The organism is Flavobacterium ponti (assembly GCF_042652765.1).
GTDB classification, from domain to species: Bacteria; Bacteroidota; Bacteroidia; order Flavobacteriales; family Flavobacteriaceae; genus Flavobacterium; species Flavobacterium ponti.
The window spans coordinates 115343-173013 of the sequence record NZ_JBHSGW010000002.1 but is presented as its reverse complement, the minus strand read 5'-3'; the positions used below and the strand labels follow the sequence as shown (position 1 = coordinate 173013).

Below are 57671 nucleotides of genomic sequence, written 5' to 3'. Positions count from 1 at the left end.
GAACAAAAGTTGCTAAAAAACAGTTTATTGATTTTGGAGTTGAATTAGGAGGAATTATAAAAGGTAAAGACATTCAATATGAATTTAATGGTGATTATATAAATCTTGACGGAAGTAAGACTTCATTTTTATTAGGTTTGCGATATACCAGATTTTTGGTACAAATTCGAAGTGAAAACTTTCATATAGAGTCAAATTCAGGTTTGGGTTGGAAATACCTACATTATTCAAAACCAGAGGATGAAGCGTTTGATGAAATAGATTTAAAACCTACACTAAATACAATAGCAATTACTCAAGGAATAAAAGTTGTTTTTTATGGATTTGGACTGCAATGTAATTATCATTTTTCACCATATACTTTATTCAACTCTAAAGCGGAGAATAATTTTGGAAGTTCGTCTATTAATTTTGGAATTTCAGGAAGTTGGAATTTTTAGTTAGTTGAAAAAGAAGCTCCCTTTTTAAATTAATCTACTACTTCAAAATATTCTTTTATTGAAATTGGTTTCCCATCAGAGGTAAAACCTTCAATGCTAATTTCAAATTGGCCTTTAATATCAGATGTGTAAAATGAGATTGTTTTTTCGTTTTCAATAATTAAGTCTGGATTCCATAGTAATTGATATCTATAATCTGGAATTCTTTCATATTTTGAAGGATCAGAATAATCTTGATTGTAATAATATTTTTTAGTTAATGGTCTTTGCAATTGAGTTTTTAAAATGTAATCACCAGATTCTTTTAATTCATAATTGAATTCTTTTGTGATAAAATTAATTATTCCATTAAAAATTTTTGGACCATAAACATATTTTTCAGTAATATATTCTACTTTATCAATATTCTTAGTGTTGTATTCAAATAATTCTTTTACATTTTGAATGAGTAAGCCATCAACCATAACTAAGGTATAACCACTATCTACACCATTTGAAACCTTGTCTCTGAGGTTAATAGTATAAATACCATCTTTTTCTTTGAAGAATGTATTGGGAAGTATTTCTGTTATTGTTTCTTTTAAAGAAGAAAATCTAGTATAATCATCTAAGAAGATTGTTTTTTCTAATGGTGCATAAAAAGCTTTGTTGATTAATTGATCTTTTATTGTATCCTTTTTAATAGAAAAATAAGCGTTTTCAATTTGATTAGCAATGGAACGTTTTTCAATAATTTTCTTCAATTCATTTGAAATTTCTTTAGTTGGTTGAAATTCTAAATTAGAAAAATCAAATAATTGATGGGTTAATTCAATTTTATATGCTTTCCTGTTATCGTCAATTACCTGAAGTATAGTATTTGTATTACTTGGTAATTCATCTAAAATAAAGATAAATTCTCCATTTGTATTTGTATTTACTATTTTAAAAGTAAAAGATTTACCTGGAATTGATAATGAAATTGGCTTGTTGTTTATTGAACTTATTCCATCTAAAGCTATTAATTTTCCGGATACAGTTTCTCCTCTTAATTCTGGTAAATTATTTATACTTCTATTAAAAATCGACGTTTTTTTTAAGTTTGATAAAAATTCGGTTGTAGTAACTACTTTGCCTTCAATTGAATCATTTAGTCTTCTAACCGACAATGAATATTTGCCATCATTGATGTTTTTTAAACGAGAATTAATATTTAGTTTTACTTTTTCTCTATTGTTGTATTTCTTTTTGTCTAATTTAATTTGAATATCTAAATTATCTATTTTTGAATTTATAGTTGAAGTGAATTCAGGAATAACGACTTTACTTTGAAAAGGATTGATTATTGTAATATCTGCTTCAAATCTATTAGACTTTTCATAATTTACCATCCAGTTAGTATATCCAACTAATTTATATGCACCAGAATTAATTGATGTTGGAATAAACACATCACCTTGTGCTAGACCTTCTTTTAAAAGAAGTTTTTGTTTGGAAATACTATTTCCGCTTTCATCAATTATTTCAACATATGCAATTTTGCTTATGGAGCTAAAATTTTGATTTGAAGAATTTAAGCAATACAACTTATAAAATATAGATTCTCCAACTAATACAGTCGAATTATTTATATGTACATAAATCGATTCTTTAATAGAGCTATCAAATGTTTTTATTGCTTTTAAATTAATATTGGTTTGAGCCCATACATTAGCTGAACAAATTGATATTAAAGCGAAAAGAATTATTTTTTTCATGTATTTTTTATTTTTATTGCCAAAAGTCAGGCACTACATTTGAGCCAATTGTCCTACAGTCGCCACATTCTGGTGGGACCATTTTGAAAATTGGGTCTTCTCTTTGATATAATATTATTTTACCTTGTCTGGTGTTTAAAACTAGATATGTTAATCCGTCAAATGGTGTTTCGCTTAATGTTTTTAATTTAGTTCTATCATAGATTGAAATTTCACAATCATAAAAATAAGGAGGTTCAGGTTCTCCCGGAAATAAGTCACTATAATTAAAAAATATTCTTTTTTCTGAAACAGAAGAAACATCAAAAAAACCAATTACTTTTTCATTTTTATTTTCAATAGCTGAAATGTTACCGTTTATAAAACCAGGCTGACTTGGTGTTAATACATTGCCAGAAGCAGATAGATCCTTAAGTGTTTTATAAAATGTATAAGATGATAAGTTTTGAATATATTGTCTAACGTTAATACTATATCTATTTGCAATACTATAATTGTCTTGACCAATAAATCGAATAGAGTAATCTTTAATTCTGTCTTCGTTAGATGAAGTAGTGTTTACTAAAATGATTTCTTTTGAAATTTCTGTTTTATAACAAGTTTTTGATTCACCAGATCTTTGATGTTGGGTAAAAGCATATTCAATATGACCATTTAAATCCCAATATTCTGCATTACCAAATATTTGTAAGCTATCAGGTGCCCAATAAGGAACTATGACCTTGTAGGTTTCTGCGTATTCATATCTGTAGTATTTTGAAGTATTTGATGGATCATAACTGTTTGCTGTGATGTCAACACCATTAACACCAAATTTGTTTTTCACACTAGCTTCTACTGAGCTTAAATTATTTATAGTAGTTAACTTTTCTCTTGTAGAAGTGTATTGTCTTCCATTACTAGTATTTATAAAAAGTTGGTATTCTCGTTCTGGAAAGGCTTGAAACTCAAATTCAGAGATATATTTATTGTCCATTTCAATAAAATTGAATTGATTTCCCAAGTCATCTTTAATGTATACAGTTGCATTAGTTTCGATTCTTGGTTCAGTTTCTTCTAATTGAAACGTTCTACTAATCTTAATCTCTTGTTTTTTTAGTTCATTTGTGATAGTTGCTTCAATAACAATAACATCTTCATATGTGTTGGTTTGTAAAGCATAAGGATCTGTACAACTAATTGTAGTAATGCAGATTAATACTAGTAATAATAATATCTTTTTCATAATTTAATTTATTTACTCCCAAAAATCAGGAACTTCTGTTGACCATAGTCTGTTACACTCTCCGCAAATAGGTCTAGTTGTTAAATAATATCCATTTAAAAACTCAAAATAAATTTGTAAATCATATTCATAATCTTTGTATAAAGCATATTTTCCTGATTTACAATATTCTGGTGTGTCTTTTGGAGGGGGCATTAGTTCACAATTTGCAACGTCAAAAAAAGCATAATATTCAGCTACCGGACATGTAAAAGGGTATTTTGTTTCTGGTTCACCTTCGAAAAAATCATTATAATTAAAAAATAATCTTTTAGTTGAAATACTTGAAATATCAAAAAAGCCAATAACTCTTTCTGAATTGTTTTCTATATTTTTAATATTTCCATTAATAAATCCAGGTTGATTAGGTGATAAAATGCTATTAGTTCCAGAAAAATCTTTTAACGTTTTATAGAAAGTGTAAGCTTCTAAGTTTTGAATATATTGCTTGACTAAAATACTATAACGATATGCAATTATAGAGTTGTTTTGTGGTATAAATCGAACTGGGAAATTCTCAATTCGATCTTCAGAAAGTGCACTATTATTGTTGAGAATAATTTCATTAGAGTGTACAGTATTATAACAAACAGAACTATCATAACTTTTAGTTGTAGTAGTAATTGCAACATCATATGTTGTTGTATTGTAATTAAAATTTAAACTATCACTAGTCCAAAAGGGAGAAACGATTTTATAGGTTTCTTCATATTCAAAACGATAATAGTTTGAAGTTTTTGTTGGGTCAAACGAATTAGTTGTTATTTCAACACCCTCTACACCAAATAAATTAGTTCTATTGGCATTAATTTCTGTTATTGGAGATATAGTAGTTAATTTCTCTCTAGTTGAAGAATATTGTTTTCCGTTACTAGTATTTACAAAAAGTTGGTATTGTCTTGTTGGTATCGCTTGAAATTCAAATTCAGAAATATATTTCCCATCTTCTTCAATAAAATCAAATTTATTTCCTAAATCATCCGTTATATAAACAGTTGCATTGGTTTCAAAAGTTGGATTTTTTTCTTCTAACTGAAAAGTTCTAGTGATTTTTATTTCATGTTTTTTTAATTCATTTGTAACAGTAGCTTCAATAACTAAAACATCTTCAAAAGTGTTGTTTTGAAGTGCATAAGGCTCAGTACAACTTGTAAAAATTGCAAAAAAGCTAACTGTTATAAATGCTATAATTTTTTTCACTTTATTAAAATTTGAAATTATAAGTAATTGTAGGAATAGGTATAGCAAAAATAGATGTTTTATAAGCTTTTATTTCTCCGTTGTCAGTTACAAAAAACACTGAATATGGATTGTTTCTTCCTAAAACATTATAAATAGATATGTTCCAAAAACTATGTGCTAATTTTTTTAATTTATGATTTCCTTCAATATTGAAACCTATGTCCATTCTATAATAATCTGGAATTCTAAATTTATTTCGATCACTATACAATGTATAATTTGCATTTCCATATTGGTATGTTCCAACAGGATAAGTTATTGGTCTTCCTGTTTGATATATAAAATTAGCTGAAAAACTATAACGTTTAGTGAATCTATAATTTAGAATAGCACTAAAATCATGAGGTTTGTCATAATTAGCGGCAAAATATTCTCCATTATTTACTTTCTCTTCATTAAATTGTCCATCTAATTTAAGAAAAGTTCTTGAATATGTATACCCAATCCATCCATTTAATCTTCCTGATTGCTTTTTTAATAAAAACTCAACTCCATAAGCTTTTCCTTCTCCTTGTAATAATTCAGTTTCTACATTTGAATTTAATACTAATTCTGCACCAACCTTGTAATCAAGTATATTATTTAATTTTTTAAAATATCCTTCTACACTTACTTCGTAAACATTGTCTTTAAAATTTTTGTATAATCCTAAAGAATATTGTGAAGCATTTTGAGGTTTAACATTTAAATCTGATGTTTTCCATGTGTCTAAAGGTGATTGAGTTGTATTGCTTGATAATAAGTGTAAATATTGATAAGTTTTGTCATAACTTCCTTTTATTGCCATATCTTCAGTTAGTTTAAAACGTGCTGAAATACGTGGTTCAAAACCTCCATAAGTTTTTATTACTTCGTTATTTTTAAATGCCTTTGTTTCAATTATTGTTGCTTCACTTTTTGGAAGTCCATCACCATATACATTTTGTAAAGATTCTCCTAATGATGCAAAATAAGAGTATCTAGCTCCAATATTTACAGTTAATCGTTCATTAATTTTTATTTGATCGTTCACAAATATACCAGACTCTAATGCTTTTTCTCTATCAACTCTTTTTACATCTATTATAGATTGCTCACCAAGCGGTCTGATTTCACCAGGATCTAATTTGTAATGTTTTGTTGAAATTCCATAGTTGAATTTATGTGTTTCGTTTAAATTTGTGTTGAATTTTAACTGCAATTGAGTATCATTTATTTTATAACCATATTCAAAAGAATTAGACAACCCATTATCATAATCAATATCAAATTTATATTGACTGTTGGATAGATTTAATGAAAAATTGGTCTTATCATTTAATTTATGTTTCCATTTAACCGTAGCTAATGTATTATTGTAGTGATAAATTGAATCTGAAGAAATACTAAATTCATCATCACTGTAGTATAATGTTGTTTCAAGTTCGTTTTTATCATCTATAATGTGATTATATTTAACAATTGCATCATAAAAAGAAGCTTTGCTGTTTTGTAATTGAGATTCTTTTAATGATCTTAAAATCCAACCAGAATAAGTAGCTCGAGCTCCAACTAAAAGACTTGATTTGTTTTTTATAACTGGTGTGCTCACAGTAATGTTACTTGTTACTGGTCCAATTCCTCCTTCTCCTGATAATTTTTCTAAATTTCCGTTTTTGGTTGAAATGTCAAATACTGAAGATAACCTACCTCCAAACTGTGAAGGGATACTACCTTTATAAATATCTGCACTTTTTATAGTGTATGCATTTATAGAAGAGAAAAATCCAAAGAAGTGTGCTGGATTGTATAAGACAGCATCATCTAGTAAGAATAAGTTTTGATCTTCTTTTCCACCGCGAACATTAAATCCTGATGAACCTTCTCCAACACTTTTTATACCTGGTATGATAGTAGCTACTTTTAGAATATCTCTCTCTCCCAAAACCATGGGTACACTTTTTATTTCTTCAGAAGTAATTGTTGTTACACCACTAGTAACATTATTAATGTTTTGTTTTTCTTTTCCTGTTAGTACTACTTCATCAAGTTGGTTTATTTTTTCTGTTAAAGAAAAATCCATTTTTCCATGATTATACATCATTACTTTTTTATATTCCCCTAAATAGTTTAATGATACAACTTCAATTTCATTTAATCCTGCTGGTATAGCAAGAGTATATTTTCCGTTATCATCTGTAACAGCGTTTTTTGTTTTGTCTAAAGTTCTTACAACAATACTAGGAATTGGTTCACCGGTTTTTTCGTTCTTTATTACACCAGATAATATGTATGAACTTTGAGAATTATTTTTAGTTTCTTTACCAATTAATATAATTGAACTACTTTTTTTGTTTTCGTATTGTTGATAAAAAACCGGATCATTTTTTGAAATTGTTTTAGTTTCTACTACTGTAGTTTTTATTTCTGATTCGGGAATTTTTTCATAAATAATACTGTTTCTAGTAAGTATAATTTTATTATTATCTATAAAATAATTTAAATTAGTTTCTTTAAATGTTTCAACTAAAACATCCTCTAAAGTTGCATTCTTAAATGTTTTTGATAGGTTAATTTCATTTTCAATCAGCCAATTTTGATTAAAGAAAAATTTATAATTGGTTTCTGATTCAATAAATTTAATGACTTCAGTTATTTTAGAATCCTTAAATTCAACAGAAAATAATTTTTCTTCTTGAGAAAAAGTTAATTGAGAAAGAATAAAAAAGAAAAGGATGAATAATTTTTTCATTTTTTTATAATAAGTTTATTGACTAATGTTTTGTAATAAATTAGTAAAGAATTCTGTCTTGTTTTTCTTTTTTAATTCTGAATTGTTTTTGTAATACTCATTGATGATTTTTCTTTTTTCAGGAAAAATTTTCGATATAGAAGTTTTAGATGATATTTCTGAAAAAATGTTATTTTTTTTAACTACAAAGGTTGTTTCGTCACTGAATTCGACAAGAACATTTTTATTTACAAAAACTTCTCTTTTACTTTTGTAATGCTTTATGTAAAAACTCAAGGTGCTGTTTTTTAATTTTTCCTCATAAAACCCTTTAATGACTTTGTCTTTTTCATTGTCGTTATTAATATTTATAAATTTTATTCCATTAATTTGAAACGAATTTATATTTGCCTTGATGATGTTTACACCTGTTTTTTCTGATCTACCAGAAGGTCTGTAAACTAATTCATCATTGTAAGCATCATATTTTAGATATACATCAAAATAGAGTTGATTTATATAGTTTAATGAGCCAATTGTAAATTTTTCACTCATGAAATAAATATCCTTATTGTCATTAACTCTGAAATTGTTTGAGTGGAATAGACCATTAGTGATGGCTAAGTTTTCTTTTCCAATTATGCTGTCGTATGTTGTGAGGTAATCTTCTTTCTCTTGAGCATTTAAATTAGGTAAAAAAAATAAAAATGTTCCAAAGATTAAAAGTAGTAGTTGTTTAAAATTCATGTAAATATCTTTTGATAAATGTATAAAAAAAAACAAAACAAAAATGTTAAAAGTAAGATTTTACATAAAAAACAAAAATTTCGTTATTAAATTAATAATAACGAAATTTTTTATGAATTAAATAATCGAAATTAACCTTGAGGTTTATCTTTTTTCTCAATTGGCTTTTCTTCTCTAGGAGGTCTAGGTAATAAAGCCTTTCTTGAAACTTTTTCTTTTCTTGTTTTTGGGTCAACACCAAAATATTTTACCATGAATACATCACCCATCTTTACAACATCAGTAACGTTTTCTGTTCTTTCCCAAGCTAATTCAGAAACGTGTAATAAAACTTCGTTTCCTGGTGCTTGTGTATATTCTACAACTGCTCCAAAATCCAATAGTTTAATTACTTTTACTTCGTAAGCTTCACCCACTTCTGGTTTGAAAATAATTGAATCAATTTTAGCCATAACTGTTGCAATTCCTGCTGGGTCAGTTCCTAAAATTTCAACAATTCCTTCTTCAGTGATTGGGTCTTCATTGATAACAATTGTTGTTCCTGTAGCTTTTTGTAATTCTTGAATTACTTTTCCACCAGGACCAATTAATGCTCCAATAAATGCATTAGGGATTCTTCTAGTAATGATTTTAGGAGAATGTGCTTTTACATCAGCTCTTGGTTGAGCAATTGTTTCAGTTAATTTTCCTAAAATATGTAAACGACCGTCTCTAGCTTGTGCTAAAGCCTGTTCCATAATATCATAACGTAAACCGTCAATTTTAATATCCATCTGACAAGCAGTGATACCATCAGCAGTTCCTGTTACTTTAAAATCCATATCACCTAAATGATCTTCGTCTCCTAAGATGTCAGATAATACTGCAAATTTAGTTCCGTCTGTAATTAATCCCATGGCAATTCCAGAAACTGGTTTTGTCATTTGAACACCAGCATCCATTAAAGCCATTGTTCCAGCACAAACTGTTGCCATTGAAGAAGAACCATTAGATTCTAAAACTTCAGAAACAACACGAATTGTATAAGGACAATCAGCAGGGATCATGTTTTTTAAAGCACGTTGTGCTAAATTTCCGTGTCCAACTTCTCTTCTAGATGTTCCTCTTAAAGGTCTTGCTTCTCCAGTTGAAAAAGGAGGGAAGTTATAATGTAAATAGAATTTTTCTTCTCCTTGTTCAGAAGGTGAATCTATTTGATTTGCTTCTCTTGATGTACCTAAAGTAACTGTTGCTAATGCTTGAGTTTCTCCACGTGTAAATAAAGAAGAACCGTGAACAGAAGGTAAATAATCAGTTTCACACCAGATTGGTCTGATTTCTGTTGTTTTTCTTCCGTCTAAACGAGTTCCTTTTTCAAGGATTACATTTCTTACAGCTTCTTTTTGAGTTTTATAGATGTATTTACCAATTAATTCAGATAAATCAGCATTTTCAGCATGATCTTCTTCAGTAAATAAGGCTTTAATTTCTTCTTTGATTTCTGCAAATTTTTCACCTCTTTCGCTTTTTGCAGAAGCTGCTTCAGCTATTGAATAATATTTGTCGTAAGCAAATGCTTTAATTTTTGCATAAACTTCTTCGTTTTCTGGTTCTCCATCATATGTTCTATATTCTGGTGTTCCAACTGCAGCACGTAATTTTTGTTGAGCGGCAACTTGAACTTTAATAGCTTCATGTGCAAATTTTATTGCTTCCACCATTTCAGCTTCCGAAATTTCATGCATTTCTCCTTCCACCATTGCAACAGAATCCATAGAAGCTCCAATCATCATGTCTATATCAGATTGTGCTAATTGCTCTCTACTTGGGTTGATTACAAATTTGCCATCAATTCGCGCAACACGTACTTCTGAAATTAAATTGTAAAATGGGATATCTGATACGGCTAATGCTGCTGATGCTGCTAAACCTGCTAATGCATCAGGCATAACATTATCGTCATGAGACATTAATTGAATCATCACTTGGGTTTCAGCGTGATAATCATCTGGAAAAAGTGGACGCAATACACGGTCAACTAATCTCATGGTTAAAACTTCACTATCACTAGGACGTGCTTCTCTTTTGAAAAATCCACCAGGAAAACGTCCTGCAGCGGCAAATTTTTCGCGGTAATCTACTGTTAATGGTAGAAAATCAACACCTGGGTTTGCTGTTCTTGCTGACACTGCAGTTGCAAGCAACATACAATCTCCCATTCTAACAACCACAGATCCATCCGCTTGTTTCGCTAATTTTCCAGTTTCGATTGAGATGCTTCTTCCATCTCCCAAATCGATAACTTCTTGAAATACTTTTGGAATCATAATTTTTTAATTCTTAATTAAACAAAGGGTTAGTTGTGTTGTAGTTGTTGTGTAGTTGTTTGAAACCCAATGAAAAACCGAACTTTTTCTAATATAAAACGTAAAATAAAAGGGGCACAAAGCCCCTGATATTTATTATTTTCTGATGTTTAATTCTTTGATAATCGCACGATATCTCAAAATGTCTTTCTTGATTAAGTAGTCAAGAAGACTTCTTCTTTTTCCTACTAAAAGTACTAACGAACGCTCTGTGTTATAATCATGACGATTTTTCTTTAAGTGCTCTGTTAAGTGTGAAATTCTGTGAGTGAATAAAGCGATTTGTCCTTCTGCAGATCCTGTGTTTTCTGCTTTTCCTCCGTGTTTAGCGAAGATTTCTGCTTTTACTTCTTTAGTTAAGTACATGCCAATATTATTTTTAATGATTATTATGTATGAATTGTATGGTAGCAATTCGGGTGCAAAGATAATCTTATTTCAAAACAAAACAAGTACTATTTGAATAATAATGCAACTTGCTCATTCACAAACTCTAAAAAGCGTTCATCTGCTTCTGAAAATGGGTCAATTACATGAGAATCAATGTCTATTTGACCAATGTTTTTTCTATCTACAAATAAAGGAACTACAATTTCAGATTTTACCGTGAAACTACAAGCAATATAATTATCTTGAGCTGCAACATCTGGAACTACGAAATTAGCATTTGACTCTGCTACTTGTCCACAAATGCCTTTTCCAAAAGGAATAACAGTGTGGTCTGTTTCTGCACCAACATAAGGTCCAAGATGTAATGTTTTAGTTTCGTGATTGGCAAAATAAAATCCTACCCAATTGTAATAAGAAATATTATCTTGTAAATATTGACAAATATGTTTTAGTTTTTCATCTCTCGTTAAAGATTCATTTGTGATAAATTCAACAATCGATGGTTTTAATGTTTCAAAATTCATTTTTACAATTTTTTTACAAAAGTATTTAATACAATTCATATCAAAAAACGAATTGATTTTATTTTAACGTAAGTTTATAGTTGAATTGAAAATTTAAAAATCTCAATTCTTTAAGTTAAAATGTATATTTTTGAAAAAAAAATCGACTTGAAAAAAATATTTATTCAATATAAACCCTTTTTTACCTTTCTAATAAAGTTTGTTTTATTCTATTTTGTTTTTGCATTTATTTATAATCAATTTTTAAATCAGTTTGATGTTTCTAAATTTGAGTTGGATTCAATAACTAAAATGGTTTCAAATCATACTTCTTATTTTATGCATTTGTTTGATGAAGATTGTAATGTAATTCCAAATAAAAATGAAGCTTCAATGAAGGTTATTTATAATGGAAAATATATTGCAAGAGTAATTGAAGGATGTAATGCTATTAGTGTAATTATTTTATTTGCCGCTTTTATTTTTGCGTTTGCTTCTAATTGGGTAAAAACATTTTTATATATTATCATTGGTTCTCTGTTAATTTATGTATTGAATATTGTTCGAATAGGTTTATTGGTTTGGGCAATTTATTACTATCCAGATTATCAGGAATTTTTGCATGGAACAGTTTTTCCTCTTTTTATTTATGGAGTTGTATTTATTCTATGGATTATTTGGGTTACTAAATTTTCGAAATATGCCAAATAAACTCTTAAGATATATAGGAATTTCTATTGCTTTACTTTTGATAGTTAGTATTCGATTTTTTGAGCACAAATTATTTTATGATCCTTTTTTGCAATTTTTTAAATCTGAATATCAAAATAAATCTTTACCTGAATTTGATACTTTTAAGTTGTTTTTGAATCTTTTTTTAAGATTTATAGCAAACACTATACTTTCTATCACAATTCTGTATTTATTTTTTCTAAATAAAATGCATATCAAAATTGCAGCCGTTTTATATGTAATTTTATTTGTTATTTTAATAAGTGTTTTATTTTATTTATTGCTTTTTTCAAGTAGTCCAAACTATTTGTTTTTATTCTACATTCGAAGATTTTTAATTCAGCCTATTATGTTGTTGCTTTTAATTCCAGCTTTCTACTTTCAGAAATTAACAAGTCAATAACTTTTATAATAAATTGAAATTGTATATTTGCATCAATGAAATTTAAAAACCACATAAGTATTCTTTTAGCATCTGTAGTCTTTATGGCTAACATTGGCTATGGTTTTACGGTGCATTTTTGCAATGATACTATTGCTTCTATTTCATTGAATGCTTCTTTTGAAGAACCTTGTGAAAAACCAGCAGTTTCTTGTTGTGCAACAGATAGCAAACATGATAGTTGTTGTTCTAACAAAATCATCAAGGTTGAAAAAAAGCACGATAACTTTTTAAATAAATCTTTAAAATTTGAAACCAGTGTTGCAACTTTAAACACTATTTCACCTATTGAATTTACTGATAATGCAGTTTTGTTTTCTATTAATGAAAATCCTGCTTTTTACTGTGAATCCAATGCTCCACCACTTTATAAATTGTATTGTAAATTAGTACTTTATGCATAATTTTTTAATGTTTTTTGTCAAATAAGAATTGATTAAATAACGTTAAATAAAAATTATGTATAAAAAAATAATGTATTTACTATTGTTAGTTACTTCGATTGCGCAAGCTCAAAATGATGTAATTAAAGGAAAAATAGTAGATGAAAATAATGAAACTTTATTAGGAGCAAATGTCTATTGGCTCAATACAAATATTGGTGTGGTTACCAATGAAAATGGTGAATTTACCATAAAAAAATCAGATGAAACAACAAGTTTGGTTGTAAGTTATATAGGTTACAATACCAAAAAAATTGAAGTAAAAGATGATTCTTTTTTAACTATTCAATTAAAAGCTGTTGAAGAACTTACAGCAGTTACTGTTTCAAAAACTTTAAAAAGTACAGAACACTCGCTTTACAAAGCAACCAATGTGCAAACTATGGGACAAAAAGAGTTGTTGAAAGCTGCTTGCTGTAATATTTCTGAAAGTTTTTCTACGAACCCATCCATTGACGTCAATTATTCGGATGCAGTTACTGGAAACAAACAAATTAAAATGTTGGGATTAACAAGTCCATATATTCTAATTGCTGAAGAAAATATTCCTTCTGTTCGTGGAGCTTCTCAAGCTTATGGTTTATCTTTTGTTCCTGGAACTTGGGTAGAAAGTATTCAAGTTACAAAAGGAGCTGGAAGTGTAATTAATGGTTATGAAAGTATTTCAGGTCAAATTAATTATGAATTATTGAAACCAGCTAATGACATTCCTTTTTTCTTAAATGCTTATGCTGGAATGGGAGGAAGATATGAAATCAATACACATTTCAATAATAAATATTCAGACAAATTGAGTTCTACATTATTTGTTCACGGAAACACTCGTTTGGGTAAAAATGACAATAATGATGATGGTTTTTTAGATAATCCATTAGGAAAACAAGTAAATATTTTAAATCGTTGGCAATATAATGATGCAGAAACAGGAATTGTAAGTTTCTTGAATCTTCGTTACATGAACGACGAAAAACAAGCTGGTCAAGTTAGTTTTAATCCAGAAACAGATAAATTAACAACTAATGCTTGGGGAAGCGAAATTGATACTGAAAAAATAGAAATATCAAATAAAACAGGTTATGTTTTTCCTGATATGCCTTTTCAAAGTATTGGTTTTCAAAATTCATTTCAATCGCATACTCAAGATTCTTATTTTGGTTTAAACCAATACAACATTGATCAGAAAAGTTATTATTCTAATTTGTTATTCAGTTCCATAATTACCAATACAAAAAACAAATTTACAACTGGAGTTAATTTTACTTATGATAAGTACAAAGAGTTTATTGCTGTAAATTTTGCAAGAGATTTTTCTAGAATCGACAATTCAGTTGGAGCTTTTTTTGAATATGATTTTGATAATTTAGATAATTTTCAGGTTGTTGCAGGAATTAGAGTAGACAACCACAACCGATTAGGAACTTTTGTTACTCCAAGATTACACATTAGATACAATCCTTGGAAAGATGCTGTGATTAGAGCATCAGCTGGAAGAGGAAAACGTGCAGCTAATATTTTTGCAGAAAACCAACAATTATTTGCTTCAAGCAGAAATTTCTCCATTTTAAATACTGATGGGAAATTATATGGTTTAAACCCAGAAATTGCATGGAATTATGGACTAAGTTTTATTCAAGATTTTAAATTATTGGGAAGAGATTCAGGAATTGTTTTAGACTATTATAGAACAGATTTTCAAAATCAAGCCGTTGTAGATGTTGATTTTAGTCCACAAGAAGTTGTTTTTTATAATTTGGAAGGTAAAAGTGTTGCCAATTCTTTTCAAGCAGAATTTAATATTGAATTGAAAAAGCATTTAAATTTCAAAACAGCTTATAAATATTATGATGTAAATACAGATTATATTGTTGGAAATCTTCAAAAGTCGCTTCAAGCTAAAAATAGATTTTTTGCTAATTTAGCTTATGAAACACATATTTTAGACAAAGGGCAACAATGGAAATTTGATGCAACATACAATTGGTTAGGAAAACAACGTTTACCTAAAACAGTAAGTAATCCAACAGCTTATCAGTTGTCAGAATTTGGAGAAGCTTTTGGAGTTGTAAACGCACAAGTTACAAGGACTTTTTCAAGTACATTTGAGATGTATGTTGGTGGAGAAAACATTGGTAATTACAAACAAAATAATGCTATTGTTGGAGCAAATGACCCTTTTGGTTCGTATTTTGATAGTAGTATGATATATGGTCCAACTTTTGGGTCAATGTATTATGTAGGTTTACGATTTAAAATAAAATAATTATATAAAAGGTTTAGATATGAAAAAAATATTTTTAGTACTTCTGGTTTCTATAATTGGAATTTCAGTACAAGCACAAGAAAAAAAGAAAAATAAAAACGCAAAAACTGAATTCAAAGTTGAAGGTAATTGCGAAATGTGTGAAAAAAGAATTGAAGCTGCTGCTTTTTCTGTAAAAGGAGTTAAAAGTGCAGATTGGCATGCTGACCATAAAGACATTCATTTAATAATTGATGAAAATAAATGTTCAAAAGAAGACGTTGCTAAAGCTATTGCAGCTGTTGGACATGATACAGAATATGCTAAAGCTGATGACGAAGTATACGAAGAATTACACGGATGTTGCCAATATGGACGAATAGAATAAAAAGAAGCAACTTTTTTAAAATTGAAAAATCCCGATAAGTGAATCTTATCGGGATTTTTTTATTCTACTTCAATCAGAATGTTTTCATAATAAAAATTCCCTTCATTATCAATGCCTTGAATATTTATTAAAAAACTTTTTTGTTTTAGAGTAGGTATTTTGAATTCAAATTCACCATTCTCATTTGTGTATAAATTTGGAATCCAATGCACTGTTCCATATTTTTTAAAAGCGTTGTCTTCATAATAAGCATATGTAGGATTTTTAAAAGGAACTTCTTTTTGAAAACCATCTTTTATTAATAACGATTTTGAATTCACTTTCTCATTATTTATACTTCCAAATTGTTTTTTGGTGTAAATTCTGATAGTTCCACTTGGAGAGTTCATACCCGTTCCAAAACCTCTTTTGTTAATATAAATTTCATCTACCATATTTAAATTCATATTCAATATCAAATCTAAGCTACCCAATGGTGCATCATCAAGAAATATGGCAGGAGTAAGAGAACCTTTGAATGAATTAATTGTTCTATTTGATATAGAAACAGAACCACCAACAGTTTTTACGTCAAATCCATGAGATTGAATAAAACCAATTACATCATAATATAGATCCGCTTTGTCTTGGTCAATTTTATAGCCTTGTGAGCCACCTCTATTATAAAAGTTTGTGGTGTTTTCTAATTTTAATTTAACCTTATCAGAAACAAGAACATCTTTAAGAATTGTTGTATTTGTTAGATATGGAAAATCAGAATTGTATTCTGTTAATGCATTGAATATCTTATTTTCACATTTTTCCTTTAATTCAGGTAAAGTTTTTAAAAATCTATTCTTGTTATTTGAAACTTTTGAATACAATTTAATTGTTTCATATTTAGATTTATCATTTAATAAAGAAATGAAAAAAGAAGTTGAATCTGTTGCTACAATGTTTTCAAACAAAAATTTATTATTCTCGTCTATTTTGCCTTTGAGGTTTATGCCATTTGCAAATGAAGTCAAAGTTAAAGTGAATTTATCTTTGTTAGGAATCAACTGGTTTAATGTCCCTTCAATATTTAAACCAACGTCAAAAGGATATTTTATTATTGGTTTTTTAGTTAGAATGTTATTCCATTCATATTTTAAAGAAGTTTGATTTAGAAGAAATAAGTCCAATTCAAACTGTTTTTTACGATTATAATCATTAAAATAATAGGAATAGTTTTCTAGTTTGTTTAGTAAATAATTATTGAAAGTTAATTGAGAAATTATTGAATTATCCTCAAAAGAAGTAATTGTTTCATTAGGTAATATACTAATACTAAAATTAGCTATTTTATCTTTTAAAAGACCTTTTATTGTTAATGAATCATTTAATTTATTCTTTTTTTCCAAAATAATTTTAGATGCACTCTTTACATGATTATAGACAAGTCTTTCTGTAATTGAATTATTATTTTCATCTAAAACACGAATAATATTAACTCCCTTAAATAAAACGCTTTTATCTAATATAATATCTCTTGATGTGCTTTCAAAATAGAAATCAGTCAAATTAACTTGATCGTTTTTTTGAATCATCAAGGTAAAGTTTTTGTCTTTAATTTTTTCAAATGTAAAGTTGTTGGTTTTGGCTTTAATTGCTATTTTGTTTTCATCAGAATAATTATTAACACTAAGCACAATACCTTCACTTTTCACAAAAGGGAGGTTTTTTTCTATTTTTTCACCACTTTGTTCTGCTACAATTTTATATATTTCATTTTTTGTTTTTAAAATATCGAATTTCCCATAACCCTTACTATTTGTTGCAAATTGATTTATCAAAGTATTTTTTGAATCATATACTTTAATATTACTTAATTTAATTCCTCTTCCATCACAATTTGTTATGTGAATACCAATGGTGTTGTCTGACTCGAGTAATAATTTTCCACCTTCAATAGAAAAATCAATAGTAGCATTGTCAATAGATGTTTCGTTTTGAATAGAGAAATTATCTTTTGTGTTAATTATTTCAATTGGATAATATGAAGATTCATCTTCTTCAAAATTATTCATGAAATTAGTATATGTGTGAATGTAATAAGTTCCTGAATCATAAGATTCATTTAGTTTGAATTGACCAATAATAATTCCGTTTGAAGCAAGAAATAACTTGTTGGTGATTTCGTTTTTGTCTTTGTCTAAAATTCTAACATATACATTTGTTGTTTGATAATTTAATCCATTTGATTTTTTATCAATAATATATCCTTTGAACCAAATGGTTTCATTAGTTAAATAATTATTTTTGTTAAAATGAATGTGAATATTTTCGCTTGCTAAACTATAATAATCGTTAATGGACTTTAGGATTATTGAATGATTATCTTTTTCTTGTGCTTTTGTGATTAAAAACAGAAAAATAGATACTAGAGAAAAAAATTTTTTTGACATAAATTTACTTAAGTTTTAATAGTATTTGATGTATTGTAAAATCTTAAAGAGCGAGTTTATTTTACTTCAAGAGTAATGTTTTCATAATAAAAATTTCCTTCATTATCAATGCCTTGAATATTAAAAGCTATTGATTTTTGCTCTAAAATTGGGAACTTAAACTCAAATTCACCATTTTCATCTGTGTAAATATTTGGAATCCAATCGATAGTGCCATATCTTCTAAATGAAAGGTTTTGATAATTCACATATTGTGGATTTTTAAAAGGTTTTTCTTGCTGAAACCCATTTTTAATTAACACTGCAATAGAAGAGTTTTTTACTTCTTTGGTTGTTCCAAATTTCTTTTTTGTATAAATTCTTATAGTTCCACTTGGAGCACTCATTCCTTGACCATACCCTCTTTTATTTAAATATACTTCTTCAACATCCTTTAGTGATAAATTTAATAAACTGTCAAAGTTACTTAATGGAGCATTGTCAAGATATACAGTAGGTTTTAATGATGATTTCGCATTTATTGAATTAACTATTCTTGAAGCAATTATAACTCTGTTTGATTTTGGATCAATTTTTACATCAAAACCATGAGTGCTTATAAAACTTAACACATCTTGGTATTGTTGTTCTGTTGAATCGTCAATTTTTATGCCTATAGTACCCGTTCTGTTTTCAAAATTATCTGTATATAAAAATTTTTCTTTTACTGTTTCGGTTAACACAACGTCGTTTAATTGGTTTACTGTTTCAACATACGGATAGTCTGTGTTGTATGACGTTAGTGAAATGTATTTTCTTGGACTACATTTAAAAACATTATTAAGTGAAGGTTTCAATAAAACTTTATTGTTATTTAAAATTTTTGTGTTAAAATGAATATTCTCGTATTTTGAATTGTTTTTTAGTAGTGAGATAAATAGAGTAGAGGAGTCAATAGCAATTAAGTTATCAAATTCAAATTTGTTTTCTTGGCTTAATTCTGTTTGTAGGTTTAAACCATTGTCTTTTAATAATAGGAAAACTATGTAATTTTCATTGTTTTTAACTTTTTCAATGGTAGATCCTTCTAAAGTTAAACCTTTCTCAAAAGGATACTTAATTGTTGATTTCTTAGTTGTAATGTTATTCCAATTGTACTTGTTAGTGCTTTGGTTTAATAAGGCTAAATCTAATTCATATTGTTTGTTTCTATCAAAATCTTTAAAATAATAAGAATAATTTTCAAGTTCATTATTTAAATAAGTATTAAAATTAAATTGTGAAGTTATAGCATTTTTTTCAAATGATGATGTAGTTTCAGCTGGAAGAACACTCACACTGAAATTTGCAATTCTATCTTTTAGTCTTCCTTTAATTATAATGGAGTCTTTAAGTATAGTTTTCTCTAAGTTTATTTTAGTAGGATTTTCTGGGTGATTGTAAATAAATCTCTCACACAAAGAATTATTATTTTGATCAATAATTCGTATGCTATTTAATCCTTTAAATAAAATTTTTTTTTCTAAAATTAAATCTTTAGTAGTCTCATCTAAATAAAAATCAGCAAGTGAAATTTGATTGTTTTTTTGAATAACTAAAGTTAAACTTTCGTCTTTAATTTTTTCAAAAGTATAAATGTTTGTTTTTATTTTTATTAAGAAATTATTTGTATCAGAATAATTATTTACACTCATTGTTATGCCTTCAGAATTTACATCAGGAAGTTTCTTTTCAACCTTAACTCCATTTTGTTCTACAATAATTTTATAATTTTCATTCTTTGTTTTTAGAATATCAAATTTACCGTAACCTTGACTATTCGTTGAAAATTGATTAATAATGTTGTTTTTTGAATCTATTACTTTTATACTATTTATTTTGAGTCCTTCTCCAGAACAATTTTTTATTTGAACACCAATTGTATTGTCGCATTGAAATATTAATTTGCCACCTTCAATTGAAAATTTTATAAAGTCTTCACTAATTGTATTATCGCTATTAGATGTAGATTTATCTTTTGTGTTAATTATTTCAATAGGAAAAATTGAAGATTCGTCTTCTTCAAAATTATTCATAAAATTAGTGTAGGTATGAAGGTAGTATGTTCCAGAATTATAATTATTATCAAGTTTAAAATTTCCAATGATAGTTCCGTTATTTGCTAAAAATAATTTATTAGTAATCTCAACTTTATTTTCGTCTAATAATCTAACATATACATTTGTGGTTTCGTTATTTAAGCCATTTGTTTTTTTATCAATAATATATCCTTTGAACCAAATGTTTTCATTTGTCAAATAACTGCTTTTGTTTAAGTGCAAATGAATATTCTCACTAGATAAACTATAGTAGTTGTTTATTGATTCAATAATTTTTTGATGGTTATCTTTTTCTTGAGCACTTACACTATAAAAAAGAAGAATAAAAAACAGAAATGGATATCTTTTTTTCATGAAAATTTTTTATAAATATAAAAAAAATCCGACAGATATATCATGTCGGATTTATTTTTTTATAAAATGCAAAATTTTACATCATTCCTGGCATTCCACCACCCATTGGCATAGCTGGAGCATCTTCTTTTATGTCAATTAATGCACATTCTGTGGTAAGAATCATTCCAGAAACAGAAGCAGCATTTTCTAAAGCCACACGAGTTACTTTTTTAGGATCAATAATTCCTGCTTTAAGCATTTGAACATATTCACCTGTTTTAGCGTTGAAACCAAAATCTGCTTTTCCGTCTAATACTTTTGCAATTACTACTGAACCTTCACCACCTGCATTTTCAACGATAGTTCTCAATGGAGACTCTACTGCTTTATTTACAATTTGAATTCCAGTTGCTTCGTCTGCGTTTTCTGATTTTAATTTTGCTAAAGCAGCTTTTGCTCTAACTAAAGCAACACCACCACCAGCAACAATTCCTTCTTCAACAGCAGCTCTTGTTGCGTGTAAAGCATCGTCAACTCTATCTTTTTTCTCTTTCATTTCTACTTCAGAAGCAGCTCCAACATATAAAACAGCAACACCACCAGCTAATTTAGCTAAACGTTCTTGTAGTTTTTCTCTATCATAATCAGAAGTTGTAGTTTCAACTTGTGCTTTGATTTGGTTTACTCTTGCTTTGATGTTGTCTGGAGCACCAGCACCATTTACAATTGTAGTATTATCTTTATCAATAGTCACGTTTTCTGCAGTTCCTAGCATCTCTAAAGTAGCATTTTCTAATGAATATCCACTTTCTTCAGCAATTACAGTTCCACCAGTTAAGATTGCGATATCTTCTAACATAGCTTTTCTTCTGTCACCAAAACCTGGAGCTTTAACAGCTGCAATTTTTAAACCACCTCTTAATTTGTTTACAACTAATGTTGCTAAAGCTTGACCATCAACATCTTCAGCAATAATTACTAATGGTTTTCCAGATTGTGCAACTGGTTCAAGAATTGGTAATAACTCTTGTAAGTTCGATATTTTTTTGTCGAATAATAAAATGTAAGGATTATTCAATTCAGCAATCATTTTATCAGCATCTGTTACGAAGTAAGGAGAAAGATATCCTCTATCAAACTGCATTCCTTCTACAACATCTACGTATGTGTCTGTTCCTTTTGCTTCTTCAACAGTGATAACACCTTCTTTTCCAACTTTATCAAATGCTTGAGCAATTAACTCTCCAATTGTATCATCATTATTTGCTGAAATAGATGCGATTTGTTTTATTTTTTCAGATGAATTTCCAACTGTTTGTGATTGTTTAGCTAAATCTTCAACGATTGCTTCAACTGCTTTATCAATTCCTCTTTTTAAGTCCATTGGATTGGCTCCAGCAGCTACGTTTTTTAAACCTTCTTTAACGATAGCTTGTGCTAAAACAGTTGCAGTTGTAGTTCCATCTCCTGCTAAATCATTAGTTTTTGAAGCTACTTCTTTAACCATTTGAGCTCCCATATTTTCTAATGGATCTGCTAATTCAATTTCTTTAGCTACAGAAACACCATCTTTTGTTACTGATGGACCACCAAATGATTTGCTAATAATAACGTTTCTTCCTTTTGGTCCAAGTGTTACTTTTACTGCATTTGCTAATGCATCAACACCTCTTTTTAGACCATCTCTTGCTTCTATATCAAATTTAATATCTTTTGCCATTTTTGTTTTGTTTTTTTATCCGTTGGCTGAAGCCGAACGGCAATTTATTAATTTTAACTCTTAATACTTGTGTCTTAGTATTTAATTAAATAATTGCGTAAATTTCTTCTTCTTTCATAATAAGGTAATCTGTACCCTCATATTTTAATTCGGTACCTGCATATTTACCATACAATACTGTGTCGCCAACTTTAACAGTCATTGTATGATCTTTTTTACCGTTTCCAACTGCTACAACTGTTCCTTTTTGTGGTTTTTCTTTAGCAGTATCAGGAATGATTAATCCTGAAGCGGTTGTAGTTTCAGCAGCCATTGGCTCAATTACTACTCGATCTGAAAGTGGTTTGATGTTTAATGACATAGTTTTATGTTTTTTAATAATTTTAAATTGTTGATTCTAAATTTCAGAAATTGTGCCAAAGATTATTTGTGCCAATTTTGCTTCAAAAAAAAAGCCAGCACTGACAGGCTGGCATTTTTATCTTATTGCTAAAAAATTATTTAGCAGTATCGTTTGCTTGAGTTGTAGCTGCTTCATTAGCTGGTTGTGTAGTTGCAGCAGGTGTAGTTGGAACAACAGGAGCAACGTTTAATTCACTTTCGTCAACAATTTTTGAACCGTTAACACCACCGTTTTCAAAACTTAATGTAGATAAGAAAATTAAAACGATTAATGCTATTCCTAAATACCAAGTACTTTTATCTAAAAAGTCTGTAGTTTTTTGAACACCACCAATTTGTTGTGTGCCACCAAAAGAAGAAGATAATCCTCCACCTTTAGGGTTTTGTACCATAATTGCTAAAATTAATAGAAAACATACTATTGTGATTGCTATTAAAAAACCTGTAAATCCCATAATTAATTATTTTGTTGTAAATCCTTTATATCTTTTATTCGGTTTGCAAAGAAAATACTTTTTTCTGGATATTTCAAAATTAATATTTCATATGCTTGAATTGCTTTCTTATATTTTTTTTGCTCCAAGTAAATTCTGGCTAAAGTTTCTGTCATTAAATGACTAGGTTCTTCAGAAACTTTTTCAATAATATCAGTGTTTATAGTGGTTTCCTTGATAGGTCCAATTTTTGGATTGGATTCAATAAACTTATCTATAAGATCAATTTTTTTCTTTTTTTCCTCTGGAAAAACTTCTTCATTTTCTTTATTTTCTCTTTCAATAGGTGCAAATTTTGCTAATTGCAACCATTCTGAAAAGGAATGTTTCTCCTGAAGATCAAAATGTAAAGGTTTATTGATTTCTAATTTTTCTTCGATTTCAGACAAAGGTTCAACAGTTTTTTCATTTGAAGCTTTAAATTGTTCAATTTGAAGATTGCTCTGTGAAGGTTTTGGATTTAAAATCTCGAAACTTTCCACAAAAATTTCATTAATTTCGTTTTGCTGTTTTTCAATAAGCTCAGTATTGACTGTTTTGAAATTATCAGAGGTTATGAAATCAAATAAAATGGTTCTATCAGTAGTGTGAGCGGCTGTTTTTTTTAATTCAAAATTATAGCGATAACTGTCTAAATTATATAATCCTTTTAAATACAAAGCACGTAATCCTTGAAAATATGGATATTCTTGCAATATTGATTCTAATGCCATTGTTTGATTTTCATCAACTGCATCTGGATTATTAAGAAGATATGTTGTTTTACTTAAATTCAATTTAAATTTTTTTTACCATTTCGCTAATGCTTCATTGAAAATGTCTTGAGTAATTCTATCAAATATAACATCTAAAGAATTTGTTAATTGAGTACCTGTTAATTGAGCATTTCCATCAAAATCATTATAAAATGAAAAGCGTTTTTCAAAATCATCTTCTTCATTATTTCTATTTGTAAACCTAACATTTACAGAAATCGTCAATCTATTTTGAGCAGCTGTTTGATCTGCAGTTGCTGTCATTGGAGTGATTCTATATTCAGTTATTTCACCTTCAAATAGCAATTCCCCACCAGTATTAGTTAGATTTAAATTTGTTTGATTTTGAATTAAATCTTGTAATGCCAATGTAAACGTTCTTTCAATTCCAGGTTCAATTAAGTCTGCATTATTTTGAAAGTAATTAACTTGAAAAGTTTTTGCATCAATTGGTTTTGCACCAGTGAAATTATAAGCTCCACACCCATTCAATAAAATTGAAATAAGAATTAATACTATATAATGTGTTTTTTTCATTTTCAATTTAATTTTAAAGGTCGTATTGCTTTATTTTTCTATATAATGTTCTTTCAGAAATTCCTAATTCATCTGCTGCAGCTTTTCTTTTTCCTTTATTTCTGTCTAAAGATTTTTTGATTAGCTCAATTTCTTTAGCTTCTAAACTTAATGTTTCCTCTTCTTCAATAGCTTCTGCAAAAAGGTAGTTTTGGTCATCATCTTCTTCAGCATCTTCAAACTCTTCTTGAATTTGATGTGCTTTTGCTGGAATCATTCCTAATCTTGGTTCTTCTTCAAAAGTAGGACTATTTTCTTCGGGTTTTCCATAAATTTTTTGAATCAATCCTTTATTTGCTTCTTGAATATTAGAACTTCCATTCTTGATTAAGTCTAATGTCAATTTTTTTAAGTCAGATAGATCACTTTTCATGTCAAAAAGGACTTTGTAAAGAATTTCTCTTTCGTTGCTAAAATCACTTTCTGCTTTTTTGTCCTTAACTAAAGCAGGTAAGTTGGAACCTTCTTGAGGTAAATAAGAGTAAAGAGTTTGTAGCGATATTTCTCTATTTGTTTCTAGAACAGAAATTTGTTCGGCAATATTTCTTAGTTGACGAATATTTCCATTCCATCTGTATTTGATTAAATATTGTGCTGCATTTTCATCCAATTTTATGGGAGGCATATTATATTTATGTGCAAAATCTGAAGCAAATTTGCGAAACAACAAATGTATATCGTCTTTTCTTTCTCTTAATGGTGGCAATAAGATTTCAACTGTGCTTAAACGATAATATAAATCTTCTCTAAATTTTCCTTTTTCAATAGCTTCAAACATATTGACGTTTGTGGCAGCAACTATTCTTACATTAGTTTTTTGAACTTTTGATGAACCTACTTTAATAAATTCTCCATTTTCCAAAACACGAAGTAAACGAACTTGAGTTGTTAAAGGTAATTCCCCAACTTCATCTAAAAATATAGTTCCTCCATCAGCTACTTCAAAATAACCGTCTCGAGCACCAGTTGCACCAGTAAAAGAACCTTTTTCGTGTCCAAATAATTCACTATCAATAGTTCCTTCTGGAATGGCTCCGCAGTTTACAGCAATATATTTTCCATGTTTTCTGTGTGAAAGCGAATGGATTATTTTTGGCATACTTTCTTTTCCAACACCACTTTCTCCAGTAATTAATACAGAAATATCTGTTGGAGCTACTTGGATTGCTTTTTCAATGGCACGATTGAGTTTTGGATCATTTCCAATAATTTCAAATCGTTGTTTAATACTTTGTATACTTTCCATTTTATGCTGAATTTATATCAGTATTTTATTAATTCATCAATTCACTATATCCAACAGCTTCTCCTTTTAAAGTTGCACCAGTACAATCCTTAATTTTTACAAGAACAAATTCTCCAACTTTAAAATTTTCTTTTGGGAAAACCGTGACAACATTTTCAGAGTTTTTACCACTCCATTCGTCTTTTGATTTTTTGGATTCTTTTTCAATTAAAACTTCAACTATTTGACCAACAAATCTTTTGGTTCTAGTTTCACTAATTTTTTGTTGTAAATCAACTATTTCTTGTAAACGTCTTTTTTTAACTTCTTCAGGAACGTCGTCTTCCATTTTTCTGGCTGCTAATGTTCCTGGTCTTTCAGAGTAAGAGAACATATAGCCAAAATCATATTGAACATATTCCATTAAACTCAAAGTTTCTTTATGATCTTCTTCCGTTTCTGTTGGAAAACCTGCAATTAAATCTTGAGAAATAGTACAATCAGGAATGATAGTTTTAATTTTGTCAACTAAAGCCATATATTCTTCTCTGGTATGTTGACGATTCATTTCTTTTAAAATTCTCGTACTTCCACTTTGAACTGGCAAATGAATGTAGTTACAAACATTATGATACTTTGCAATAACATGTAAAACTTCTTCATGCATATCTTGAGGATTGGAAGTAGAAAAACGAAAACGCATTTTTGGAAATTGAATGGCACACATTTCTAGCAATTGGGCAAATTCGACTGAGGTTGCTTTTTGCATTTCAGAAGCTTTGTCAAAATCTTTCTTCAATCCACCACCATACCATAAATAGCTATCCACATTTTGACCTAAAAGGCAAACTTCTTTAAAACCTCTGTCCCATAAATCTTGAATTTCTTGAAGAATACTTTGTGGTTCTCTGCTTCTTTCTCTTCCTCTTGTAAAAGGAACGACACAAAACGTACACATATTATCACAACCTCTTGTTATGGAAACAAAAGCTGTAACACCATTACTATTTAATCGAACAGGAGAAATATCTCCATAGGTTTCTTCTTTTGAAAGAATTACATTGATTGCGTCTCTACCATCTTCAACTTCACTTAATAAATTAGGTAAATCTTTATAGGCATCTGGTCCAACCACTAAATCAACAATTTTTTCTTGTTCTAAAAATTGTTCTTTTAAACGTTCAGCCATACAGCCTAAAACTCCAACTTTCATTTTTGGATTTACATCGCGTTTAACAGCATTATATTTTTCTAATCTTTTACGAATAGTTTGTTCTGCTTTATCTCTGATTGAACAAGTGTTTACCAAAACCAAATCTGCTTCTTCAAGCACTTGTGTTGTGTTATAACCTTGTTCATTTAATATAGAAGCTACAATTTCACTATCAGAAAAATTCATAGCACAACCATAACTTTCTATAAAAAGTTTTTTTGTGTTGGTGTTTTTTTGTTCAAGGACTAAAGTTTCTCCTTGTTTGTTTTCGTCAATTACCTTTTCCATATTCAAAATTCCTATTTTCGGATTGCAAATATAATACTATTAACTCAAATATGACAAGATGGCAGAGTTAGTTTAACTAAATTTTTAAGTTTTAGTGTTGCAATTAATTCAAAAATTATTCTAAAAAACATAAAAAAAGGTTCAAAACTTCAAAATTTAAAAAAAACCCATACTTTTGCGACAAATAAAAAATCAGAATGGCAAAGAATTTAGTAATCGTTGAGTCACCTGCAAAGGCAAAAACAATCGAGAAATTTCTAGGAAAAGATTTTCAAGTAGAGTCAAGTTATGGTCATATTGCCGACTTGCCTTCAAAGGAAATAGGAGTAGATGTGGAAAATGGTTTTAAACCTAAATATGAAGTTTCTTCCGACAAAAAAGCCCTTGTAAGTAAATTAAAAACGCTTTCTAAAAATGCCGAAATGGTTTGGTTAGCTTCCGATGAGGACCGAGAAGGAGAAGCGATTTCTTGGCATTTAGCTGAAGAATTAAAATTAGATAAAAAGAAAACAAAACGTATTGTTTTTCATGAAATTACAAAATCAGCTATTTTAAAAGCAATTGAAAATCCAAGAGATATTAATTATGATTTAGTAAATGCGCAACAAGCACGTAGGGTTTTAGATAGGTTAGTAGGATATGAACTTTCACCTGTACTTTGGAAAAAAGTAAAAGGAGGATTATCCGCTGGTCGTGTTCAATCTGTTTCTGTTCGATTAATAGTTGAGAGAGAAAGAGAAATACAAGAGTTTAATTCAGTAGGAACCTATAGTATAACAGCTGAATTCACAACAGAAGCTGGAAAAAGTTTTAAAGCAAAATTGCCAAAAAATTTCAATACCAAAAAAGAAGCTGAAGATTTTCTAAAGAAAAATATTGGTTCTTCATTTAAAGTGGCTGATTTAGAAACTAAGCCAACAAAAAAATCTCCTGCACCACCATTTACTACTTCAACTTTGCAACAAGAAGCAGCACGTAAATTATATTTACCAGTTGGAATCACAATGCAAATTGCACAACGTTTATATGAAGCCGGTTTGATTACTTATATGAGAACTGATAGTGTGAATCTTTCGCAAGAAGCTATGGCTGCTGCACAAGAAGAGATTACTCGTTCTTATGGTAAAGAGTTTAGTAAACCAAGAAATTTCAACAATAAAAGTAAAGGTGCTCAAGAAGCCCATGAAGCAATTCGACCAACGGATATGTCTCAACATACAATAAATATTGATAGAGATCAGGCAAGGTTATATGATTTGATTTGGAAAAGAACATTAGCTTCACAAATGAGCGATGCAGAATTAGAACGAACTAATGTAAAAATTGAAGCAAATAATCACAGTGAAACTTTTACTGCAAGCGGAGAAGTTATCAAATTTGAAGGTTTTCTAAAAGTATACTTAGAAGGTCACGATGATGATGAGGAAGAGCAAGATGGATTATTACCTGCTATGAAAGTAAATGAAAAAGTATCAAATACATTTATTCAAGCAACAGAACGATTTTCTCGACCACCTTCAAGATATACAGAAGCTTCATTGGTTAAGAAATTAGAAGAATTAGGAATTGGTCGTCCTTCAACTTATGCTCCAACAATTTCAACTATTATCAATAGAAACTACGTTGAAAAAGGAAGTTCGGAAGGAATAGAAAGAAAATATACACAATTTACTTTATTAGGAAGTGAAGTGAAATCAAAAGTATTAACTGAAACTACAGGTTCAGATAAAGGAAAATTAGTTCCAACAGATATCGGAACAATTGTAAACGACTTCTTAGTTAAAAATTTCTCAGCGATTTTAGATTATAACTTTACAGCAAAAGTAGAGCAAGATTTTGACGAAATTGCTGAAGGAAATATCAATTGGACAAACATGATGAATGAATTTTATTCTAAATTTCATCCAAATGTAGTTGATGTTGAAGAAAATGCTGACAGAGAAAGTGGGGAACGAATTTTAGGTACTGATCCCAAAACAGGAAAACCAATTTCTGTTCGATTAGGAAAATTTGGACCAATGGCTCAGATTGGAGATGCTGAAGATGAAGAAAAACAATTCGCAAGTTTAAGTCCAGATCAAAATATTGGAACGATTACTTTAGAGGAAGCTTTGAACCTATTTTTATTGCCAAAAAATTTAGGAACACATAAAGGAGAAGAAGTAGAAGTGAATAATGGTCGTTTTGGACCTTATGTTCGATTTGGCAAAATGTTTATCTCTTTACCAAAAGGTGAAGATCCTTTGGATGTGACTTTAGATAGAGCAAAAGAATTAATTGCTGAAAAAGAAGAAGCTGATGCTCCAATTGGGACATATGATTCGTTGCCAATTCAAAAAGGTGTTGGTCGTTTTGGACCATTCATCAAATGGAACGGAATGTTTATCAATGTAAACAAAAAATACAATTTTGATAATTTATCACAATCTGACATGAATGAATTGATTGAAGATAAAATTCAAAAAGAAAAAGATAAAGTAATACACGATTGGAAAGAAGAAGGAATACGTGTTGAAAAAGCAAGATGGGGTAGAAGTGTTATCTTGAAAGGGAAAGTGAAAATTGAATTAAGTAAGGATGTTGATGCTGCTGCAATGACATTAGAAGAAGTTAAAGATTTAATCGAAGAGAAAGCTCCTGCAAAGAAAAAAGCTCCAGCTAAAAAGAAAACTGCTGCAAAAAAGAAATAGTATATGATGTTTGATTTTTTACAACCATTATCAGATGATTTGCTTATTGACATTCATAGAGTATCTAATCAAGCATTAGGTAAAAAGACTATATTTCATGCCAATCATGAAACTCCTGTTCTGCAAGAAGATTCAATTGCTATCATCGGAGTTTTAGATAACAGAGGTTTGAAATCTGTTGATTCATGTGATAATTTAAACGAAATAAGACTGCAGTTTTATAACTTGTTTCCTGGAAATTGGAATGCTGCTATTTATGATTTAGGAGATATTATTCAAGGAAGTTCTATTGAAGACACTTACTTTGTTTTGAAAACAGTTTGTGCAGAATTAATTAAAAAACGTATTATACCTATAATAATAGGAGGAAGTCAAGATTTAACATATGCAATGTATAGGGCTTATGATAATCTTGATCAAATGGTGAATGTTGTTGCAGTAGACTCTAAATTTGATTTTGAAAATGGACAAAATACAGAATTAGCAGATTCTTATTTATCAAAAATGATAGTTGAAGAGCCTAATAATTTATTTAATTATAGTAATATTGGATATCAAACCTATTATAATTCTCAAGAAGAAATAGATTTAATTGAAAAATTGTATTTTGAAGCCTATAGATTAGGTGAGGTTTCACATAACACAACTATCGCAGAACCAGTCTTTAGGGATGCAGATATTGTTAGTGTAGACATGAGGTCTATTAAATCAAGTGCATCAGGAAATAAAAAACCTTTTATTCCAAATGGTTTTAATGGAAAAGAAATATGTATATTAGCAAGGTATTCTGGAATTAGTGACAAAATTTCGTCTTTTGGATTGTTTAATCATAATAATACTAAAGAAGAAGCTGTTTTAATTTCTCAGGTGATTTGGTACTTTATAGAAGGGTATCATTATAGATCGAGAGAGTATCCAATAGGAACTAGAGAGAATTTTATAAAATATATTGTGCCAATTGAAGAAGAAGAGTTAATTTTTTATAAAAGTAATTACTCTGAAAGATGGTGGATTGAAATTCCTCATACTAATTCAAGCAATAAATTAAAAAGAAATACGTTATTACCATGTTCTAATGAGGATTATATTCTTGCAACACAACAAGAAATTCCTAATAGATGGTGGAAAGCACAAAGAAAAAATTGTATTTAATACAATAATTATATAATTAAAGCGTTAATTGACAATGAAAAGGTGTTTTTGAATAAATTTTGTGATTTTTTTAATAAACTATTGTTTTTGTCAAATAAAATAAATAGGTTTACGCCCTTAAAATAAAATAAATATTTAACCCAAATTTAATATGAAGAAGTTCATAGTATTTTCATTATTTGTTTCAATCCTCGCAAGTTGTGGTGGTGGAGATAAAGGAGAGCTTGTAGGAGTTAAAGGTAGAAAATGGCATCCTGAAAAGCCATATGGTATGACATTAGTTCCTGGTGGAGCATTTATAATGGGAAAATCTGATGATGATCCTGCTAACATGCAAGATGCACCAACTAAAACAGTTACTGTTCGTTCATTTTACATGGATGAGACTGAAATTACCAATGCTGAATATCGCTCATTTGTGGAATGGGTTAAAGATTCAACAATTAGAACAAGATTAGCAATATTGGCTGATGAAATGGGTCAAAAGCCTGGTTCTGGTGATGGTATTGGGGAGTTTGCTTTCGATGATGCAGATCCAGCTAATATGTCTCCTTATGACAAATATATGTATGAGAACTACTATAGTATTGGTTCTGATGATGATCCATATGCAGGTAGAAAACTTAATAGAAAAGTGAAACTGATTCAAGATCCACAGAAATACCCAGACGAGTATTATGTAGAGGTTATGGATTCAATGTACTTGCCAGCTGCTGAATCATACAACGGTTTAAGAACAATTGATGTAGCTAAATTGAAATTTAGATATACAGAGGTTGATTTGAATGAAGCTGTTAAGCAAAAAGGAAGAAAAGGTTTCTTAAAGAAAACTGAGCCTGTTGAAATATATCCAGATACAACAGTATGGATTAAAGATTTTGCTTATTCTTACAATGAGCCAATGCATAATGATTATTTTTGGCATCAAGCTTACGGAGATTATCCTGTAGTAGGTGTGACTTGGAAACAAGCAAAAGCCTTCTGTGCTTGGAGAACATTAAAGAAAAATGCTTACATCAAAACTAAAAAAGGTAGAGATTTAATTAACCAATTTAGATTGCCAATTGAAGCTGAGTGGGAATATGCTGCTCGTGGAGGTATTCAGTCTGCAACTTTTCCATGGGGAGGACCTTATGCACACAGTGATAGAGGTTGTTTCTTAGCAAACTTTAAGCCAAATAGAGGTGATTATGCTGCTGATGGAGCTTTGTATACTGTAGAGGCTAAATCTTATGAAGCTAATAACTTTAATCTTTATAACATGGCAGGTAATGTTTCTGAGTGGACTGAGACATCTTATGATCCAGGTGCTTATGAATTTGTTTCTACTATGAATCCTAACGTTCCAGATAGAAAAAACCAACGTAAAGTAATACGTGGTGGGTCTTGGAAAGATGTAGCGTATAACTTACAAAATGCAACTCGTGATTTTGAATATGCTGATTCTGCTAGAAGTTATATTGGTTTCAGAACTGTACAAGATTACATGGGAACTAAAACTACTGGTCAATAAATAAGAATATTAATCAAACTATTATATTAAACTTAACTAAATTAAAAAACTTAACTAAATTAAATTATTATGGCTTTATTATCACCAAAAATCATGAATTTCGCCTATGGTATGGGTGCTGCAATTGTAATCATCGGAGCATTATTCAAAATTGCTCACTTTGAAATAGGTCCTCTTACTGGTACAGTGATGTTAACAATAGGGTTAGTAACAGAAGCTGCAATTTTTGCATTGTCTGCTTTTGAAACTCCACCACAAGAATTGGATTGGTCATTAGTTTATCCAGAATTAGCTGGAGGTGAAACTTCAGGAAAAAAAGCAAAACAAGAAAACCCAGCTGAAGCTCAAGGATTATTGTCTCAAAAATTAGATGCAATGTTAAAAGATGCTAAAATTGACGGTGAATTAATGTCAAGCTTAACAAATAGTATCAAAAATTTTGAAGGAGCTGCAAAAAATATTGCTCCAACAGTTGATTCAATTGCTTCTCAAAAGAAATATAGCGAAGAAATGTCTATGGCAGCTTCTCAATTAGAATCTTTAAATAGTTTATATAAATTACAATTAGAAAGTGCAAACAGAAATGCAGAAGCTAATAAAGAGATTGCTGATAATGCATCTAAATTAAAAGAGCAAATGCAAAGTATGACTTCTAACATCGCATCATTAAACTCAGTTTATGGTGGAATGTTAACAGCTATGAGTAACAGAGGATAATTGGTTTTATCTATTAAATAAAATTTATTAATTAAAAAACTAATTAACACAAAACAAAATGGCAGGAGGAAAATTAACCCCTAGACAGAAGATGATTAACCTGATGTATCTGGTTTTCATCGCAATGTTAGCAATGAATATGTCAAAAGAAGTGCTTTCAGCATTTGGTTTGATGAATGAAAGATTCGAAGAGTCTAATAAATCTGCAGTTTCAAATAATCAACAAATGTTAGGTGCTTTAGATGCTAAAGCTACTGAAGCAAAAGGAGAATTTGAAAAGGCAGCAGTAACAGCTCACCAAGTTGAAGCAGCTACAAAGAAATTTTATGATTTTGTAGCAACTTTAAAAGCAGAAGTTTTAAAAGGTGTTGAGCCAGAAGATGGAAAATTACCTTATGAATCTATGGATAAAGCTGATAACCTAAATAACAGTTGGTTTACAGGTGAAGGTTATACTAAAAGAGGTAATGAAGTTATAGCTGCAATTGAAACTTATAAAGCAGAAATGAAAAAAGCTTTGTCAAGTAAAAAATATGAGCCAATTTTGAATGAAATCAATTCTAAATTTGATTTGTCTGATGTATCTAATAAGGAAGGTATTAAAATTAAGTTTTTGGATTATCATTTTAAAGGTTTTCCTGCTATTGCATCTTTAGCTAAATTGTCAGCTTGGCAAAATGATGCTAAGAAAGCTGAATCAGATGTTATTAGTGTTGCATTAGGGAAAGCAGCTGTTGAAACGGCTTCTTACAGTAAATATCAGGCAATTGTAGTTTTAGATAAAAATGCTTATTTTTCTGGCGAGAAAGTTACAGGTAAAGTTGTTTTAGGTCGTTATGATGAAAATACTAAGCCAGAAAAAGTAACTGGTGCGGTATTAGATCCTGCAACAGGACAAGCTAAGATTAATCTAACAGCTGGAGCCGTAGGTGAGCAAAAAATTGCAGGTGAGTTTACTTTTATAGAAGATGGTAAAACTATTCCTTTGAAGTTTAATGGTACATATGTGGTTGTTCCACGTCCAAATTCTGCAACTATTTCTGCAGATAAAATGAATGTAGTTTATAGAGGTGTTGATAACCCTATAACTGTTACTTTCCCAGGTGTTGCAAACGATAAGGTTAGAGCAGTAGCTCCAGGAATGTCTGGTGGTGCTAATGGTAAATACAACCTAAAACCAGGTTCTGGTACAGAAGTAGTAATTACTGCTTCAGCAACGTTGCCAGATGGTACTACGGTATCTGATAAAAAACCATTTAGAATTAAGAATTTACCTGCTCCAACTGGTAAAGTTAGAGGTGAAGTAGCAGCAAAAGGATCAGCATCAAATCTTGAATCAGTATCTGTGTCTGCGGATTTAGAAGATTTTGATTTTCCAGTGACTGTTAATGTAACTCAATTTACAATAAAAGTTCCAGGTCAACCAACTATTGTTGTTAATGGTAATAGAATGGATGGAAGAGCAAGGTCGGCAATTAAAACAGCGAAAAGAGGTGATGTGATTGTAATTAACAACATCAAAGCTTCATTCTCTGGAATACAACAAGCTGTTAAACCAGCATCAGCTTGTACTTTCGAAATACAATAATTTTACATTATTTGAGTTTTATTAAAAACTAATATTTTATATAATGAATTACAAAAATTTATTTTTAGCTATATTAACTTTAGGTACAATGACAGTTTCTGCTCAATCTAACTTGTTAAATGCTAAAACTCCAGATCAAATTGGTAAAAAATCAGAAGCACAATTAAATTCTGATAATGATAAACCATTACCTTATGGATATGTAGATGATAGAGATGTATTGTTTGGAAAAACAGTGTGGGAAATAATTGATCTTGATGAGAGAGTAAACTTTCCTATGTATTATCCTATTGATGAATCTTTAGGTGATAATAGAAAGGCATTATATTCAGTTTTAGTTAAAGCTATTAGAGATAGTATTATTACTGAGGTTTATAATTCAAGTTATTTTACTTCAAAAAAAGAATTAAAAGAAATTGAAGCTTCTTTTGTGAAAATAGATACAACTATAGGTGGTTATGATCAAATGAACGAAGATTATGAAGCTTATAAAGCTGGTGAAAAGAAAATAGATGAACAGTATATTAATGTAACAGAATTAACAGCTCAAGATGTTGATGCATACAAAATTGTTGGAAGATGGTACTTTGACAAAAGACAAGGTGAATTAAAATACCGTATGTTAGGTATTTGTCCAGTAATTCCAGATGTTTATACTATGGATCAAGAAGAGAAAGATTATATCGATTTATTTTGGGTATTTTTCCCTTCTGCTAGAGATGTTTTACATGAAAACTACGCTTTCAATGACAAAAATTCTTCAGCCCCAATTTCTTTTGACCATTTGTTGAATGCAAGAAGATTTAATGCTACTATTTATCAAGAGGAAAACGTTCAAGGAGATAGAAAAATTAGTGAATATCTAAAAGAAAATGCTCAAATGCAATTGTTAGAATCGGATAGAATTAAAGAAAAAATTAGAAACTTCGAACAAGATATGTGGAGTTACTAAAAAATCTTAAATATTAATTATATAAAAACTCTTATCATTTATTTGATAAGAGTTTTTTAATTTTACACCATGATTGATTTTATAATAGTTGGAAATGGATTAGCAGGTATTTGTTTTGCTGAAATAGCAATTCAAAACAATAAAACCATAATGGTCTTTGATGATAATTCTCAACCTTCTTCTAAAATTGCTGGAGGATTATATAATCCTGTTGTTTTGAAAAGGTTTAGTGAAGTTTGGAAAGCTAAGGAACAACTCGAAATTGCTTTTCCGTTATATAAAACTATTGAAGAGAAACTAAATATTACTTTTGATTATAAAATTCCAATTTATAGAAGATTTGCTTCTGTAGAAGAACAAAATAATTGGTTTCAAGCTGCGGATAAACCTAATTTGGCTCCTTTTTTATCTTCAAATTTAATAAACAAAAAAATTTCTAATATAAATTCTTCTTTTGGTTTTGGTGAAGTTTTAGAAACGGGTTATTTGGATGTTGCTTCATTAATAGAAAATTATTCCAATTATTTAATTAAAAATAATCTTTATTCTTCTGATAGGTTTGATTATGATGCTATCGAATTTAATAATGATTTCATCCAATATAAAAACATACAAGCTAAAAACATAATCTTTGCAGAAGGTTTTGGCCTGCATTCTAATCCGTTTTTTAATGATTTACCACTAGATGGAACAAAAGGTGAGTTACTTGTCATTAAATCACCTGAATTGGATTTAAATCTTATAGTTAAATCTAATATTTTTCTACTTCCTTTAGGAAATGATTTGTATAAAGTTGGAGCTACTTATAATTGGAAAGACAAAACAAATAATCCAACAGAAGAGGGCAAAAGCGAATTAATTGAAAATCTCAAAGAATTAATTTCTTGTGACTTTGAAGTTGTAAAGCATTTTGCAGGTGTTCGTCCAACGGTAAAAGACAGAAGACCTTTAGTCGGGGCACATTATAAACATAAAAATTTACATGTGTTAAATGGACTTGGAACAAGAGGTGTTATGCTTGGTCCTTATTTGGCTACTCAATTGTTTAAAAATATTACTGAAAATGCTCCTTTAGAAAATGAAATAAACATTCAAAGAATTTATAAAAAAAGAAATATTAAATAGTCTTTTTCTCCTCTTTCCAGTTTTTTTCAAACGAAATAAACATATTAATCCAAATATTTCGTGCTAATCTCATAATTACAGGCATTAAAACTACTAAAGTAATTACAATAGCAATAAAAGCTGTCATTAGTGTACTATTAAAAAACACAAAAGAAACAATAAAGGTAGCTACTGCAAAAGCAACTCCTAAACTATAACTTACATACATTGCTCCATAAAAAAATGAAGGTTCAATGCTGTATTTTAAATTACAATGACTGCATTTTTCATGCATTTTGTAAACATTGCCTAAATTATATGGATTTTTATCCAAATACATACTTTCCTCTTGGCATTTTGGACAACTTCCTGTTAAAATGCTATTTAGTTTCAATCCTTTTTTTAACATTTGCAAAAATTTTATACAAAGATACAATAAGAAGGATTTATCTTTGCAACAATTGTAACAAATCATAATGCTTAACATACACAATTTATCGGTTTCATTTGGTGGAACATTTTTATTTGAAGAAGTCACTTTTAGATTAGGTGCAGGAGATAGGGTAGGACTTGTTGGAAAAAATGGTGCAGGAAAATCGACGATGCTAAAAATTTTGGCTGGTGATTTTAAACCAGATTCTGGTGTAATTGCAACCGAAAAAGAGGTGAAAATGGGTTTTCTTCGTCAAGATATTGATTTTGAAGAAGGAAGAACGGTTTTGGAAGAGGCATATCAAGCTTTTGAAGAGATTAAAAAAACCGAATTTCGTATTGATGAAATAAATCACCAATTAGCTACTAGAACTGACTATGAAAGTCAATCGTATTCTGAATTAATTGAAGAATTGTCTGATTTAACACATCATTATGAAATTTTAGGAGGTTATAATTATGTTGGAAATACAGAAAAAATTCTTTTAGGTTTAGGTTTCAAACGTGAAGATTTTAATAATCTAACTTCTACTTTTTCTGGTGGATGGAGAATGCGTATTGAATTAGCCAAATTATTACTTCAAACAAATGATATTTTATTACTGGATGAGCCAACAAATCACTTGGATATTGAAAGTATCATTTGGTTAGAAGGTTTCTTGAGAAATTTTGCTGGAGTTGTGGTTATCGTTTCACATGATAAAATGTTCTTGGATAATGTTACCAATAGAACCATAGAAATTTCATTAGGAAAAGCATACGATTTCAATAAACCATATTCTCAATATCTTGATTTACGTCATGAAATTCGTGAAAAACAATTAGCTACTCAAAAAAATCAAGCTAAAAAAATCGAAGAAACCGAAAAGTTAATTGAAAAATTTAGAGCGAAAGCTTCAAAAGCATCAATGGCTCAATCGCTTATAAAAAAATTAGATAAAGTAGAACGAATTGAAGTGGACGAAGACGATAATTCAGTTATGAATATTTCGTTTCCTGTTTCTCAAGTTCCAGGTAGAGTTGTGATTGAAGCCGAAAATGTAACAAAAGCTTATGGTGATAAAACGATTTTAAAAGACATTTCTTTACTTGTTGAACGTGGAAGTAAAATTGCTTTCGTAGGTCAAAATGGTCAAGGAAAATCGACTTTTATCAAAGCCATTGTGAATGAGTTCAAATATGATGGAACAATCAAATTAGGTCACAATGTGCAATTAGGTTATTTTGCTCAAAATCAAGCAGAATATTTAGATGGTGAAATTACTTTATTGCGAACAATGGAAGATGCTGCAACAGATACTAATCGTTCTAAGGTTAGAGATATGTTGGGTTCGTTTTTATTTGGTGGTGATGATGTAGAGAAAAAAGTAAAAGTGCTTTCTGGTGGAGAACGAAACCGTTTAGCTTTGTGTAAATTATTGTTGCAACCTATCAATGTTTTGGTAATGGATGAGCCAACAAATCACTTGGATATCAAATCTAAAAATGTTTTAAAAGCTGCTTTACAAAAATTTGAAGGAACGTTACTTTTAGTTTCTCACGATAGGGATTTCTTGCAAGGTATGTCGAACATTGTTTACGAATTCAAAGATCAAAAAATAAAAGAATATTTAGGGGATATTAATTTCTTCTTGGAACAACGCAACATGGAAAATATGCGTGAAGTGGAGAAGAAAGATGTGGCTAAAAAAGAAGAGCCAAAAACAAACAATAAAGTTTCTTACGAAGATCAAAAGAAAGCAAAATCACTTCAAAATCGTTTGAGTAAGATTGAAAGTCAAATTAAAGATTTGGAAATCAATATTCAAAAAGATGATAAAGAGTTGGCTTCTAATTATGATAAATTGATTGAAAATGCTGCTTTTTTTACCGCATATGAAAAGAAAAAGAAAGAATTAGATCAATTGCTTGAAGATTGGGAAGTGGTGCAAGAGGAAATTGACGCTATGAATTAATCAATTAAACCAATTTCTTTTGAATGTTGAATGGCTTCTTGACTTGATTTGAAATAGCAAGTAGCCACATCTAAACTAGAAATATTTTCTAAAACTTTTTTTGTTTTACTTTTTTTAGAATTTCCAACTTGCCTTATATAAACGGCTTTTATGTGTAATGGAAAAATTTTACAAATGGATTCATATAGATAAGGATCTTGTTGCGAATCATCACCTAATAACACGTATTTCAAATCTGGGTAAAACTCCAAAATATGTTTTATTTTTTCAAATTTATGGTTGTGACTTCCACGTCCTGTAAAGAATAATTGAGTCAAACTAGTTTTGATTTTTTTTAACAGCAAAACAGCTTTAGGAAGTTCATGAATTTCTGCAAATTGAGTAATTAATCCATACAAATTCCACTCACTACTCGAAACATAAAAGAAAGCATTTTCTTCTTCTTTGTTATCTCTTCCTGCTGATTGTAGTACTTTGTAATGATCAACTACATCTTCAAAAACCTTTCTGCTATACACATTTTTAAAGAGTAATACATAAATTTTTTTCAAAGGATTTCTGGTATGTGAAATCAAAAATGTATCATCAATGTCAGAAATAAAGCCAAATTTACCAGGTGTTGGTTTAATATAACTTGAACTACTTCTAATTATTTTTTCTTCATGTTTTATATAAACACTGTATTTAATCCACCCAAAATTTGAATCCTTTTTTAAAGGAACACAAAATTTAAAATAACCATCCTCTAACGTTTTTGAGTGAATTAATTCACCATTTATTTCTAAATAAACATCTTCGTTAGCTTTTGTCTTAATCTGAAAAAGCTTAATTATTGATTTTGCATTTTTAAAATTTTTCTTTTGAAAATTATAATCTGCTTTATTAGTTGGCTTAAAAACATGACCCATAATAATTAATTCTTGGTCATTTGCGTAGCCACGATATAATTTTAATACAGGTCTCATTTATTTTTATACATTTGAGTTTGGTTTCACAAATTACAAATTATTTAGTAATACTAACAATGACAGCAAAAAAGAAATACATTTTAGTGATAAATCCAATTTCGGGTGATTTAGATAAGTCTGAGATTTCTGAACAAACAATTGCCTTTGCTCAAAATTTAAATATTGAGATTGTTATTTATGAAACTTCAGGAAAAGATGATGAAAGTAAAATCAATGCATTGTTTCAAGAAATTAAACCAGAAAGAATCCTAATTGCAGGTGGTGATGGAACTATAAAAATGGTTGGTGAAGCACTCGAAAATGAAGATGTGGTTTTCGGAATTATTCCAGCTGGTTCAGCAAATGGTTTGGCTATTGATTTGAATTTGCCTACAGTTTTGGAAGAAAATATAAAAGTGGCTCTTCAAAATGACTATATTGAAATTGATATGGTCGAAATCAATAAAAAGAAAAGTTTGCATTTAAGTGATATTGGTTTGAATGCTTTATTAGTAAAAAATTATGAAAATGGTTCCATTAGAGGAAAATTAGGATATGCTTTAAAAGTGGTTCCTACTTTAAATGAGTCAGAAGAACCTTTTGAAACGATAATAGAATTTGAAGGTAAAAAAATTACTTGTGAAGCTCAAATGATTGTTATTGCCAATTCTCAAAAGTATGGAACTGGTGTAACCATAAATCCTTATGGCTTAATTAATGATGGGAAATTTGAAATAATTGTTATCAAGAGTGTTGATTTTTTGACTATTGGTAAAATTGTTACAGGAAATGTTTCAGATGAAACGGAAGAAGTTACTACTTATTCCACAAATGAAGCAATTATAACAACATCAAGAAAGATTAGTTTTCAAATTGATGGTGAATATTTTGGGGAAGAAGACCGATTGGAAATATCTATTTTGCCAAGTCAAATGAAAATTGCTGTTGTGTAGTTTTACTTAAATGGATGACGTTGATTCCAAACGGTTTTAGGTTCTAAAAAGACAAATAATCGTGCAATAATAAAATCAATTACTTTGTTGGAATGTTTTATAAAACCAAACATATCTTCTGGTTTTGAGCCAACTGAACTCTTTATTTCTAAAGCTGTTCTAGCAAATAAGATTTCTTTAAACTCTTTTTTTATGGAGTAAGCTATCATATCATACAACATGTTTAAATACAGCATTTTTTCACGTTGAATAGCATCATCATAACCTAGAAAATAGGTGTCCATTACCTCTCTATTTTTAACTAAAGTATTGAAGCCAATCATTTTTTCATCTAAAAAATACCCATAAAATAAAAAGTCGTCATCAAGCAATTTTTTTAATTCACAAAAATGATTTTCAGCTAAAAAAAAAGTGTTAAAAGGAGCATTTTTTGCTACATGATGATATAATTCATTAATTGTTTCTTCATGTTCTTTGATTTCTTCGCAAGACAATTTCTTTTTTTTTATATCTAAAATTTTCTTTCTAGCTCGTTTGAATTGATCTCTATATTTTTTACTTAATGCATTGATGTAATCTTGCTCTGTTTTCCAATCTTCAGAAATATCAAAAACCATATTAGGTTGAGTTGTAAATTTGTAATAATCTTTTAAAGCAGGAATTATTTCGTCAGAAGTTTCAGTGTCAAAATCTTTGAAAACTGTTAAATGAACTTTTGTTTTTTTATTTTTAAATTCAATTTTTAAATCTTCAACCGCTAATTTCAAAACATTAATCATTTCTACATTTGAAATTTCATTAGAAACTACATAAGCATTTTGACCAGTAAGCATATTATTGCCCACAAACAAAACATGTGAAGAATAATTTTTGAACACAAAATTTCGAATAGAAGTTTTTAAACAATTGTCTCTTTCACCAAAAGATTCAAGCAAATTTAAATTTAAAAATTGTGTCAAAGCTATCCCTACGAGAGCTTCATTTTTAAAAACTCCTATGAAATGGCATTGCATATTTAACGGTGCTGATTTTTCCAAAACCATTAAATAACTTTTGGAAAGAAATATATTTTCTTGAGCCATTAAATCCCATTCATCAGGAAGACTTTTTGTGGAATTGTAAATTTTAAACGTTTTAATAACTTTTTCTTTTTTTCAAATATAAAACAACCTTTTCATTTCATTTCTATTTTAAGGATTATTTAATAATTCTTAATTCTTTGTTGAGTTTTCTTTACGGTTTAACCGTAATTTATAGAAAACTGCATTCAAAATTTACGGTTTTACCGCATATTTTTGATGAATTCGTAATTTTTTATGATTTTTATATTTCTAATAACTTAATCTCTTGTATTTTAGCTGTATCAATAACCCCAAATTTATTGTATCATGAGAATTAATAACTTACTATTAGCGTTTCTTTTAGTTTCAAGCTCAATTTTTGCTTCAATTTCTGATAAAGAAAAACAAGCTTTAATTGCTTTTAATCAATCAACAAACGGACAAAATTGGACTACAAAATGGAATTTAAACCAACCAGTTGAAACTTGGTATGGTGTGACAATTAAAAACAATAAAGTAGTTTCAATTTCTTTAGTTTCAAATAACTTAGAGGGAAAAATTGATGGTTCAATTAAAGATTTAATGTATTTAGAAACTTTTAATGTTTTTAAAAACAAGCTAAATGGAGAAGTGCCTTCTGAAATTTTTAATTTGACAAATCTTAAAAATCTTAACTTATCATTCAATTCTTTTTCTGGAAAATTGCCAAGTAATGTTGGAAATGCAAAATCATTAATAAGTTTAGAAATATTCATGAACCAACTTTCGGGTCAATTGCCTGAATCGATTGGTGAATTACAAAATCTTGAGCTTTTATCTTTGTTTAATAATAGTTTAACTGGTGAATTACCTCAAGGGTTATTTAGGTTAAATAATTTGAAAGAATTGTTATTAAATAGTAATTCTTTAAGTGGTGAATTAAATGCAAATGTTGCCAACTTAACAAAACTTGAAAACTTAAGTTTGTTTGATAACAAGTTAAGCGGAACAATACCTTCTTTAGAAAAATTAACGAAGCTTAATGCATTAAATTTATCATTAAATAATTTTAGAGATTTTGAAGATTCTTCACTAGTTAGTCTAGATAGATTTAAATTACAAATGTATAAAGGTAATAGTAAAGAAAAAGTTCAATTAGGAGAAAAAGCAACACCAATTATCGTTGCAAATAAAAGTATAAAAGAAAATCCTGTTACTTTGTCAATTAAAGAGTAGTTATTTAATTTTTAATTTAAAAAAAAAAGGAAGTGTTTTTATAATACTTCCCTTTTTTTATTTCAATATTATTTCCATCCGCAAATAATAGCTCCCATTACAGTCATAACAACAACCCAATATCCAGCAGTTACTAATATGTATTTCCAAGATTTTTGTTCAAAAAGTGCATTTGTAGCCACAATTGGTAGAGCCAAAAATAAACCTGCAATAAAACCGTGAAGAGCACCATGATGAAAGCTTCTAAACTTTTCACCGTGAACTTGTAAAAAGGCAATTAAAGCTTCATCATTTGCATTTCCACCTGCTAATTGCATAGCACCAATTTGGTGAATAGTAATAGTTGGTATCATAAAAGCAAAGATTAAAGCAAAAACAAACGTAAGACCAAAAATTTTAGCCATATTTCCTTGTTTGGCTTTTTCTTCGGTCATTCCAATTTCGTTCATCCAAATGGTTCCAAATACTTTTGGGTTGTACCAAATAAATCCAACTAAAAAACTTGATAAGGCTGCTACTAAAATAGCTAAGTAATTCATTTCCATGATTAAATATATTTTATTGGTTAGTGTGTCAAATATAGAAAATATAATAATGCTATAAACAATTGTTAATTTTTAAGCATAAAAAAAACCATCAATAGATGATGGTTTATATATAGTTTTTTTGAGCTTTATTATACAGCAGCAACTAATTTGCTTGAACTTCTGTATAAAAAGTTAGTGTAAATGTGTCTTCTTGCAAAACGACTTGGAGATTCTGCATTTACCATTTTGATATAAGTGTTTCTTGGAACTCCAAAATATTCAAATTTTGAACCATCTAAAAACTGAATGTATAAAACAGTATTATCCATATAAAAATCCTCTATGTTGAAGTTTTTTATAGTGTTTTCGTACTCTTCTTTTACTTTTTCTTGCGTTTCAGGAGCAATACTAACTAAAAAGTGATAAGCTTCAATTACATTTTTACTTCTTTCTTCTGCAATTAATCTTTCATCTGCATCTGCAATAGTATCAGGATGATCTTCCTTCATATTGTTTCTGTAGATTGTTTTTAACTCTTTAAGAGTAACGTTTTTATCTACGTTTAATAATTTTCTGTACTCAGCAATTTTTTTAGTATTCATAGTAAAGCAATAAAAAAAGTCGTTTTTAATTAAATGACTTTCAGGTTTTTATTCAAATTGGGTGCAAATGTAGTTTAATATTTTTATAATTTATAATAAATGTGATTTTTTAATCTTTAACAAAGAATTTTATAACTTATTAAAACAAAAAAAACTCCAATTTTTCAATTGGAGTTTCTTAGTAGCGGGAACAGGACTCGAACCTGTGACAATTCTTAGTTTATAATCAATACTTTACAAAGAATTAATTTTTATGTATGCCTAAAAGTATGCCTTGACCACAATTTCAATACCACATTAAATAAGGTTAATCCTTAATTACTCTGCAAAAGTAATAAATGTTTTTTAATGAATCTTGGTTTACCATAAATTATAATAATTTGTTTTCTTTTAGGTATATAAGTAGTTAAATATACTATTCTCCATATTTTATATTTTCTGTTAAATTCATCTATTATAATATTTTTTGAAGAATTAATTACCAAAAATTGATTAATACTATCAAACTGTTCTTTGTTAGAATATTTTATTTTGATAATTACTGCTGTTAAATAATCTGCATTAAAAATTAGTTCAGTTCTATGTGTAATTAAGTTCAGAAAATAATTTAATTTTTTTCCTATATAAATGTAACTATGATAACCTTCTAATCTATCATCAACAGCATCTAATTCAAACTGCCAGTTTTCATGTTGCCTGTCAATTTTAAATGGTAAATTAAGTTGTTTCATTTTGATTTAATGTATAAAAAAACCACCATAATGGTGGCTCTTTTTTTTATTTTAAGTTATTTTACTATATGTTTTATTTAATTGAAAAGGCAACTATCAATAAAATTATTGCTAAACCAATGTGTTGAAATGTTTTTATTTTAAGTCTTCTGTTTGTATATATTACACCTTTAGGATAAAATATAAATGCTATCACTGGTGCAATTAAAAAAGAGAATAGTGTATTAATAATAATTATTAAAATCCAATTAATACTTAATGCTTGAAAAATTGGTATTAAAGCTAGAATTATACTACTAAAAAGAGCTAATCCTGATAATGTAGAGTTATCTAATGGATGACCATTAGTAACTTGAAAAGAATATGCTTTGTCAGGATTGAACTCTTCCATTCTTTTAAACCTTCTAATGGTATCTTTATAAATACCAGATGGTATGTGTAATAGAATAGCTGAAATTATAAATATAAATGTTGACATAAAAACTCAATTATTGTATTAAAACCAAAGTCTAAATATTGTTATTTTATTAGGATTGCTTTTTTCCCAACCTAAAGAATGTCCATATGCAAATGCAGGTTTGCCATTAATCAATGTTACTTCAATTTCTGAATTGGAACCTCTAACTAAATTAGGGAAAAAGGTCATTACTTTATAGCCATCTTTATCAGTTTTATAATTAATTTCTAATTTGTAGATAAGAATTATTTCTTTATCCGGTAATGTTATCTCTATGCTACCACCATCTATAAAATTAATGCTTTCAACAAAAGCATTTTCTGTTGTTTGACTCCAGTTATTTTTTTGAACATCAACCAAAACTTCTGTTTTTGACACATTATATTCTTGAGAATAGATTGTGATATTAGATATTAGAGTTAAAATAAGTATTAATTTTTTCATGTATTTATTATAAGATTAATTGATTAGTTTTTACAAATATACATTGTTATCAAAATTGATAACAATATTTTTATCAAATATGACAACTTTTGAATAGAAATAATCAAGAGTTGAACAAAAAGGATTTTCAAATAGCATTAGGTAATAGAATAAGGCAGTTGAGAGAAGCTAAAAACATCTCTCAAACTGAATTAGGAAACCTATGTGAAATTGATAGGTCTAATATGAATAGAATTGAGTCAGGAAATACAAACCCATCAAGTTATTTGCTTTATCAAATTGCTCAAAAATTAGATATTGAGGCTTCAGAATTATTGAACTTTAAACCACTTCTGAAATAAGTTTTGGCTATTAATACTATCTGTCATTAAATCAAGTAATTTAATTTTAGTTGAATTTGAATGTATAGAGCATATTCACATTCTTAATCATTATAAAATACCAAGAAAATTAAAGAGATATAATTCTTAAAAGTCACATTTTTTCCAAAAGCTATATATAGAAAAATAAAAAATGTGCTTTTTTTTATAAAATCCCATCTTGACTAAAACTAAAGAAACTGTTTTTACTTATGATAAAATGGTCTATCAAAGTTATATCTATCAAATCACAAGACTCTTTTAATTTCTTGGTAATTTTTCTATCAGCTTCAGAGGGTTTCATATTTCCACTTGGATGGTTATGAGCTAATATAATACCTGATGCATTACATTTTAAAGCAACACTTAATATTATTCTAACATCTACCACAGTTCCTGAAATGCCCCCTTTTGATAGGTTATAAATACCCAATACAAAGTTTGCTCTATTAACTAATATGACTTTACACTCTTCTTGAAATTCAATAATATCTAAATCCCATTTTGATAAGATAAATTCAAATGTCTCTTTGCAATTTACAAGTTTAATCTTATCAACTTGATTAGTTGAATATGAAACTTTTATTTCTGCTATTTCCATAGTTTTAAAAAAAAATAAAAAACCTGCTCTATTTATAAGAGAACAGGTTTTCAAGTTATTAGGCATCTATTAATTCATCTTTTTCATTCATTGAAAATGTTTCAACAGATGGCTTTAAATTTTCATAGAAAGGCTCTTGTGGTTTATTCATTTTTGGTGCTTCATGAACATAAACATATCTATGAGATAAATTAAGAACTTCTCCTGTTTCCTTGTTTATGTACTCATAAGGTTCACATTCCTCTCTAATAATTTCTCCTTGCATTTGAGTTCCAATAAGAGCATTACATGTTTCTTCATCAAATGTTGCTGGAATAAATGCTTTTTTTGCAGTTGCATAATATCTGCCTGTGGCTTTGCTTTGAATCATTTCAATACCACCTTGAGCTTCTAAAACAAAAAAGATTTTACCCTCTTCTGTTTGTCTTTCTTTAAAATTAATAATTGTTACCATTACTCTGAGTTTTTGAGTTTTGAATTGAATTATTTCAATACTTATTTATCATAAATAAATTCAGCTATCACCTTGAAAACACCTTAATCAACAAGTATTGATGCAATGACCATCATTGCTAAGTATGAGTGAGGGTTTTTAAGGTAGTTGCTTATGTGAAATATTTAAAATAGACTGTTTTATATTCACAAACATTTGAAAAACTACCAGGAATTAAAAGAATCATATTTTGTTTGATTCCTGGTGTTTTACAACTTTAAACAGAAATTTGTTTTCATCAATCTTTGTGATAAAATTTATCTTTCAAAAAAATCTACATTTTAATTATCCTGGTCAAAAAAAGTCCATTGATGTAACTTGGACAGGGGGAGTTTTCTTTCAGAACAAGTGGGGGTGCTTTTGTTAGGGTAGTTTGTGTGTGTAAAATTTTTAAAAAAAATTTTTAAAAAAAACTATCTTTACATAAATATTGAACAGAATGAGTAGGTTTGAAAAAGTTTTAGCTGAAGAAATAGAAATAGTTGAGAATAGTTAATATTTGAATATGGAAAATATACTTGATTTAAAAACAGTAAACGATTTACAAGAATTTAGATTTTTAATACCATCTTACCAAAGAGGTTATAGATGGAGCTCTAATCAAATTAAAGATTTATTAAATGATATTTATGAATTTAAACCTAAAGAAGTTCAAAATTCAGATAATAAAACTTGGTATTGTCTTCAACCAGTAGTAGTTAAAAAGATTGATGATACATATTTTGAGGTAATAGATGGTCAACAAAGATTAACTTCAATTTATATAATTCTATTTTATTTAAATCAACAATATGCCGATGACTTTAAACAAAAACTATTTAAACTTGAATACGAAACCAGAAAAGATTCAGAAACTTTTTTAGTTGAATTAAATAACACAACTAACCATAATAATATTGATTATTTCTACATTAGTGAAGCATATAAGACAGTTAGAGAATGGTTTTTAGAAAAAGGTAACTCTTTTAATAGAAATGAATTTGAATCTAATTTTAAATTTAATACACGCGTAATATGGTATGAAAGTACTGAAGAAGATTCTGTTGCAATTTTTACAAGAATTAATATTGGTAAAATTCCATTAACAAATTCTGAACTTATAAAAGCATTGTTTTTGAATAGCTCAAACTTTATTGATAAAAATGAAAAACTACGATTAAGACAATTAGAAATAGCATCAGAATGGGATAATATTGAGCAAACATTACAAAAAGATAAGATTTGGTATTTCTTAACAGAAAATAAAAAATCAACAAATAGAATAGAATTTATTTTTGAACTTATGAATGATGAAAATGACGGTAATGATTTATATTCTACTTTCAGATTTTTTCAAAAAAAATTAAAAAACAAAAATGAAAAATTAATCAATGAGTTCTGGCTTCAAATTAAGAGAAGATATCAAATTTTTTGTGAATGGTATGAAGAAAGAGAATTGTATCATAAGATAGGTTATTTAATTTGTGTTGGATTTACTGATATAAAAACCTTGTATGAGTACAACAATTCAATGACAAAGTCTGAATTTAAATTAAAATTAGATGAGTTAATTAAGAGTAGCGTAAAGAACATTAAATTGAATGAATTACAATACGATGACAAAGATGATGTCAAAAGAATTCTTTTATTATACAATATTGTCACCATGCTTAAAACTACAAAAGACAATTCATATTTTCCTTTTGACTCATTTAAAAAAGATAATTGGGATATTGAACACATTACTTCAGTTAAGTCAGAAATGCCAGATAAAGGCAGAGAGGAATGGTTAAAAGATGCTAAAATATTTATCGACCCTGAAATAGACAAAAAAGATAAACTCAAAAATAAAATAGATAATTTTAATGATTTTAAGGACAATGATTTATTCAAAGAAATTTATGATGAAATAATTTTACACTTCAATAGTAATTTAAAAGATAGTGATGTAAATGACATTTCTAATTTAACACTATTAGACTCAAGTACCAATAGAGGATATAAAAATGCAGTTTTTCCTATAAAAAGAAAAACCATTATAAATAGAGATAAGGAAGGTGTGTTTATTCCTTTATGTACAAAAAATGTGTTTTTAAAATATTTTAGTGAATACCCTCCTAAAATATCATTTTGGACAGAAGAAGATAGAGAGAATTATGAGAAAGATTTAGAAAAAACATTATCAGAATTTTTAAACTAATTTTATGGAAAATAATAGTGAATACAAGTTATTAAGCTTTCTAGAACTTTTAAAAAAAGAAGAAAAAATTGAAATTCCAATAATTCAAAGAGACTATGCACAAGGTAGAAAAGAAAGTGGAGAAGTTAGAGCTAATTTTTTAAATGCACTATATGAATGTATTGTTGAGGATAATGATTTAAGATTAGATTTTATTTATGGAAGCATTGTAGATGGCAACTTCCAACCACTTGATGGACAACAAAGATTAACAACACTTTTTTTGATGCATTGGTATGCAGCAACGAAGGATAATTGTAATGAAGATATCTTTTTAAGTTTGTCTAAATTCAGTTATGAAACTAGAATTACTTCAAGGGAATTTTGTAATGCACTTACAAATAATAAAATTAAAATTGAAGAATCAGATAAAATTAGTGATAAGATTCAAGATGAAAAGTGGTTTTTTCTTTCATGGAAAAATGACCCAACTATTGATGCTATGTTAAGGACTATAGATGATATTCATGAAAAATTTTACAACATCGAGAACTTATGGACTAAACTTTCTAATGGTAAAATTTTAAATTTTTATTATGTTGAATTAGAAAACATTGGGCTTACTGATGATTTATATATAAAAATGAATGCAAGAGGTAAATTACTTTCTTCATTTGAAAATTTTAAAGCTAGTTTCGAAAAGTATATCAATGAAAATAATTGGGAAGAAAATGTAAATGATTTAGACAAGTTTGCTTTAAAAATTGACACCAAATGGACTGATTATTTTTGGAATAATTTTAGAAAAAATGATAATATAGATAATTCATTAATGAGATTCATTTCTACAATTTCAATGATTAGAATGTCAATTGAAAAAAAAATACCTAACAGAACCTCTGTACTTTCAATTCTCCATGATGATTCAAATAAATTAAAACCAAGCTATTTTTCAGAAGATGGATTTAATTATCTATTTGATTGTTTTAAACTTTATTGTGAAAATAACCAAAATAATGACTTACAGCTAGATTTTCCTTTATGGAGACATAAACCTGAAAAAGATTTGTTAAATGAAATCGTGTACATAGATAAAGAAGCTTCTTATACTCAAAAAGCGCTCTTCTTTGCTCAAACCGAATACTTATTAATGAATAATGAGTTTAATGAAAATAAGTATAAAAATTGGATGAGAGTAATCAGAAATATAGTTTCACGCGGAAATATTGAAAAAGGAGGAAAAAGACCTGACATTTTAAGAAGCCCAGAAACTTTTGATGGTTGTATAAATCTAATTTCTGAATTATCTAAGGGTTCTGGAGATATCTATAACTATTTAATAAATAATAACAAATTAAATTCTCAATTTGCAAGAGAACAAATTGAAGAAGAAAGAAAAAAAGCACATCTTATTTTATATGATGATTCCTTCAAAAAGACAATATTTAATTTAGAGGATTGTTCTCTTTTTAAAGGTAGAATTCAGTTTGTATTTGAATGTCTAGACTATAATGAAAATTTATTAACATTTAATATAGAAAAAGCAGATAAAATTTATAAAATCATAAAAGATTATTTTGACAATGACAACTCTGACAAAATATCAAATGAAATAAGAAGAGCTTTATTTACAATAGAAATTGAGGGGATATATGAATTTTATACATATTGGTGGTCATATTGGAATATTGGTAATGCACATAAAAGATGTTTAATTGAAAACTTTAGAGAACTAGAATATTACATATATAATACAGAAAATTCTAATTACTTAAAAAAACTTATTCAAAAAATGTTGGATGATAGTTTGTCAAACATAATAGATAAATTTATCCCTCCAACTGATATGCCAAATTGGAAAATACGATTAATAAAAGAACAAAATCTTTTAAACAATTATAATAAATCAAATTATATTGCAATCCCAGATGATAACTCATGTTGTTTTCTACTTAATAGTAAAAGACCAAGAGAAATGAGTGGATGTTACAAAATTGATTAGATAAAAACCCAGCTTTTAGCTGGGTTTCCTTTTAACTCAAAAACCAATGGTAATCTCCATTACCAATTAGTACTTTCTGAATGCCTTGTGTAAAATCAAATGCATTCACATTTCTGTCAAGAAATGTATCAATATAGCTGCTTTTATTGGCTTGTGTGAAGAGATTGTATACATTCCATAAGTTTATATCACCCTGCTCATTTCTACTAAAACTAGCATCTTCATAATAGTCTTTTGTTAATGAGTTTATATGTCCATCAGTAAAGTTTAGATTTGGAATAATAGATTTTTCATTTTTTGGTAAATGTTGATATAATCTTGTTCTCCCAATCAATTGAGCAAATTGATTTTCAGTAAGTGAATGTTGAGCTAATTCTTTCATTCCTATCAAATGCTTTTCAGCATTATAATTTTGAATAACTTCTAGAATTTTACTTTGTAATTCTTGGTATGAAGTGACTTTCATATCATCTACAAAACCATCACTCCAAACACATAAATTGCAACAAACTTTATTTTGAAATCCAATAAAGAATTTGAATTTTTCAAATGATTTCTTATTATACAAATTTTCCAAATTATAGCTTCTAACACCACCAATTGTAAGGGCAATTTCATTCCCATTAATGTTATCTCTAATACTTGGAATCCTAATAATAAATGCCATTCTCTCAAAATATTGAGTTTTTTCATGGTCTAGTAAATCTTTCACATTTTTATGAATTGCTTCAGGTATTCTACCTTTAATTTGATGGGAAACTCTAATTTCAGGCTTGTCAATAATATGATTTGGAAATACTCTAGTAACACATTCTTGTGCTATTTCTATAAACTCTTGATGAGCAATAGTTCTTTCATTATCTTTTGAAAATACTGGTATTACACAATCATTTTTCAAATTGATTAATTCTAGTTCATGTGTGTTAGCTTCTATAAAAGGTTTGTTAGGGAATTTAGATATAGTATTGTTCCCACTATCTAAAATACCAGGATTTGTTAAAATATTATTACTGTTTTCAATAGTAGATACTTGTTGTACTGTTTGTAATTTAAAGGTATCTTGGTTTGTTCTTGGTTCAATGATGAATGTTTCCATTTGTTGCAAAGTTTTTAGGGTTTAATAATACTTCTTTTGAGTTTATGGTATCTTTTTGGAGTTTGAAATCATATTCCAATAATTCTCTCCAATTACTATATTGGTTATATAATACTTTCAATTCATCAACTGTTTTGGTGGCTTTGATTTTCTCTCTTGCATCTTTAAGATTAGTTCCACTATTGCACCAATCTAAAATTTTCTTTCCTGTATGGGAGTTTATTACAAATTCTGGTTTACCCATAAATAAACCTGTTCTGTCTTTACTTGATACAGCAAAATGTTTTATATCAACATCAAACACCAAAGTAAATTCAAAATCAATACCATCTCTTTGAACAGCTTTTAATCCTACCTTTTCAGGAATAAACTTTCCATCTTTCTGGTTTAATACATAATCTTGTTTAGTTCTCATTGTAGCAATTACATGAGTATCACATTGTAGAATTTTATCAATAAATAATTTTTCTAATGGTTTGATTTTTGCCCAATTAGTAAATGAGTTTCCTGCTAAAGAACTGTGATAGTCAAGTAAATATTCCCAATTATGAGAAATACTATCAATTATAATAACTTCCATTCCAGCTTTTTCACATACATCAATAGCTTTGATGTAATTTTCTGGTGTAAATGGTGGAGCTAATGTTAGCACATTATAATCTCCTAAATGAGCATATAAATCAGCACTTCCATTTTCTGTATCTATAATGGCTACTTTGCTAAAATCTCCATTAGTTAAACCTTGACCAAGAAGTAAACTTGAATAAGTTTTTCCTGAACCTGCTGAACCTTGAAGAGCCATTTTTATCTTTGCCTTCTTCCTTTCTGAATGTCTTAATTGCATAAGTTGTAATTTTTAAGTTGTTTACTATTTTTAATTTTCCTGGTATTTTTACATACAAAAAAAGCCAACCTCAAAATGAGATTGGCTTGAAAAAAATGCACAGATTTTCTTTTACATTATATAATAAAAAGAAAAATTGTGCATTTATAATATTGCATCAGGTATTCTGTAATACAATAAATTTATTTTTAATGATTCAATATTTTTTCTCTCCACATCTTTATAAAATCTAATCCTTGTTCCAGAAAAAGTTATTTGAATGTCTATTGCAGCTTTAGTGAAAAAAGTATTAAATAAAAGAGTATAAAAAGTGTCCACTTTTTTATTATCATCAGTAGTTGTAAAAGTATCTTTAAATGAAATGATTTCTTCTTTTAAAATTAAATCTGATGAAAACATATTTTCTAAATCTGAAATCATTTTTTCTTTTTTGAATTTCGATTTAAATAAAGTATTTGGTTCTTTAGATAAAATCATGTGTTTTTTATGGGGTTTTATATTTTTTTCCATTATATCAATATATTCATTCCATTTTTTGTAGTGAAGTATTTTTAAAACTGTATCATTTGACAATTTGTAGTTATCATTATAGGTAGTTTTTGCAAAAGTATCATCTCCTATTTTTAATAATGGAATATTAGAAAATTTAATGCAGGATTGAAAATATATCTTGCTTAAAGTTTTACCCATTTCTATTGAGCCCATATTTTGTAAACCTTCAAATCCCTCTTCTGTGCCATGTTGAACAGTCAAGTACATTAATGCTCTTTTTAAATGCCTTTTAACTGAAATGTTTGCTTTTTCATCCTCAATATAAATTTCTTTATTTTCTAAGAAATCAAGTATGTTTTTCAGTATTTCATATTCTGAATAATAGCTATGAAAGACTTCATCTAATTCATCATCAGGATTTCCAAATATTGTACAGAAAGCAAAATCTTTATAAATTTCATATGCAGTTCCATATAGATTTCCATCTTCAATAAAAATCTTGTTATCATTTAATATTTCATTTAGTGTGCAGTTTAAAAATTGATTTGTAATTGCAGCAAAAAATGTATAAGTGGCTAAATCTCCATCAAAAAATTTATTTGTTAGATATTTTTCTCCTTTTTCTAAAATGAATCTCTCCAAAGATGGATATTGTAAAGTATTCATTCCTGGTCTATCAGTTTTATTGATTTTGATTGTAGCAGAATTATTTAAACTCACTAATTTATCATAGACTCTTATTAATAATTCTCTTTGATTATTAATGTTTGAATATTTTACTTCATTGCCAAATGAATATTCATCAAAGTAATTTAAAATTTTCTCATTGATTAATTGGCTATAAGGTAATGATTCATTGTGAATTTTATAAGGAGTTGGCATCACTATGTAAATTTCACCAACATTTCTCTGTCTTGCTAAAGTTTGAATTAAAGCATTTATACCAGAAGAAAATATACCTCTGTTAATGTTTTCATTTATTGGTAGTCTTTTAGGCAAAACAACTATCAATGTGTGATTTTCTTTAGTTATATTGACACCTGTTGTAAAATTAGTACCAACATTAACCAATTCTTTGTCATATCTTTTATCTGATTTTTTACTAAAATCAAATATGTCTTTATAGCATAAATTTAACTCATCTTTTATTGGATAAAGGAGACCATTTGGCTTTAATAATAGTTTTATTTGCTTTTTTGAATAAATAATTAAGTCAAAATTTTTCTTTTCCTTTATCAGTTCTTTAGTCAGCTTCTTTAAGTGAGAGTTGTTTGAAATAGCTTTATAGTCATTAAAAATCAGATTTAATTTACTCTGTCTTTCCTTTGCCTTAAGTCTTTTTGCTTCAATTATGCTGATTTTTCTATTTGTAAATTCAGATAGGTACTTTATTACCTCTTTAGATGCTTCATTAAAAGTTGCACTAACAATAAAAATCTTAAAAATTAATTCTTGGAAGCTCCATAAACTATAAATATATTCTTCCTTGAAATTTTGAATTCCATCATGTATTTCATCAAAAATAACAACGATTTTTTTGTCATTTTGGATACAGAAAAGTTTTAATTTATCAAAGTATTTTGTTCTTATTTCAGATTGTTTTAAATTATTTTCACCAGGGTTTCTCAAAAAACTATTGATAGTCATTATGTGAATTTTAAAATCAGAAATATTAGAATCGTCATTAACTAAAAGACTATCATTGAAATCTTGTGTGTTTAAAAAGTTATATTTTTTTATTCTTTCTATATTGAAAATTTCACTCTGATTTATCCCTCTTTCTATGCAATCATCTTCATACTGTTTTATGAGAGTATTAAATGGTACAGCAATTATAACTATGTATTTATCAGATTTGGAATAATCTATTACTTTGTCTATTAAAGCTTTTGATTTTCCTTGACCTACTCCTGCATTAATAACAACAGTATTTCCAATATTATATTCACTTTCAAGAATGGGAAGTAATTCATCACTAATGAACCCCTCATTATTTGGGCTTATATGAGTGATGGTTGATTCATAAAAAGGTGATTCAAAATCACTTGGTATGATTTTTTTAAATTCAATTGGAATACTTATTAAATCTTCTTCAGTAAACTTCATTCTATAATAAATTAACTATGCTGTAAAAATAGTACAACATAGTTAATTTGTTATTACTTATTTAATTTTTTACTCAAATTAGAAACATGTTCACTCACTTTTTTCTGTACTACTTTAGCATAATGTTCTTGGGTTGTAGATATTTTTGAATGTCCTAACAATTCAGAAACAATTTCCATTGGTACATCATTATAGAGTAGGATAGTAGTTGCAAAAGTTTTTCTTGCAATATGATGAGTTAGTTTCTTTTCAATACCCACAATTACTGCAATCTCTTTAATATAGGAGTTAAATTTTTGGTTGCTAATAATGGGTAGTATATTTTTACTTTCTTGGTATTTCTTCAATATTAAAATAGCTTTAGGAAGTAATGGAACAGATAATTGTTTCTTTGTTTTTTGTCTATAAATTTCAATCCAAAGCTTATTATCAAACTTTTTGACAATATTCTTTTTTTTTAAAGTTGACATTTCTTGATATGGTAAACCAGTATAGCAACAGAAGATAAATAAGTCTCTAACTTGGTCTAGTCTAGGTTGATAAAAGACATGGTTTTCTAATTTTGAAAGCTCTTCTGGAGTTAAATAAACCACATTGTTGATTACTTTTTTGGGTTTGTATTGAATGAATGGGTCTGTAGTTAAAAATCCCTCTGAAATGGCTAATTTGATAATTTTTTTTACCCTTTGAATACTCTTGTTAATAGTTATTTGCTTGAAGTTTTTTTCAGTTTTTAGATAATAATCAAAGTCATGTAAAAATTTCAAAGTAATATCTTCAAGCAAAATATTCTTTTTCTTATTCTGGTGCATAATGAAGTCTTCAACTTGTTGTTTTGCTTCAATAAATTTGGAGTATGTGGCTTTTTTGTACTCTATATTAATTAAGGATTCCATTTTAGTATTGTGTAGTGTAAATACTTCCATCAAAGTTTTAGCTGTCTTTATATCATCTCCTTTGTATTTGAGATAAATATCCTCAACATCAAATTGTTTTTTTTGAATTTTTAAAAATAAAAAAGCCTGATTAATTTCATTTTTAATCAGGCTTAATTCAGTATTTATTTGTGAATCCTCATCATCTATTGGAATATCTTCTTGAAGAGTATTACTCCATTTAGCAGGGTCAATAAATATTCCAGTTGAAAATGGCTTTCTCTTTCCTTGAAAAGTAATTCTACATATCAATGGAGCTAATCCTTTTTTATTTTTTCTGGTAGCAGAAATTACAAATAATATTTTAAGTTTTTGTGTTGTCATGATTGGTATTAATTAAGAAAATGGATTAAAAAAAACATGCAACCCATCAAAAAGTGAGTTGCAACCCAAATGTTAGCCTTTTTGCAACCCAATTTTAAAAAGTTGCAA

50 protein-coding genes (1 of these 50 cut by a window edge) are annotated in these 57671 nt (G+C 28.3%); 19 read left to right on the top strand and 31 right to left on the bottom strand.

Annotated elements, in window-relative coordinates; translation table 11 throughout:
- On the top strand, positions 1 to 440 hold the 3' portion of the coding sequence (locus ACFO3U_RS03330; protein WP_379738315.1) for a hypothetical protein. 187 nt of this gene lie to the left of the window's left edge; only the last 440 of its 627 coding nucleotides appear in the window; its start codon lies beyond the left edge, outside the window; it ends in the stop codon at positions 438 to 440.
- Positions 441 to 469: 29 nt separating this feature from the next.
- Here ACFO3U_RS03330 and ACFO3U_RS03325 read toward each other — a convergent pair whose 3' ends face one another.
- From ACFO3U_RS03325 to ACFO3U_RS03290, 8 genes are all read right to left on the bottom strand, one after another.
- Positions 470 to 2176 (bottom strand): hypothetical protein, encoded by a 1707-nt coding sequence (locus ACFO3U_RS03325; RefSeq protein ID WP_379738314.1) that lies wholly within the window; start codon positions 2174 to 2176, stop codon positions 470 to 472.
- Between the two features lie 13 nt (positions 2177 to 2189).
- Positions 2190 to 3401 carry a DUF4249 domain-containing protein gene (locus ACFO3U_RS03320; RefSeq protein ID WP_379738313.1) on the bottom strand — a complete coding sequence of 404 codons (1212 nt, stop codon included), beginning with the start codon at positions 3399 to 3401 and terminating at the stop codon, positions 2190 to 2192.
- A 12-nt stretch (positions 3402 to 3413) separates the two neighbouring features.
- Positions 3414 to 4640 (bottom strand): DUF4249 domain-containing protein, encoded by a 1227-nt coding sequence (locus tag ACFO3U_RS03315; protein WP_379738312.1) that lies wholly within the window; start codon positions 4638 to 4640, stop codon positions 3414 to 3416.
- Positions 4641 to 4644: 4 nt separating this feature from the next.
- The gene (locus ACFO3U_RS03310) at positions 4645 to 7392 is read right to left on the bottom strand and encodes a TonB-dependent receptor (RefSeq protein ID WP_379738311.1); all 2748 of its coding nucleotides are present in this window, start codon (positions 7390 to 7392) and stop codon (positions 4645 to 4647) included.
- Positions 7393 to 7407: 15 nt separating this feature from the next.
- A complete protein-coding gene (locus tag ACFO3U_RS03305; protein WP_379738310.1) occupies positions 7408 to 8118 on the bottom strand; it encodes a hypothetical protein in 711 nt (236 codons plus the stop codon).
- A 131-nt stretch (positions 8119 to 8249) separates the two neighbouring features.
- On the bottom strand, positions 8250 to 10424 hold the full coding sequence (locus tag ACFO3U_RS03300; RefSeq protein ID WP_379738309.1) for a polyribonucleotide nucleotidyltransferase: 2175 nt from the start codon (positions 10422 to 10424) through the stop codon (positions 8250 to 8252).
- A 135-nt stretch (positions 10425 to 10559) separates the two neighbouring features.
- Positions 10560 to 10829 carry a 30S ribosomal protein S15 gene (gene rpsO / locus ACFO3U_RS03295; RefSeq protein WP_338376346.1) on the bottom strand — a complete coding sequence of 90 codons (270 nt, stop codon included), beginning with the start codon at positions 10827 to 10829 and terminating at the stop codon, positions 10560 to 10562.
- 89 nt (positions 10830 to 10918) lie between these two features.
- Positions 10919 to 11377, bottom strand: coding sequence for a GAF domain-containing protein (locus ACFO3U_RS03290; RefSeq protein WP_379738308.1), 459 nt, complete (start codon positions 11375 to 11377; stop codon positions 10919 to 10921).
- A gap of 147 nt (positions 11378 to 11524) precedes the next feature.
- Here ACFO3U_RS03290 and xrtF point away from each other — a divergent pair, with 147 nt between their 5' ends.
- The 5 genes from xrtF to ACFO3U_RS03265 are packed head-to-tail and all read left to right on the top strand — an operon-like array spanning position 11525 to position 15600.
- Positions 11525 to 12067, top strand: coding sequence for an exosortase family protein XrtF (gene xrtF, locus ACFO3U_RS03285; protein ID WP_379738307.1), 543 nt, complete (start codon positions 11525 to 11527; stop codon positions 12065 to 12067).
- Complete coding sequence (locus tag ACFO3U_RS03280; protein ID WP_379738306.1) at positions 12057 to 12491, top strand: exosortase F system-associated membrane protein; 435 nt, start codon at positions 12057 to 12059, stop codon at positions 12489 to 12491. Before xrtF ends, ACFO3U_RS03280 begins: the two co-directional genes overlap by 11 nt.
- 35 nt (positions 12492 to 12526) lie before the next feature.
- Positions 12527 to 12934: an HYC_CC_PP family protein gene (locus ACFO3U_RS03275; RefSeq protein WP_379738305.1), complete on the top strand. Its 408-nt coding sequence runs from the start codon at positions 12527 to 12529 to the stop codon at positions 12932 to 12934.
- Between the two features lie 55 nt (positions 12935 to 12989).
- Complete coding sequence (locus tag ACFO3U_RS03270; protein ID WP_379738304.1) at positions 12990 to 15233, top strand: TonB-dependent receptor; 2244 nt, start codon at positions 12990 to 12992, stop codon at positions 15231 to 15233.
- 19 nt (positions 15234 to 15252) lie between these two features.
- Positions 15253 to 15600: a heavy-metal-associated domain-containing protein gene (locus tag ACFO3U_RS03265; protein ID WP_379738303.1), complete on the top strand. Its 348-nt coding sequence runs from the start codon at positions 15253 to 15255 to the stop codon at positions 15598 to 15600.
- A gap of 59 nt (positions 15601 to 15659) precedes the next feature.
- On the opposite strand, the gene ACFO3U_RS03260 is transcribed toward ACFO3U_RS03265, so the two are convergent.
- The 9 genes from ACFO3U_RS03260 to miaB form a co-directional block, all read right to left on the bottom strand.
- On the bottom strand, positions 15660 to 18026 hold the full coding sequence (locus ACFO3U_RS03260; protein WP_379738302.1) for a hypothetical protein: 2367 nt from the start codon (positions 18024 to 18026) through the stop codon (positions 15660 to 15662).
- Positions 18027 to 18082: 56 nt separating this feature from the next.
- Complete coding sequence (locus ACFO3U_RS03255) at positions 18083 to 20458, bottom strand: hypothetical protein (protein ID WP_379738301.1); 2376 nt, start codon at positions 20456 to 20458, stop codon at positions 18083 to 18085.
- Positions 20459 to 20534: 76 nt separating this feature from the next.
- Positions 20535 to 22160, bottom strand: coding sequence for a chaperonin GroEL (groL, locus tag ACFO3U_RS03250; protein ID WP_379738300.1), 1626 nt, complete (start codon positions 22158 to 22160; stop codon positions 20535 to 20537).
- Between the two features lie 85 nt (positions 22161 to 22245).
- Complete coding sequence (locus ACFO3U_RS03245) at positions 22246 to 22521, bottom strand: co-chaperone GroES (RefSeq protein ID WP_379738299.1); 276 nt, start codon at positions 22519 to 22521, stop codon at positions 22246 to 22248.
- A gap of 136 nt (positions 22522 to 22657) precedes the next feature.
- A complete protein-coding gene (gene secG / locus ACFO3U_RS03240) occupies positions 22658 to 23020 on the bottom strand; it encodes a preprotein translocase subunit SecG (RefSeq protein WP_379738553.1) in 363 nt (120 codons plus the stop codon).
- Positions 23020 to 23832, bottom strand: a complete 813-nt coding sequence (locus tag ACFO3U_RS03235; protein ID WP_379738298.1) for a tetratricopeptide repeat protein — start codon at positions 23830 to 23832, stop codon at positions 23020 to 23022. The genes secG and ACFO3U_RS03235 overlap by 1 nt, the downstream gene beginning before the upstream one ends.
- Before the next feature lie 12 nt (positions 23833 to 23844).
- The gene (locus ACFO3U_RS03230; RefSeq protein WP_379738297.1) at positions 23845 to 24348 is read right to left on the bottom strand and encodes an LptE family protein; all 504 of its coding nucleotides are present in this window, start codon (positions 24346 to 24348) and stop codon (positions 23845 to 23847) included.
- 13 nt (positions 24349 to 24361) lie between these two features.
- Entirely contained in the window at positions 24362 to 25633 is a 1272-nt protein-coding gene (locus ACFO3U_RS03225; RefSeq protein ID WP_379738296.1) for a sigma-54 interaction domain-containing protein, read from the bottom strand.
- A gap of 28 nt (positions 25634 to 25661) precedes the next feature.
- On the bottom strand, positions 25662 to 27113 hold the full coding sequence (gene miaB / locus ACFO3U_RS03220; protein WP_379738295.1) for a tRNA (N6-isopentenyl adenosine(37)-C2)-methylthiotransferase MiaB: 1452 nt from the start codon (positions 27111 to 27113) through the stop codon (positions 25662 to 25664).
- Positions 27114 to 27310: 197 nt separating this feature from the next.
- Here miaB and topA point away from each other — a divergent pair, with 197 nt between their 5' ends.
- The 7 genes from topA to ACFO3U_RS03185 all read left to right on the top strand — a co-directional run bounded on the left by topA (position 27311) and on the right by ACFO3U_RS03185 (position 36850).
- Positions 27311 to 29803 carry a type I DNA topoisomerase gene (gene topA / locus ACFO3U_RS03215; protein ID WP_379738294.1) on the top strand — a complete coding sequence of 831 codons (2493 nt, stop codon included), beginning with the start codon at positions 27311 to 27313 and terminating at the stop codon, positions 29801 to 29803.
- 3 nt (positions 29804 to 29806) lie between these two features.
- Positions 29807 to 30955 (top strand): formimidoylglutamase, encoded by a 1149-nt coding sequence (locus ACFO3U_RS03210; RefSeq protein WP_379738293.1) that lies wholly within the window; start codon positions 29807 to 29809, stop codon positions 30953 to 30955.
- Between the two features lie 151 nt (positions 30956 to 31106).
- A complete protein-coding gene (gene porK, locus ACFO3U_RS03205) occupies positions 31107 to 32468 on the top strand; it encodes a T9SS ring complex lipoprotein PorK/GldK (RefSeq protein WP_379738292.1) in 1362 nt (453 codons plus the stop codon).
- A 69-nt stretch (positions 32469 to 32537) separates the two neighbouring features.
- Positions 32538 to 33185, top strand: a complete 648-nt coding sequence (gene porL, locus ACFO3U_RS03200; protein ID WP_379738291.1) for a type IX secretion system motor protein PorL/GldL — start codon at positions 32538 to 32540, stop codon at positions 33183 to 33185.
- A gap of 58 nt (positions 33186 to 33243) precedes the next feature.
- On the top strand, positions 33244 to 34773 hold the full coding sequence (gene porM, locus ACFO3U_RS03195) for a type IX secretion system motor protein PorM/GldM (RefSeq protein WP_379738290.1): 1530 nt from the start codon (positions 33244 to 33246) through the stop codon (positions 34771 to 34773).
- A gap of 43 nt (positions 34774 to 34816) precedes the next feature.
- Positions 34817 to 35725, top strand: a complete 909-nt coding sequence (porN, locus tag ACFO3U_RS03190; RefSeq protein WP_379738289.1) for a type IX secretion system ring subunit PorN/GldN — start codon at positions 34817 to 34819, stop codon at positions 35723 to 35725.
- A 69-nt stretch (positions 35726 to 35794) separates the two neighbouring features.
- Positions 35795 to 36850 carry an NAD(P)/FAD-dependent oxidoreductase gene (locus ACFO3U_RS03185; protein ID WP_379738288.1) on the top strand — a complete coding sequence of 352 codons (1056 nt, stop codon included), beginning with the start codon at positions 35795 to 35797 and terminating at the stop codon, positions 36848 to 36850.
- On the opposite strand, the gene ACFO3U_RS03180 is transcribed toward ACFO3U_RS03185, so the two are convergent.
- Positions 36843 to 37238, bottom strand: a complete 396-nt coding sequence (locus ACFO3U_RS03180; protein ID WP_379738287.1) for a DUF983 domain-containing protein — start codon at positions 37236 to 37238, stop codon at positions 36843 to 36845. The genes ACFO3U_RS03185 and ACFO3U_RS03180 overlap by 8 nt on opposite strands.
- Before the next feature lie 67 nt (positions 37239 to 37305).
- On the opposite strand from ACFO3U_RS03180, the gene ACFO3U_RS03175 reads away from it, so the two are divergent.
- On the top strand, positions 37306 to 39216 hold the full coding sequence (locus ACFO3U_RS03175; RefSeq protein ID WP_379738286.1) for an ABC-F family ATP-binding cassette domain-containing protein: 1911 nt from the start codon (positions 37306 to 37308) through the stop codon (positions 39214 to 39216).
- On the opposite strand, the gene ACFO3U_RS03170 is transcribed toward ACFO3U_RS03175, so the two are convergent.
- Positions 39213 to 40181 (bottom strand): App1 family protein, encoded by a 969-nt coding sequence (locus ACFO3U_RS03170; RefSeq protein ID WP_379738285.1) that lies wholly within the window; start codon positions 40179 to 40181, stop codon positions 39213 to 39215. The genes ACFO3U_RS03175 and ACFO3U_RS03170 overlap by 4 nt on opposite strands.
- A 59-nt stretch (positions 40182 to 40240) precedes the next feature.
- Here ACFO3U_RS03170 and ACFO3U_RS03165 point away from each other — a divergent pair, with 59 nt between their 5' ends.
- Positions 40241 to 41116, top strand: a complete 876-nt coding sequence (locus ACFO3U_RS03165) for a diacylglycerol/lipid kinase family protein (protein ID WP_379738284.1) — start codon at positions 40241 to 40243, stop codon at positions 41114 to 41116.
- Between the two features lie 2 nt (positions 41117 to 41118).
- On the opposite strand, the gene ACFO3U_RS03160 is transcribed toward ACFO3U_RS03165, so the two are convergent.
- Entirely contained in the window at positions 41119 to 42129 is a 1011-nt protein-coding gene (locus ACFO3U_RS03160; RefSeq protein ID WP_379738283.1) for an 8-amino-7-oxononanoate synthase, read from the bottom strand.
- 375 nt (positions 42130 to 42504) lie between these two features.
- On the opposite strand from ACFO3U_RS03160, the gene ACFO3U_RS03155 reads away from it, so the two are divergent.
- Entirely contained in the window at positions 42505 to 43392 is an 888-nt protein-coding gene (locus ACFO3U_RS03155) for a leucine-rich repeat domain-containing protein (RefSeq protein ID WP_379738282.1), read from the top strand.
- A 68-nt stretch (positions 43393 to 43460) separates the two neighbouring features.
- Here the strand turns inward: ACFO3U_RS03155 and ACFO3U_RS03150 are convergent, their stop codons facing one another.
- The 5 genes from ACFO3U_RS03150 to ACFO3U_RS03130 all read right to left on the bottom strand — a co-directional run bounded on the left by ACFO3U_RS03150 (position 43461) and on the right by ACFO3U_RS03130 (position 46153).
- A complete protein-coding gene (locus tag ACFO3U_RS03150; protein ID WP_379738281.1) occupies positions 43461 to 43937 on the bottom strand; it encodes a DUF1761 domain-containing protein in 477 nt (158 codons plus the stop codon).
- 131 nt (positions 43938 to 44068) lie between these two features.
- On the bottom strand, positions 44069 to 44521 hold the full coding sequence (locus tag ACFO3U_RS03145) for a KTSC domain-containing protein (protein ID WP_379738280.1): 453 nt from the start codon (positions 44519 to 44521) through the stop codon (positions 44069 to 44071).
- Between the two features lie 314 nt (positions 44522 to 44835).
- On the bottom strand, positions 44836 to 45252 hold the full coding sequence (locus ACFO3U_RS03140) for a hypothetical protein (protein ID WP_379738279.1): 417 nt from the start codon (positions 45250 to 45252) through the stop codon (positions 44836 to 44838).
- A 73-nt stretch (positions 45253 to 45325) separates the two neighbouring features.
- Positions 45326 to 45730 (bottom strand): hypothetical protein, encoded by a 405-nt coding sequence (locus tag ACFO3U_RS03135; RefSeq protein WP_379738278.1) that lies wholly within the window; start codon positions 45728 to 45730, stop codon positions 45326 to 45328.
- 18 nt (positions 45731 to 45748) lie between these two features.
- On the bottom strand, positions 45749 to 46153 hold the full coding sequence (locus ACFO3U_RS03130; protein WP_379738277.1) for a hypothetical protein: 405 nt from the start codon (positions 46151 to 46153) through the stop codon (positions 45749 to 45751).
- A gap of 89 nt (positions 46154 to 46242) precedes the next feature.
- Here ACFO3U_RS03130 and ACFO3U_RS03125 point away from each other — a divergent pair, with 89 nt between their 5' ends.
- Complete coding sequence (locus ACFO3U_RS03125) at positions 46243 to 46494, top strand: helix-turn-helix domain-containing protein (RefSeq protein ID WP_379738276.1); 252 nt, start codon at positions 46243 to 46245, stop codon at positions 46492 to 46494.
- A 184-nt stretch (positions 46495 to 46678) separates the two neighbouring features.
- Here the strand turns inward: ACFO3U_RS03125 and ACFO3U_RS03120 are convergent, their stop codons facing one another.
- Positions 46679 to 47113 carry a JAB domain-containing protein gene (locus ACFO3U_RS03120; protein WP_379738275.1) on the bottom strand — a complete coding sequence of 145 codons (435 nt, stop codon included), beginning with the start codon at positions 47111 to 47113 and terminating at the stop codon, positions 46679 to 46681.
- Positions 47114 to 47171: 58 nt separating this feature from the next.
- Positions 47172 to 47567, bottom strand: coding sequence for a hypothetical protein (locus ACFO3U_RS03115; protein ID WP_379738274.1), 396 nt, complete (start codon positions 47565 to 47567; stop codon positions 47172 to 47174).
- Between the two features lie 544 nt (positions 47568 to 48111).
- Here ACFO3U_RS03115 and ACFO3U_RS03110 point away from each other — a divergent pair.
- Positions 48112 to 49785, top strand: coding sequence for a DUF262 domain-containing protein (locus ACFO3U_RS03110; protein ID WP_379738273.1), 1674 nt, complete (start codon positions 48112 to 48114; stop codon positions 49783 to 49785).
- A gap of 4 nt (positions 49786 to 49789) precedes the next feature.
- Positions 49790 to 51766, top strand: coding sequence for a DUF262 domain-containing protein (locus ACFO3U_RS03105; RefSeq protein ID WP_379738272.1), 1977 nt, complete (start codon positions 49790 to 49792; stop codon positions 51764 to 51766).
- 31 nt (positions 51767 to 51797) lie between these two features.
- Here the strand turns inward: ACFO3U_RS03105 and ACFO3U_RS03100 are convergent, their stop codons facing one another.
- The 4 genes from ACFO3U_RS03100 to ACFO3U_RS03085 form a co-directional block, all read right to left on the bottom strand.
- Positions 51798 to 52862 (bottom strand): DUF3871 family protein, encoded by a 1065-nt coding sequence (locus ACFO3U_RS03100; protein ID WP_379738271.1) that lies wholly within the window; start codon positions 52860 to 52862, stop codon positions 51798 to 51800.
- Entirely contained in the window at positions 52843 to 53706 is an 864-nt protein-coding gene (locus ACFO3U_RS03095; protein ID WP_379738270.1) for an AAA family ATPase, read from the bottom strand. Before ACFO3U_RS03095 ends, ACFO3U_RS03100 begins: the two co-directional genes overlap by 20 nt.
- 144 nt (positions 53707 to 53850) lie before the next feature.
- On the bottom strand, positions 53851 to 56304 hold the full coding sequence (locus ACFO3U_RS03090; protein WP_379738269.1) for a DEAD/DEAH box helicase family protein: 2454 nt from the start codon (positions 56302 to 56304) through the stop codon (positions 53851 to 53853).
- A gap of 53 nt (positions 56305 to 56357) precedes the next feature.
- Positions 56358 to 57563, bottom strand: a complete 1206-nt coding sequence (locus ACFO3U_RS03085; RefSeq protein ID WP_379738268.1) for a site-specific integrase — start codon at positions 57561 to 57563, stop codon at positions 56358 to 56360.
- Between the last annotated feature and the right edge of the window lie 108 nt (positions 57564 to 57671).

What these genes read in the sequence shown, in the direction of transcription:
- ACFO3U_RS03325 (WP_379738314.1), bottom strand. Translation starts at nt 2,176, where the DNA reads ATGAAAAAAATAATTCTTTTCGCTTTAATATCAATTTGTTCAGCTAAT.
- ACFO3U_RS03320 (WP_379738313.1), bottom strand. Translation starts at nt 3,401, where the DNA reads ATGAAAAAGATATTATTATTACTAGTATTAATCTGCATTACTACAATT.
- ACFO3U_RS03310 (WP_379738311.1), bottom strand. Translation starts at nt 7,392, where the DNA reads ATGAAAAAATTATTCATCCTTTTCTTTTTTATTCTTTCTCAATTAACT.
- ACFO3U_RS03305 (WP_379738310.1), bottom strand. Translation starts at nt 8,118, where the DNA reads ATGAATTTTAAACAACTACTACTTTTAATCTTTGGAACATTTTTATTT.
- ACFO3U_RS03300 (WP_379738309.1), bottom strand. Translation starts at nt 10,424, where the DNA reads ATGATTCCAAAAGTATTTCAAGAAGTTATCGATTTGGGAGATGGAAGA.
- rpsO (WP_338376346.1), bottom strand. Translation starts at nt 10,829, where the DNA reads ATGTACTTAACTAAAGAAGTAAAAGCAGAAATCTTCGCTAAACACGGA.
- ACFO3U_RS03290 (WP_379738308.1), bottom strand. Translation starts at nt 11,377, where the DNA reads ATGAATTTTGAAACATTAAAACCATCGATTGTTGAATTTATCACAAAT.
- ACFO3U_RS03280 (WP_379738306.1), top strand. Translation starts at nt 12,057, where the DNA reads ATGCCAAATAAACTCTTAAGATATATAGGAATTTCTATTGCTTTACTT.
- ACFO3U_RS03275 (WP_379738305.1), top strand. Translation starts at nt 12,527, where the DNA reads ATGAAATTTAAAAACCACATAAGTATTCTTTTAGCATCTGTAGTCTTT.
- ACFO3U_RS03270 (WP_379738304.1), top strand. Translation starts at nt 12,990, where the DNA reads ATGTATAAAAAAATAATGTATTTACTATTGTTAGTTACTTCGATTGCG.
- ACFO3U_RS03265 (WP_379738303.1), top strand. Translation starts at nt 15,253, where the DNA reads ATGAAAAAAATATTTTTAGTACTTCTGGTTTCTATAATTGGAATTTCA.
- ACFO3U_RS03260 (WP_379738302.1), bottom strand. Translation starts at nt 18,026, where the DNA reads ATGTCAAAAAAATTTTTTTCTCTAGTATCTATTTTTCTGTTTTTAATC.
- ACFO3U_RS03255 (WP_379738301.1), bottom strand. Translation starts at nt 20,458, where the DNA reads ATGAAAAAAAGATATCCATTTCTGTTTTTTATTCTTCTTTTTTATAGT.
- groL (WP_379738300.1), bottom strand. Translation starts at nt 22,160, where the DNA reads ATGGCAAAAGATATTAAATTTGATATAGAAGCAAGAGATGGTCTAAAA.
- ACFO3U_RS03245 (WP_379738299.1), bottom strand. Translation starts at nt 22,521, where the DNA reads ATGTCATTAAACATCAAACCACTTTCAGATCGAGTAGTAATTGAGCCA.
- ACFO3U_RS03230 (WP_379738297.1), bottom strand. Translation starts at nt 24,348, where the DNA reads ATGAAAAAAACACATTATATAGTATTAATTCTTATTTCAATTTTATTG.
- ACFO3U_RS03225 (WP_379738296.1), bottom strand. Translation starts at nt 25,633, where the DNA reads ATGGAAAGTATACAAAGTATTAAACAACGATTTGAAATTATTGGAAAT.
- miaB (WP_379738295.1), bottom strand. Translation starts at nt 27,113, where the DNA reads ATGGAAAAGGTAATTGACGAAAACAAACAAGGAGAAACTTTAGTCCTT.
- topA (WP_379738294.1), top strand. Translation starts at nt 27,311, where the DNA reads ATGGCAAAGAATTTAGTAATCGTTGAGTCACCTGCAAAGGCAAAAACA.
- ACFO3U_RS03210 (WP_379738293.1), top strand. Translation starts at nt 29,807, where the DNA reads ATGATGTTTGATTTTTTACAACCATTATCAGATGATTTGCTTATTGAC.
- porK (WP_379738292.1), top strand. Translation starts at nt 31,107, where the DNA reads ATGAAGAAGTTCATAGTATTTTCATTATTTGTTTCAATCCTCGCAAGT.
- porL (WP_379738291.1), top strand. Translation starts at nt 32,538, where the DNA reads ATGGCTTTATTATCACCAAAAATCATGAATTTCGCCTATGGTATGGGT.
- porM (WP_379738290.1), top strand. Translation starts at nt 33,244, where the DNA reads ATGGCAGGAGGAAAATTAACCCCTAGACAGAAGATGATTAACCTGATG.
- porN (WP_379738289.1), top strand. Translation starts at nt 34,817, where the DNA reads ATGAATTACAAAAATTTATTTTTAGCTATATTAACTTTAGGTACAATG.
- ACFO3U_RS03185 (WP_379738288.1), top strand. Translation starts at nt 35,795, where the DNA reads ATGATTGATTTTATAATAGTTGGAAATGGATTAGCAGGTATTTGTTTT.
- ACFO3U_RS03180 (WP_379738287.1), bottom strand. Translation starts at nt 37,238, where the DNA reads ATGTTAAAAAAAGGATTGAAACTAAATAGCATTTTAACAGGAAGTTGT.
- ACFO3U_RS03175 (WP_379738286.1), top strand. Translation starts at nt 37,306, where the DNA reads ATGCTTAACATACACAATTTATCGGTTTCATTTGGTGGAACATTTTTA.
- ACFO3U_RS03170 (WP_379738285.1), bottom strand. Translation starts at nt 40,181, where the DNA reads ATGAGACCTGTATTAAAATTATATCGTGGCTACGCAAATGACCAAGAA.
- ACFO3U_RS03165 (WP_379738284.1), top strand. Translation starts at nt 40,241, where the DNA reads ATGACAGCAAAAAAGAAATACATTTTAGTGATAAATCCAATTTCGGGT.
- ACFO3U_RS03160 (WP_379738283.1), bottom strand. Translation starts at nt 42,129, where the DNA reads ATGCAATGCCATTTCATAGGAGTTTTTAAAAATGAAGCTCTCGTAGGG.
- ACFO3U_RS03155 (WP_379738282.1), top strand. Translation starts at nt 42,505, where the DNA reads ATGAGAATTAATAACTTACTATTAGCGTTTCTTTTAGTTTCAAGCTCA.
- ACFO3U_RS03150 (WP_379738281.1), bottom strand. Translation starts at nt 43,937, where the DNA reads ATGGAAATGAATTACTTAGCTATTTTAGTAGCAGCCTTATCAAGTTTT.
- ACFO3U_RS03145 (WP_379738280.1), bottom strand. Translation starts at nt 44,521, where the DNA reads ATGAATACTAAAAAAATTGCTGAGTACAGAAAATTATTAAACGTAGAT.
- ACFO3U_RS03140 (WP_379738279.1), bottom strand. Translation starts at nt 45,252, where the DNA reads ATGAAACAACTTAATTTACCATTTAAAATTGACAGGCAACATGAAAAC.
- ACFO3U_RS03135 (WP_379738278.1), bottom strand. Translation starts at nt 45,730, where the DNA reads ATGTCAACATTTATATTTATAATTTCAGCTATTCTATTACACATACCA.
- ACFO3U_RS03130 (WP_379738277.1), bottom strand. Translation starts at nt 46,153, where the DNA reads ATGAAAAAATTAATACTTATTTTAACTCTAATATCTAATATCACAATC.
- ACFO3U_RS03120 (WP_379738275.1), bottom strand. Translation starts at nt 47,113, where the DNA reads ATGGAAATAGCAGAAATAAAAGTTTCATATTCAACTAATCAAGTTGAT.
- ACFO3U_RS03115 (WP_379738274.1), bottom strand. Translation starts at nt 47,567, where the DNA reads ATGGTAACAATTATTAATTTTAAAGAAAGACAAACAGAAGAGGGTAAA.
- ACFO3U_RS03110 (WP_379738273.1), top strand. Translation starts at nt 48,112, where the DNA reads ATGGAAAATATACTTGATTTAAAAACAGTAAACGATTTACAAGAATTT.
- ACFO3U_RS03105 (WP_379738272.1), top strand. Translation starts at nt 49,790, where the DNA reads ATGGAAAATAATAGTGAATACAAGTTATTAAGCTTTCTAGAACTTTTA.
- ACFO3U_RS03100 (WP_379738271.1), bottom strand. Translation starts at nt 52,862, where the DNA reads ATGGAAACATTCATCATTGAACCAAGAACAAACCAAGATACCTTTAAA.
- ACFO3U_RS03095 (WP_379738270.1), bottom strand. Translation starts at nt 53,706, where the DNA reads ATGCAATTAAGACATTCAGAAAGGAAGAAGGCAAAGATAAAAATGGCT.
- ACFO3U_RS03090 (WP_379738269.1), bottom strand. Translation starts at nt 56,304, where the DNA reads ATGAAGTTTACTGAAGAAGATTTAATAAGTATTCCAATTGAATTTAAA.
- ACFO3U_RS03085 (WP_379738268.1), bottom strand. Translation starts at nt 57,563, where the DNA reads ATGACAACACAAAAACTTAAAATATTATTTGTAATTTCTGCTACCAGA.